Annotated in this window: 55 protein-coding genes (2 of these 55 cut by a window edge); 25 read left to right on the forward strand and 30 right to left on the reverse strand. The window is 39.9% G+C overall.

Features of this window, described 5'->3' with window-relative positions; genetic code table 11:
- The 3 genes from IB67_RS00535 to IB67_RS00545 form a co-directional block, all read left to right on the forward strand.
- Positions 1–1170 carry the 3' portion of an ATP-binding cassette domain-containing protein gene (locus tag IB67_RS00535; RefSeq protein WP_339745092.1) on the forward strand. Its footprint begins 357 nt before the window's first position, so the window shows 1170 of its 1527 coding nt (coding positions 358–1527); its start codon lies off the left edge, out of view; it ends in the stop codon at positions 1168–1170.
- 25 nt (positions 1171–1195) lie between these two features.
- Positions 1196–2368 (forward strand): sugar ABC transporter permease, encoded by a 1173-nt coding sequence (locus IB67_RS00540; protein WP_072757626.1) that lies wholly within the window; start codon positions 1196–1198, stop codon positions 2366–2368.
- 77 nt (positions 2369–2445) lie between these two features.
- The gene (locus tag IB67_RS00545; RefSeq protein ID WP_143145235.1) at positions 2446–3570 is read left to right on the forward strand and encodes an ROK family protein; all 1125 of its coding nucleotides are present in this window, start codon (positions 2446–2448) and stop codon (positions 3568–3570) included.
- Positions 3571–3622: 52 nt separating this feature from the next.
- Here the strand turns inward: IB67_RS00545 and IB67_RS00550 are convergent, their stop codons facing one another.
- From IB67_RS00550 to IB67_RS00605, 12 genes are all read right to left on the reverse strand, one after another.
- Entirely contained in the window at positions 3623–4186 is a 564-nt protein-coding gene (locus IB67_RS00550; RefSeq protein WP_339745087.1) for a LemA family protein, read from the reverse strand.
- Between the two features lie 34 nt (positions 4187–4220).
- Positions 4221–5156 (reverse strand): phosphoribosylformylglycinamidine cyclo-ligase, encoded by a 936-nt coding sequence (locus tag IB67_RS00555; RefSeq protein ID WP_339745084.1) that lies wholly within the window; start codon positions 5154–5156, stop codon positions 4221–4223.
- A 45-nt stretch (positions 5157–5201) separates the two neighbouring features.
- The gene (purD, locus tag IB67_RS00560; RefSeq protein WP_072757632.1) at positions 5202–6386 is read right to left on the reverse strand and encodes a phosphoribosylamine--glycine ligase; all 1185 of its coding nucleotides are present in this window, start codon (positions 6384–6386) and stop codon (positions 5202–5204) included.
- A 31-nt stretch (positions 6387–6417) separates the two neighbouring features.
- Positions 6418–7344, reverse strand: coding sequence for a phosphoribosylaminoimidazolecarboxamide formyltransferase (locus IB67_RS00565; RefSeq protein ID WP_498875322.1), 927 nt, complete (start codon positions 7342–7344; stop codon positions 6418–6420).
- 3 nt (positions 7345–7347) lie between these two features.
- Positions 7348–7953 (reverse strand): phosphoribosylglycinamide formyltransferase, encoded by a 606-nt coding sequence (gene purN, locus IB67_RS00570; RefSeq protein WP_072757634.1) that lies wholly within the window; start codon positions 7951–7953, stop codon positions 7348–7350.
- A complete protein-coding gene (purF, locus tag IB67_RS00575) occupies positions 7917–9230 on the reverse strand; it encodes an amidophosphoribosyltransferase (protein ID WP_072757636.1) in 1314 nt (437 codons plus the stop codon). Before purF ends, purN begins: the two co-directional genes overlap by 37 nt.
- Positions 9231–9336: 106 nt before the next feature.
- Positions 9337–9567, reverse strand: a complete 231-nt coding sequence (locus tag IB67_RS00580; RefSeq protein ID WP_072757637.1) for a DNA-directed RNA polymerase subunit omega — start codon at positions 9565–9567, stop codon at positions 9337–9339.
- On the reverse strand, positions 9568–10236 hold the full coding sequence (gene gmk, locus IB67_RS00585) for a guanylate kinase (protein WP_072757639.1): 669 nt from the start codon (positions 10234–10236) through the stop codon (positions 9568–9570). It lies immediately after the preceding gene.
- Between the two features lie 6 nt (positions 10237–10242).
- The gene (locus IB67_RS00590) at positions 10243–10524 is read right to left on the reverse strand and encodes a DUF370 domain-containing protein (protein WP_072757641.1); all 282 of its coding nucleotides are present in this window, start codon (positions 10522–10524) and stop codon (positions 10243–10245) included.
- A 75-nt stretch (positions 10525–10599) separates the two neighbouring features.
- A complete protein-coding gene (locus IB67_RS00595; protein WP_072757643.1) occupies positions 10600–11475 on the reverse strand; it encodes a YicC family protein in 876 nt (291 codons plus the stop codon).
- A gap of 118 nt (positions 11476–11593) precedes the next feature.
- Complete coding sequence (locus tag IB67_RS00600; protein ID WP_072757656.1) at positions 11594–13465, reverse strand: transketolase; 1872 nt, start codon at positions 13463–13465, stop codon at positions 11594–11596.
- Positions 13466–13496: 31 nt separating this feature from the next.
- A complete protein-coding gene (locus IB67_RS00605; protein WP_072757658.1) occupies positions 13497–14654 on the reverse strand; it encodes an iron-containing alcohol dehydrogenase in 1158 nt (385 codons plus the stop codon).
- 173 nt (positions 14655–14827) lie between these two features.
- Between IB67_RS00605 and IB67_RS00610 the strand changes: the two genes are divergently transcribed.
- Positions 14828–16117 carry a PhoPQ-activated protein PqaA family protein gene (locus IB67_RS00610; RefSeq protein WP_498875323.1) on the forward strand — a complete coding sequence of 430 codons (1290 nt, stop codon included), beginning with the start codon at positions 14828–14830 and terminating at the stop codon, positions 16115–16117.
- A gap of 59 nt (positions 16118–16176) precedes the next feature.
- Here IB67_RS00610 and IB67_RS00615 read toward each other — a convergent pair whose 3' ends face one another.
- Positions 16177–18699 carry an alpha-amylase family glycosyl hydrolase gene (locus IB67_RS00615; RefSeq protein WP_072757662.1) on the reverse strand — a complete coding sequence of 841 codons (2523 nt, stop codon included), beginning with the start codon at positions 18697–18699 and terminating at the stop codon, positions 16177–16179.
- A gap of 98 nt (positions 18700–18797) precedes the next feature.
- Here IB67_RS00615 and IB67_RS00620 point away from each other — a divergent pair, with 98 nt between their 5' ends.
- The 14 genes from IB67_RS00620 to IB67_RS00685 are packed head-to-tail and all read left to right on the forward strand — an operon-like array spanning position 18798 to position 31812.
- Positions 18798–19430: a response regulator gene (locus tag IB67_RS00620; protein WP_072757664.1), complete on the forward strand. Its 633-nt coding sequence runs from the start codon at positions 18798–18800 to the stop codon at positions 19428–19430.
- Positions 19408–19884 carry a potassium channel family protein gene (locus IB67_RS00625; RefSeq protein WP_245789430.1) on the forward strand — a complete coding sequence of 159 codons (477 nt, stop codon included), beginning with the start codon at positions 19408–19410 and terminating at the stop codon, positions 19882–19884. Before IB67_RS00620 ends, IB67_RS00625 begins: the two co-directional genes overlap by 23 nt.
- Positions 19881–20540 (forward strand): potassium channel family protein, encoded by a 660-nt coding sequence (locus IB67_RS00630; RefSeq protein ID WP_072757668.1) that lies wholly within the window; start codon positions 19881–19883, stop codon positions 20538–20540. Before IB67_RS00625 ends, IB67_RS00630 begins: the two co-directional genes overlap by 4 nt.
- Positions 20541–20573: 33 nt before the next feature.
- Positions 20574–22073 carry a TrkH family potassium uptake protein gene (locus IB67_RS00635; protein ID WP_498875324.1) on the forward strand — a complete coding sequence of 500 codons (1500 nt, stop codon included), beginning with the start codon at positions 20574–20576 and terminating at the stop codon, positions 22071–22073.
- Between the two features lie 4 nt (positions 22074–22077).
- Positions 22078–22650: a DUF4897 domain-containing protein gene (locus IB67_RS00640; protein ID WP_498875325.1), complete on the forward strand. Its 573-nt coding sequence runs from the start codon at positions 22078–22080 to the stop codon at positions 22648–22650.
- A gap of 3 nt (positions 22651–22653) precedes the next feature.
- Positions 22654–23259 (forward strand): DUF6115 domain-containing protein, encoded by a 606-nt coding sequence (locus IB67_RS00645; RefSeq protein WP_072757674.1) that lies wholly within the window; start codon positions 22654–22656, stop codon positions 23257–23259.
- Between the two features lie 38 nt (positions 23260–23297).
- Positions 23298–23816, forward strand: a complete 519-nt coding sequence (gene amrA / locus IB67_RS00650) for an AmmeMemoRadiSam system protein A (RefSeq protein ID WP_072757676.1) — start codon at positions 23298–23300, stop codon at positions 23814–23816.
- Positions 23813–25147, forward strand: a complete 1335-nt coding sequence (locus IB67_RS00655) for a hypothetical protein (RefSeq protein WP_072757677.1) — start codon at positions 23813–23815, stop codon at positions 25145–25147. Before amrA ends, IB67_RS00655 begins: the two co-directional genes overlap by 4 nt.
- Positions 25148–25158: 11 nt before the next feature.
- Positions 25159–26013 (forward strand): tRNA (adenine-N1)-methyltransferase, encoded by an 855-nt coding sequence (locus IB67_RS00660; RefSeq protein WP_072757679.1) that lies wholly within the window; start codon positions 25159–25161, stop codon positions 26011–26013.
- Between the two features lie 21 nt (positions 26014–26034).
- Positions 26035–27255: a S41 family peptidase gene (locus IB67_RS00665; protein ID WP_084634294.1), complete on the forward strand. Its 1221-nt coding sequence runs from the start codon at positions 26035–26037 to the stop codon at positions 27253–27255.
- A gap of 6 nt (positions 27256–27261) precedes the next feature.
- Positions 27262–27792 (forward strand): hypothetical protein, encoded by a 531-nt coding sequence (locus tag IB67_RS00670; RefSeq protein WP_072757681.1) that lies wholly within the window; start codon positions 27262–27264, stop codon positions 27790–27792.
- 15 nt (positions 27793–27807) lie between these two features.
- A complete protein-coding gene (locus IB67_RS00675) occupies positions 27808–28212 on the forward strand; it encodes a hypothetical protein (protein ID WP_072757683.1) in 405 nt (134 codons plus the stop codon).
- Position 28213: 1 nt separating this feature from the next.
- Positions 28214–30598, forward strand: a complete 2385-nt coding sequence (locus IB67_RS00680; RefSeq protein ID WP_498875326.1) for an efflux RND transporter permease subunit — start codon at positions 28214–28216, stop codon at positions 30596–30598.
- Positions 30595–31812 (forward strand): glycosyltransferase family 4 protein, encoded by a 1218-nt coding sequence (locus IB67_RS00685; RefSeq protein WP_498875327.1) that lies wholly within the window; start codon positions 30595–30597, stop codon positions 31810–31812. Before IB67_RS00680 ends, IB67_RS00685 begins: the two co-directional genes overlap by 4 nt.
- A 2-nt stretch (positions 31813–31814) precedes the next feature.
- On the opposite strand, the gene rsgA is transcribed toward IB67_RS00685, so the two are convergent.
- Genes rsgA through IB67_RS00710 form a run of 5 tightly spaced genes read right to left on the reverse strand, consistent with a single transcriptional unit; the run spans position 31815 to position 36250 of the window.
- Positions 31815–32696, reverse strand: coding sequence for a ribosome small subunit-dependent GTPase A (rsgA, locus tag IB67_RS00690; protein ID WP_498875328.1), 882 nt, complete (start codon positions 32694–32696; stop codon positions 31815–31817).
- Between the two features lie 2 nt (positions 32697–32698).
- Positions 32699–33463, reverse strand: coding sequence for a PASTA domain-containing protein (locus tag IB67_RS00695; RefSeq protein WP_498875329.1), 765 nt, complete (start codon positions 33461–33463; stop codon positions 32699–32701).
- Between the two features lie 31 nt (positions 33464–33494).
- Positions 33495–34544, reverse strand: coding sequence for a dual-specificity RNA methyltransferase RlmN (gene rlmN, locus IB67_RS00700; protein ID WP_498875330.1), 1050 nt, complete (start codon positions 34542–34544; stop codon positions 33495–33497).
- A 39-nt stretch (positions 34545–34583) separates the two neighbouring features.
- The gene (locus IB67_RS00705; RefSeq protein ID WP_498875331.1) at positions 34584–35354 is read right to left on the reverse strand and encodes a radical SAM protein; all 771 of its coding nucleotides are present in this window, start codon (positions 35352–35354) and stop codon (positions 34584–34586) included.
- Complete coding sequence (locus IB67_RS00710; protein WP_498875332.1) at positions 35342–36250, reverse strand: radical SAM protein; 909 nt, start codon at positions 36248–36250, stop codon at positions 35342–35344. The genes IB67_RS00705 and IB67_RS00710 overlap by 13 nt, the downstream gene beginning before the upstream one ends.
- Before the next feature lie 281 nt (positions 36251–36531).
- On the opposite strand from IB67_RS00710, the gene IB67_RS00715 reads away from it, so the two are divergent.
- Genes IB67_RS00715 through IB67_RS00725 form a run of 3 tightly spaced genes read left to right on the forward strand, consistent with a single transcriptional unit; the run spans position 36532 to position 39288 of the window.
- Complete coding sequence (locus tag IB67_RS00715; RefSeq protein ID WP_498875518.1) at positions 36532–37536, forward strand: M42 family metallopeptidase; 1005 nt, start codon at positions 36532–36534, stop codon at positions 37534–37536.
- A gap of 6 nt (positions 37537–37542) precedes the next feature.
- Positions 37543–38505, forward strand: coding sequence for a hypothetical protein (locus IB67_RS00720; RefSeq protein WP_424695148.1), 963 nt, complete (start codon positions 37543–37545; stop codon positions 38503–38505).
- Positions 38506–38562: 57 nt separating this feature from the next.
- Positions 38563–39288, forward strand: a complete 726-nt coding sequence (locus tag IB67_RS00725) for a ComEA family DNA-binding protein (RefSeq protein ID WP_498875333.1) — start codon at positions 38563–38565, stop codon at positions 39286–39288.
- 14 nt (positions 39289–39302) lie between these two features.
- On the opposite strand, the gene IB67_RS00730 is transcribed toward IB67_RS00725, so the two are convergent.
- The 5 genes from IB67_RS00730 to IB67_RS00750 form a co-directional block, all read right to left on the reverse strand.
- Positions 39303–40754 (reverse strand): HD domain-containing phosphohydrolase, encoded by a 1452-nt coding sequence (locus IB67_RS00730; protein WP_424695146.1) that lies wholly within the window; start codon positions 40752–40754, stop codon positions 39303–39305.
- Between the two features lie 38 nt (positions 40755–40792).
- Complete coding sequence (locus IB67_RS00735) at positions 40793–42142, reverse strand: sensor histidine kinase (RefSeq protein WP_072757703.1); 1350 nt, start codon at positions 42140–42142, stop codon at positions 40793–40795.
- Positions 42143–42213: 71 nt separating this feature from the next.
- Positions 42214–42873, reverse strand: coding sequence for a substrate-binding periplasmic protein (locus IB67_RS00740; RefSeq protein WP_498875334.1), 660 nt, complete (start codon positions 42871–42873; stop codon positions 42214–42216).
- Positions 42874–43063: 190 nt separating this feature from the next.
- Entirely contained in the window at positions 43064–44221 is a 1158-nt protein-coding gene (tnpB, locus tag IB67_RS00745; RefSeq protein WP_498875335.1) for an IS200/IS605 family element RNA-guided endonuclease TnpB, read from the reverse strand.
- Positions 44222–44288: 67 nt separating this feature from the next.
- Positions 44289–44525, reverse strand: coding sequence for a hypothetical protein (locus IB67_RS00750; RefSeq protein WP_498875336.1), 237 nt, complete (start codon positions 44523–44525; stop codon positions 44289–44291).
- Positions 44526–44648: 123 nt separating this feature from the next.
- Between IB67_RS00750 and IB67_RS00755 the strand changes: the two genes are divergently transcribed.
- Positions 44649–45587 carry a DDE-type integrase/transposase/recombinase gene (locus IB67_RS00755; protein ID WP_372590120.1) on the forward strand — a complete coding sequence of 313 codons (939 nt, stop codon included), beginning with the start codon at positions 44649–44651 and terminating at the stop codon, positions 45585–45587.
- Positions 45588–45646: 59 nt separating this feature from the next.
- Here IB67_RS00755 and IB67_RS00760 read toward each other — a convergent pair whose 3' ends face one another.
- The 4 genes from IB67_RS00760 to IB67_RS00775 are packed head-to-tail and all read right to left on the reverse strand — an operon-like array spanning position 45647 to position 49772.
- Positions 45647–47104: a substrate-binding periplasmic protein gene (locus IB67_RS00760; RefSeq protein WP_498875337.1), complete on the reverse strand. Its 1458-nt coding sequence runs from the start codon at positions 47102–47104 to the stop codon at positions 45647–45649.
- Positions 47105–47110: 6 nt separating this feature from the next.
- Positions 47111–47656 carry a VanZ family protein gene (locus IB67_RS00765; protein ID WP_072757707.1) on the reverse strand — a complete coding sequence of 182 codons (546 nt, stop codon included), beginning with the start codon at positions 47654–47656 and terminating at the stop codon, positions 47111–47113.
- A gap of 22 nt (positions 47657–47678) precedes the next feature.
- On the reverse strand, positions 47679–48605 hold the full coding sequence (locus IB67_RS00770; protein WP_072757709.1) for an MBL fold metallo-hydrolase: 927 nt from the start codon (positions 48603–48605) through the stop codon (positions 47679–47681).
- A 51-nt stretch (positions 48606–48656) separates the two neighbouring features.
- Positions 48657–49772, reverse strand: coding sequence for a DNA polymerase Y family protein (locus tag IB67_RS00775; RefSeq protein ID WP_072757711.1), 1116 nt, complete (start codon positions 49770–49772; stop codon positions 48657–48659).
- Positions 49773–50001: 229 nt separating this feature from the next.
- On the opposite strand from IB67_RS00775, the gene murD reads away from it, so the two are divergent.
- From murD to eno, 3 genes are all read left to right on the forward strand, one after another.
- Positions 50002–51264 carry a UDP-N-acetylmuramoyl-L-alanine--D-glutamate ligase gene (gene murD / locus IB67_RS00780; RefSeq protein ID WP_072757713.1) on the forward strand — a complete coding sequence of 421 codons (1263 nt, stop codon included), beginning with the start codon at positions 50002–50004 and terminating at the stop codon, positions 51262–51264.
- 49 nt (positions 51265–51313) lie between these two features.
- Positions 51314–52678: an alpha-amylase family glycosyl hydrolase gene (locus IB67_RS00785; protein ID WP_072757715.1), complete on the forward strand. Its 1365-nt coding sequence runs from the start codon at positions 51314–51316 to the stop codon at positions 52676–52678.
- A 200-nt stretch (positions 52679–52878) separates the two neighbouring features.
- Positions 52879–54174, forward strand: a complete 1296-nt coding sequence (gene eno / locus IB67_RS00790; RefSeq protein WP_498875338.1) for a phosphopyruvate hydratase — start codon at positions 52879–52881, stop codon at positions 54172–54174.
- A gap of 163 nt (positions 54175–54337) precedes the next feature.
- Here the strand turns inward: eno and IB67_RS00795 are convergent, their stop codons facing one another.
- The 3 genes from IB67_RS00795 to tyrS form a co-directional block, all read right to left on the reverse strand.
- Complete coding sequence (locus tag IB67_RS00795) at positions 54338–55687, reverse strand: hypothetical protein (protein ID WP_498875339.1); 1350 nt, start codon at positions 55685–55687, stop codon at positions 54338–54340.
- A 169-nt stretch (positions 55688–55856) separates the two neighbouring features.
- Entirely contained in the window at positions 55857–57149 is a 1293-nt protein-coding gene (locus IB67_RS00800; RefSeq protein ID WP_339745907.1) for an S-layer homology domain-containing protein, read from the reverse strand.
- Positions 57150–57340: 191 nt separating this feature from the next.
- On the reverse strand, positions 57341–57671 hold the final stretch of the coding sequence (gene tyrS, locus IB67_RS00805; protein WP_072757901.1) for a tyrosine--tRNA ligase. The gene runs 863 nt beyond the window's last position; only the last 331 of its 1194 coding nucleotides appear in the window; the start codon falls outside the window, past its right edge; the stop codon is at positions 57341–57343.

Below are 57671 nucleotides of genomic sequence, written 5' to 3' on the forward strand. Positions count from 1 at the left end.
GAAACGATAAAGAAGGCAAAAGATATGCTCCTACACTTAAAACCTGACCTTGACCCTTCGAGAAAGGTTAAAGACCTCGGCGTAGGTCACCAACAGATAGTTGAGATTGCGAAAGCTTTGAGTAAAAACGTCAAATTGCTTATCCTTGACGAGCCAACGTCGTCGCTCAACGAAGATGACAGCGAAAATTTGCTTCGGATAATTAGGGAGCTAAAAAAGAAAGGTATAACCTCTATATTGATTTCACACAAGTTGAAGGAAGTAGTGGAAGTTGCAGATACCATCACCGTGTTAAGAGATGGCAAGATGGTCGGAAGGCTTGAGAAAAGGGAGGAATTCACAGAGGCTAACATCGTCAAGTACATGGTTGGAAGAGAAATAGAAGATATATACCCAAAACGCAAAAAGAGAGAATTTGGTGAAAAGATTTTCGAGGTTAAGAATTGGAAAGCGTATGATACGAGTCTCAACAGATATGTTGTTAAAGATGCTAATTTCTATGTTCGAAGAGGCGAAATCGTAGGAATTGCCGGATTGATGGGTGCGGGCAGGACAGAGCTCGCTTTAAGCCTTTTCGGAAATGCCAAAGATTATATAGTAGAAGGCGAGATGTACTTTGATGGTCAGAGGTGCAATTTTAGATCACCTTCCGAGGCTATAAAAGCAGGATTTGCATATCTCTCGGAAGATAGAAAAGTGACAGGGCTGATTCTCGATTTTGATGTGAAAACTAACATTACTCTGGCTGGATTAAAGCAGCTGAAGAAAGGATTATTCGTTAATGACAACGAAGAAATCATAGTTTCTGAGAGATTTAAAGAATCTTTGCGTATCAAAACTCCGTCAATCGAGCAAAAGGTCATGAACCTTAGCGGTGGAAACCAGCAGAAAGTTTCGATAGGCAAATGGCTATTTGTAAAACCAAAGTTGCTTATCTTAGACGAGCCGACAAGAGGTATCGACGTAGGTGCAAAGTACGAGATATACACACTGATGAACAGGCTTGTTGAGGAAGAGGGAATGAGTATCATAATGATCTCTTCCGAACTTCCCGAAGTTCTCGGTATGAGCGACAGAGTTTACGTCATGGCTGGTGGAAAGATTGTTGGTGAGTTAAGTAGGGAAGAAGCAACGCAAGAGAAGATAATGCATATGGCAGTGGATTATTAATAAATATTACAAGGGAGGGTACGAGATGAATTTTCTACAAGAACTTGGAGTGCTTCTTAAAAAGAACATACGTGAGTACGGTATGTACATCGCACTTGGTGCAATTATGATTATATTCACCATTCTTACAGACGGGCTTTTCTTCTCTTCAAGGAATATTAGCAATCTTTTTAATCAGATGGGGTATATTGCTGTGCTCGCCGTCGGTATGACACTCGTTATAGTTATAAGGCACATCGATTTGTCTGTAGGATTCATGGCTGGTTTCCTTGGCGCGATTGCGGCAAGGATGCTGAGAGAAGGCATGCCAGTAATACCAACGATACTAATTGTAATAGCGCTCGGTACAGTGTTTGGTCTTGTCAACGGATTTTGGGTTGCGAAAGTTGGACTGCCTGCGTTCGTAGCAACCTTGGCAGGAATGCTTATCTTCAGAGGTGCTCTACTGCTCTTTACACAGAGTACAGGTACTATTATAGTTATGAACGATTCATTCAATCAGATCGGTAATGGATTCATTCCTGATATATTCCACAATGAAAATGTACACATCTTGACCCTCATAATTGGACTTGCGATAATCGGATTATACATTTACAGTGAAATCAAAACGCGTAACAACAAGCTCCGCTACAATTTCGAAGTCCTTTCGATGCGCATGTTCATTCTAAAACTCCTTTTTATAAGCGCTATCATATTCTACATCTTTTGGACATTAGCTTCTTACAACGGACTTTCATGGACATTTGTAATAACACTCATTATAACCTTTGTATACCATGTCTTGACAACAAAAACAGTACTTGGTAGACATATATACGCAGTCGGTGGTAATCCGGAAGCTGCAAGGCTAAGTGGTATAGATGTCAAGAAGATCACTCTTTTCGTATTCGGATCAATGGGATTTTTAACAGCAATATCTGGTATTCTCTACACTTCAAGGCTGCAATCGGCTACACCAGATGCGGGTACCCTCTTTGAACTTGACGCGATAGCTGCTGCTTATGTTGGTGGTGTTTCGGCAGCTGGCGGAGTCGGTAAAGTAGCAAACTCACTTATAGGTGCTCTTGTTATGGCATCGCTTATAAACGGTATGAACCTTCTTGGCGTCGGTATATCTCTGCAATACGTTATAAGAGGTGCGGTCTTAATTGCAGCAGTTGTTTTCGATATCAAGACAAGAAGCAAGGTAAGGTAATCTCAAGTGAATCAACCGTTAATGCCGTTTTAGTTTCTAAGGTTCAATCATTTCTTAACACTTGGGAGGAGCGTTCGTTGAAAAAAATCCTACACTCGACAATGAAAGAAAACAATTACCTGTTAATTCTAAGGACGATATTCCACGAAGGTACGATAGAGAGGGTTAGCCTCGTAAAAAAGACATTGCTTTCTCCAAGTACAGTGACTCGATGTATAACTGACTTAAACAACGCCGGTTATATATTAGAAATAGGGCCTGCAGAACAGGAAGGCAACGGTAAACTTGGCAGGAAAGCGATATCCCTGAAGATTAACCCAAGATCTTTTCAGGTGTTAGTCGTTGATATTGGAGCAGTGAGGACGAATTACGCCATTGGAAATGCGGATGGCACGCTCGAGAAGCTTGAATCGTCGTCTACACCTGATACTTTCGAAGAGATTTTGGAAGAGGTCAACGATATTTTACAAAATTACAAAGACGTTGAAGTTGTGGCATTTTCAGTGCCCGGAATGGTGGATGTGGAAAACGACACGATTCTTTTCGTTCCGAGTAAGGGCTGGAAAAACATAAAGATCAACGTTGAAGGCAAAGTTGTATACGCCGACAATGAAGCAAACTTGGCGATGATCGCCGAAGCCTTTCAGCGTGAAGAGGTAAGGAAGTCAAAATGCTCGGTCTTTGTGACTGTAAGGGAAGGATTTGGAACGGGTCTGTGGATTAATGGCGAACTATTCCGTGGTCCTTCTTTCAGCGCCGGAGAATTTGGACACACAATCTTGAACATGCAAAGCAGTAATTTGTGTCGCTGTGGGAATTACGGGTGCCTTGAAACTTATACGTCTATTTCGAGAGTTTTCGGAAAAGGACTTAAGGATGCTCAAAGCCATCTAAATAAACTTTTCAGAAAAAAAGCAGCGGAATTTCTTGAGTATATAGAAACATTATCTGTTGCATTGACCAACATCGTTAATGCAATAAACCCAGAATATCTAATCCTCGGCGGAGAACTTTCAGGTCTTGACGTGGAATTTTATGAATTGCTCGAGAAAAAGATAAAGGGCAGAGCTTTGGAAAATTCTGGAAAGATATTAAAAGTATTACCGCCAACGTTCACCCATGATACTTACCTGTATGGCGCGCTTTACGCAGTTATAGAGGAATATTTCATACCAAATGTGATCTCAAAAGTAGCCAGATAATAATAAAAGCCCAGTTTCTAAGAACTGGGCTTTTATTTTCCATTTGAAAACCTTAGAAATTTACTTTCGGTGCTTCTTGGGCTTCCGGCTTTGCTTCGAAGAATTGCTTTTCTGTGAATCCAAACCTACTTGCGATCAACACATACGGGAATCTTTTAATCAATGTGTTGTATTCTTTCACAGCTTCGTTGTAATCTTTTCGCGCAACCGCTATCCTATTCTCCGTACCGGCAAGTTCATCCATCAGCTGTCTAAAGTTGGCATCGGCTTTCAAATTTGGGTAGTTTTCGACTATGACAAGCAACCTACTGAGTGCTGATGTTAATTCTGCGTCAGCCGTGGCTTGTTCATCTGGTGTCTTTGCTCCGGCAAGTTTCGCTCTCGCGTTGGCAAGCGCTTCGAATATCTCCTTTTCGTGAGCTGCGTAACCTTTAACCGTCTCAACTAAGTTTGGAATCAAGTCGAGCCTTCTTTGGAGTTGGTTCTGGATCTGGCTGTAAGTTTCTTTAACGTTTTGGTCTAAAGCTACCATCTTGTTGTACGTACCAATTAGCCAGAAGATAATTCCAAGTGCGACAACACCGATAATAATTAACGCAATGACCCATCCTTTCAAATCGTTCACCTCCGTTTTATTCCACTGGATATCTTTATTGTATCACAATGTTAGTGTTTTGGCTTACTTTACCGATAACTTCTCCGTTCGTAATTTTTAGAACAGATTCAACGTCCTTTTCTGCAATGACCAATATCATTCCGTACCCCATGTTGAATGTCTTAATCGCCTCAGGTATTTCAACGTATTTTAGAATCCATTCTATGTAGGGTTTCAACGTTATACTTATTTCGTAACCTTTATCACCTAACACCCGTCTCAGCGCTCTGAGTATCCCTCCACCAGTAACATGCGCTATGCCTTTGATCAATTCAAAAACTTCGGTAACTTCTTTGTATATCTTAGTGCCGGCAAGTAAGTCGAAGGAAAGCTCTTCGATGCTGATGTTCTCGCTCTCAATTATCTTCCTTATCAAAGACCAGCCGTTCGAGTGGAATCCACTCGCTGGAAGACCTATAATAGAGTCACCATATTCTATCGTCTCTATTGGTATTCGTTTTTCAAGTGTGCCAATGCAGAAACCGGCCACATCCCAATCGTTTTCAGTATAGATTGATGGTATCTCCGCAGTTTCTCCGGCAACTAATGCCATATCATATTCGTCAAGCTTTCTAACAAGAGCTTCTATGAATTCATAGTGCTGCCTGTCTATGTGGTGAACGCCAAGGTAATCGACAAATGCTCGTGGCTTGCCTCCAACACAGACGATATCGTTGTAGTTCATCGCTATTAAATCTTGCGCGGCATCTGACCATCTTCTGTACTTTATATGCAACAGCAATTTCGAACCTATGCCGTCAGCTGTTAAGACAATCTTAGGCGTTGTGAAATTCAAAATCGTTGCATAACCCGTCGGCTCTTTCAGTACCCAATCCGGAACTTTGATGACGTTTTTTATATGATCCGTAAAATCATCGTTTCTAAAGACATCAACACCTGAACCTGAATAAGTGTATTTTTCACTACCCATAAATTTCCTCCTTTTTCAACCTAACCAATTAAATATGATTAGATTTTAGATTTGAGCAATATCCTCTCTGTAGAACATTCCCTCGAACTTTACATTCTTTATATTCTCATACGCTTTTCGTCTGGCGATCTCAAGTTCTTTCGCAATGCCCATCGAATGGAGAACCCTTCCACCTGAAACTAAAAGTTTCCCTTCTTTTTCTTTAACACCTGCATAGAAGAAGAAACCACCGTCAATGTCTATAGTCTGTCCTTTTTCCGGATTTTCTGGATAACCTCGCGAGGCTATCACAATATCAACAGCAAAGTTTTCAGGCTTATATTCTCCAAACGGTTCGTTATTAAACGCCTTCAAAACGTTTTCAACAAATCTTTCAGGTTCCATAGCTACGATAACCTCTGTCTCCGGATCTCCAAGCCGAACATTGTACTCAAGAACGTAGGGCTTATTGTCTACAATCATGAGTCCTATGTAAAGAAAACCTCTGTAATCTACACCTTCTTTTTCAATTCCGAATAGCGTCAATTCAAAGATATCTTCGATTTTCCTTTTGAGCTCTTTATCTATCATGATAGGTCCGTAAGAACCCATTCCGCCCGTGTTCGGTCCTTTGTTTCCTGTGTATACCCTTTTGTAATCTCTTGTGAACGGAAGGAGTGCAAAGTTTCTTCCATTAACTATCGCTATCGCTGAAAGTTCCCAACCATTTAAGAACTCATCAACAACAACAGGTCCGCTTACATTTTCGATTAACTTGCCTTCTATAAGTTTCGAACCGCTTTCAAAAGCTTCTTCGTAATCGTTAGCTATTATAACCCCCTTGCCTTGCGCAAGTCCGTCCGCCTTTATTACGTATGGTGGCTTAAAGTACTTTAAAGCATCTTCAAGTTCTATACTGTTGCGGGCAATAATGAACTTCGCAGTTGGGATGTTGTACTTTTCCATGAAGAGTTTTGCAAAACACTTCGAGCCTTCGAGCTTTGCACCATCAGAGCTTGGTCCAAAGACATTTTTCTTTCCGTCAGCAATACCTTTAACGAGAAAATCTTCTGAGCCAGGAATGACGAGGTCAAATCTATCTATCACATCTCCTTCAATGCTTGGTATATTTTCACCTACGAGTTTCGTACCTGCGTTACCTGGGTAGAATGAAACACTGTGCCCCGCTTTATTAAAAGCCCAACCAATTGCGTGTTCTCTTCCTCCGCTGCCAAGTATCAAAACTTTCATATCATTCACCTTCCATTTTTCACAGAGGTTCTCAGTGTCTGAAAAGTCTTATTGGCGATTTATAAAACGCAATTCCATGTTCTTTCGCAAAGTTCAAGACCTCTTCGTCTCTAATAGACCCAAGTGGTGCTGCAACGCATTTCACGCCAGCACTCATAAGTATTTCCAAACCATCGGTGAATGGAAAGAACGCATCGGAGGCAGCTATCGCACCATGCGCTTTTTCTCCTGCTAATGTCGTTGCAATCCAAGCGGACCTCTTTCTCGATGGTTGTCCCCCACCTATGCCCACAGTTACCCCATCTTTCACCAATACAATTGCATTTGATTTGACTGCCTCAACAACTACAAGTGCGAACTTCACTTCGTTAATGTTGAATTCTTCACTGAAAAGTCGTTCCGGCTCTCCTTCGAATTTCCTTTCAGAGAGTACCAGGCTGCCGAACGCTACCTTGCCAGCAAAGGGTGTGTACTCAAGAGGTTTTATAAGTCGGACTTTCTTTTTTGATAGGTATTCGACGGCTTCATTATCAAACTCCGGTGCAACTATAACCTCCAGATACGTGTTTATAGACTTTGCCATGTCCAAGGTGAGAGAAAAGCTTGTAGCGAGTATTCCACCATAACTCGATTCGCTATCTGCTTCTATAGCTTTTCTTATGACATTTATCTTCTCTTCATCGGTATCGTTTCTCAAATACGCGACACCGCACGGAGTTTGGTGTTTGATCACCGCACAGCCTCCGCCTACTACGTTCAAATTCTTTGCAAGAACCCAAGCACTCTCAGCATCCAAGATGTTGTTATATGAGAGCTGCTTACCTTCGTGCAAGAGCTCAAACTGCGGTTTCCCGTAGACAAACGCTGCCTCGTGCGAATTCTCGCCGTAGCGTAAAGTCAAGTCCTGCCTTGGAAGCTCAACTTTCTCTCCTATCTCATTAAAAAAACCCATATCCATAACTTACACCCCCCACAGTACTTTTCTGCCCTCTATTTTGTAAGGCTCGTATAGGATCTTCCTTATTATTCTCCAGTAATGTTCATGTTCCAGTTTGTGTATTCTTTCTTCCAATTCATTCAAAGTCCATTTTTCATCAACTTCTATGGCCTTTTGGAAAATTATAGGTCCTGTGTCAACTCCACTATCCACAAAATGAATTGTAATTCCTGTGATTTTGACACCATACTCGAAAGCTTGGTTTATACCGTCCTTTCCCGGAAAAGCTGGAAGCAACGATGGATGTATATTCACAATCCTTGGAAAGTACTTTTTCACCATGTTCTCTGGTATTATGCGCATGAAACCAGCAAGGACTATTAAGTCAGGAGCGATTTCATCGGTTACTCTTTCAAAATCCTCATACCAAGGTTTTTTCAAAATATGCGATTCAATTCCCAGCTTCAACGCTCTTTCAAGAGCGAAGCACTCCCTATCTACAATCAAACATTCTATCTGTGCACCGAGCTCACCGCTTATAGACTTTTCAGCGATTGTTTGAAAATTGCTCCCATTTCCAGAAGCTAAGACCACTATACGGGGTAGTCGAGATTGAAACAACCCATGCATATTCCATTCACCCCACATCCTTCAAAGACTTCCTTGTAGCCGTCAACGGAAAGGTAGAACAACTTATCAGCTCCTACGTACTCTCTGAGTTTTTCAGCATCGTTTCTCGTTGCTATCAATTCACTCCTGCGTGACGTATCTATACCGTAATTGCACGAACCAATGACGGCAGGTGAATGTATTCCAACGTAAACTTTCTTCGCACCAGCTTCTCTAACCATATCTACGATTATTTTCATAGTCGTTCCTCGAACGATGGAATCATCTATGAGGATTATCTCTTTACCTTCCAAGACAGATGGAAGTGGGGAGAGTTTCCTCCTGACTATCTCTTGGCGATTCTTCGGCATTATAAAGCTTCTTCCTATGTAGTGGTTTCTTATTAGCCCATATTCAATAGGTATACCTGATACTTGACTGTAACCGAGAGAACCTGAGAAACCGCTATCGAGAACGGGGACGATAAAATCGGCCTGCACTCTATTTTCTTCATACAATTTTCGTCCAAGCATCTTTCTGACTTCGTGCGTGTTTACACCGTAGAAGTTACTATCCGGCCTTGCAAAGTAGACAAATTCAAAAGAACAGAACCTATCCTGTCTTCTTGAAAACTTGACAATTTCCGGCTTGTTACTATCGGTGAAAAATATAATCGTGCCAGGTTCTACCTCTTGGATTTCCTCACATTTGCAACCGATAGATCTCAGCGCCGAATCTTCAGACGCCACAATGTAACCATTTTCATATTTTGAATAAAAAAGAGGTCTGATTCCAAACTGGTCACGGGCAGCGGCAAGGAAGGAGTCATGGAGGATAACCAGCGAATATGCGGCTTTGATTCTCGACATGGCCCACTGGAGCGATTCTCTTGGATTTGTGTAAGGTGCAATAGAGAAGTAGTGGATTATGATTTCCGTATCGAGAGTAGTGGAGAATATGCCTCCACTCTCCATTATGAATTTCCTTTTTTCGTTCGCATCTACGATGTTCCCGTTGTGCGCAACTGAGATTCTGCCTTTGAGAGTGTAAGCTGTTATAGGCTGGATTTCGTCGAGTGAACCGTAAGTCGAATACCTTACATGACCTATGCCTCGATTACCTTCCAAGAACCTTTCATCGGTAAGTACGCTTTCTACGAGTCCTTCACCCTTGACAGTTTTAAATCCATTCACAACAACGCCTGCTGCTTGCTGACCTCGGTGCTGGAGCGAAAGGAGCAAGTCATGAATCACATTGTAGGCGTTATCAACGTTCCAAACACCAGCTATTCCACACATAATTCTCCCCCCACGATTTACATCACTTTTGTATTTTAATATCATTATCTATTTGAATTAAAAAGAGGCAGAGGAACCTTTCGGTTCCTCTGCACACACTAATCCCTTATTTGATGTCCGGCAGAAGTATTTTCAGGATATCTTCGTTCTTTATCCTGATGTACCCTTCCTGTAATTCTTTAAAAGCTATGCTTACTGAATAGCTATCAGGTGTCGAGACAAATGGTTTAGCGTAATCGTTTATTGCCTCAGCCCTTTTCGCAACAACGATTGGTATTGCGTACTTGTATGGTATCTTTTCCAAGAGCTTGTCGTATTGTACAACGAGTTTACTCACTTATCGCACCTCCTCAAATAACTTGTTCACTTTAATTGTATCTCTTAACCTTTCATATTTCAACCTCTCGGCAAAAATTATCGATGAAAGGTTTCTGATAGACTCTTCGAGATCTTCGTTTATTATTAAATACTCAAATTCGGGAATGTGCAAAAGCTCCTTTCGTGCAGTATCTAATCTCCGTTGTATCTTGTCCTCAGTCTCCGTTCCCCTTTTTTTGAGCCTTTCTCGCAGTACGCTGTAACTCGGAGGTGCAACAAACACAAATTTAGCACCAGAAAAATTCTTTTTAACCGTTAACGCACCTTGCACATCTATATCAAGTATCACGTCAATGCCTTTGTTTATATTCTCATATACCATCTCAGCTGGCGTTCCGTAATAGTTATCATGCACCTTTGCCCATTCGATAAATTTCTGTTCTTCTATCATCTTCTCAAATTCTTCGTGCGTAATGAAGTAGTAATCTACACCATGTATTTCGCCCGGCCTCTGTTTCCTCGTAGTGCAAGAGACAGAAAAAACAACTCTGTCAACTCTTTCAAGCACAGACCTTATAATGCTCGTCTTTCCAACACCACTGGGACCGCTTATTACAAATAGTATTCCCTTGGCATTTTCAGAGATTTTCTCCGTATTCCAAGGAGCTGGAGTCTCGGAACTGTGCATGTGTTGTTATCCCTTTCTTATCTTTTCAAGTTGCTTCTCAATCTCAGCCATCGATTCGATGAACCTTTGAGCGATTGTTTCAGGTTGGATAGCACTCAGGATGATATGGTTTGAGTCCGTTATGAGTATTGATCTTGTCTTTCTTCCATATGTCGCATCTATTAGTTTGCCTTCACCTTTTGCATCTTCCTTAAGCCTTTTGAGCGGTGCGCTCTCAGGATTCACAATCGCAATAACCCTGTCACCTGCGATAACGTTTCCAAAACCGATATTGATCAATCCGAACATACTCTACACCTCCTGAATTTGTTGAAAAATACTAAAGTGTGTTTAGGCTTGAAAATTCTTGCTACAGATAGATGACTATTCAACATTCATTATCTGCTCTTTAAACTGCGAAACCAAGTACTTCCCTTCTAAAGCAAGATTAGTTACGTTAGTAAATCTGCTCTTCGAAAGTATAGTGTTGAATTCTCTCAGAATCTCCTGAGATATAAAGTTGAGCATATCTCCTATCGGCTCATCCTTAATAAGAAGCTCTTTCGTGCGCTGTAAATGGCTATCCAACCTGACAAGCTCTTCCCTTATATCCGCTCTGTCTGCTATCAAAGCAACAGCGCTCTCGAAAAGTTCCCTATTCAACTCAACCTCATCAGGCAACAATTCTTTAGCGTTCGTTCTTATCCTCTGAGCGATGGCTTTCGGTATCTCATCAGCATGTTCACGGATTTTGTCAACCACTTCAACCATCTTATCAACCATGCTGTTCAAATCTCTCGTAAGTTTTTCTCCCTCGATTCTTCGCTCTTTAACTACCTCTCTGAGCGCTTCTTCCAAAACTTCTTTTGCTCGTTCCCAAGCCATGTCGATTTCTTCGTTTGTAAATTCGAATTGAAATGCGTCTCTGAAGTTGAGCAAATGACTTAGTTCAACAGGTACCGGAATGTTTAGATTCTCTCGGATGTCGGAGAGTGTGTCATAATAAGTCTTTATGAGCGAGTAATCTACCGACACTTGGATAGGCTTTATGAATTTCACCCATATCCTTGCACTTACTTTTCCTCGGCTTATGTACTCTTTTATCTTTGAAATCGCGTCGATTTCTTTCGAGCTCATGAAATAGTTCATCGAAACATCTATCGTAAGTCCTTTTGAATTGAGCGTCTTAACTTCACATGTAATTTTGTAGTAATCTAAAACCTTCTGTATTTTCGCGTACCCCGTCATGCTTCTTGGCATTAATAAATCACTCCCAAATTCATCTGTTTATATTATACACTAATTCCCGAAAAATTCAAAGTATTTCACGAAAAATTAAAAATATGTGCGGAAGTTTGCCTTCCGCACATTGTTTTTCTTATTTGCAACATAACTTTTCCATTATCTTCTCTGCTATCTTTTCGCCGCTAAGTCCGTATATTTCGAAAAGGAATTTCGAATCGCCAGAAACGGGGAATTCACTAAGTCCAAGTTTTATGAACTTACTTGGCATCATTCTCATTTCAAAGTATTCCTGAGCTATCAAGCTCCCAAGCCCGTTAAGTACGTTGTGATCTTCAACCGTTACGACGAAATTGGAGTACTTTCTAAGCACTTCTTCGTCTAAATCATATGGACAGCTGACATTGATAACCGCAAAGTTTATACCTTTTGACTTAAGGATTTCGTGAGCTTTTAACACGTTTGGAATAACAGAGCCTGTTGCGTATATAACTCCGTCTGTTCCGTCTCTGAGTATGTCCATTTTCCCGTACTCAAAAACATAGTTTTCATCGAAGAACAGCGAACCATCTTCTTTTCTGATAGGTTCAAGTTTACTCCTTCCAACTGCAACAACGAAATTGCCGTATTCTTTTGCTATGTATCTCACTACTCTATCGGTCTGGTTCGGGTCAGCCGGGACTATCACTTTGAACCCGTACCACGCAAGCGGTGCGCCTATGTAATTGAGCGCGTGGTGTGTCTTTCCATCTTCACCAACGTCTATACCACAGTGTGTCACAACAACTTTCAAGTTCGTATTGTTTATAGCATTTAATCTGTGCTGGTTGAATGTCTCGTCAACACCAAATACGCCAAAATCCGCAAAGAACGTAACTATTCCATCTGCGGACATAGCTCCCGCAAGTGCTGCTGCGTTGTGCTCCTGCACGCCAATCTCAACAATTCTATCCGGTCTCTCTTTATCTAAGAAATCAAGCTTTACTGAACCCTTCAAATCACAATCAACAGCAACTACGTTATCATTAGCAATGGCAAGATCAGCAATAGCCCTTCCAAGTGCGCTTCTGTTATCCGTTGATTTATCATACACCCTTGGAGCACCTAAATTGACATCAACTTTGTAATACAGCTTAACTTTTTCGTGTGGTTTAACCTCTAACGTTTTTCTCATCGCTATGTACTTTTCAACGTCGTTTTCAATTCCCAATTCATTGAGTGCTTTATCAAGCTCATCCTTTGACAAAGCCTTACCGTGGTAATCAGGTTTATCTTCCATAAAGCTTACGCCTTTACCGATAATTGTATGTGCAATGATTGCTGTCGGGTAGCCATCGTTTCGAGCTATTCTCAATGCAGAAAGTATCTGCTCATAGTTATGACCGTTAATTTCTATTGTCTTCCAGCCTGCTGCTTCGAATTCTGCTTTAATGTCAACGTACATTATGTCCCTTGCATGACCGCTAATTTGGATATCGTTGTAATCGACGATGACAGTCAGATTGTCGAGATGGTACTTTTTCGCAGTTCTTCTTGCTTCTTGTACTTGTCCCTTTGCGCTCTCGCCGTCGCTCATAACCACGTACACATGGTAATCCTTTTTCTTGTACTTTGCAGCCAAGGCAAATCCAACACCTGCCGATAAACCTTGACCGAGGTTGCCCGTTGTCCATTCGACGCCTGGTATCCCACGTGTTATATGTCCTTCGAAGATTGAGGCAGGATGCCTGAAACCTGAGATAACTTCTTCTCTATTTACAAAACCATATGCAGCTAAAGTCGAGTACACTCCCGGGGAAATATGACCATGGCTCACCACTATCCTATCTCTGTCTTCGTTCCATGGATCTTCAGGAAATACGTTTGCAAACGAATACAAGCTGAGCAAAATGTCTATTGATGACATCGAGCCACCTGGATGTCCAGAGTTTGCCACGTATGTCATCTTCAAAATATCTCCGCGACACTGTGTGCCTAATGCTTTAAGTTCTTCCAGTGTTTTCTTCACTTGGCTAACCTCCTTTAAGTTCTAATATATATTATTCATACGCAATCTCATATATTTTTCTTATATCTTCCTTTGTCAATTCCTTAACCGTGCCAAACGGTGCATGTTTGTTAGCAATTTCTGTTAATTTTTCAATGTCTTCTTTAGCAAATCCAACTTCTTTTAAAGTAGTGGGTGCACCGATCTTCTTGTACCAGCATTTGAGTTTATCGATAACTTCTTCTGGCTTAACCTCTCTATCCAAACCAAATATATTCTTATCAAATTTAACCAACTTATGGGAAATCTTGTCTTTTACATAAGTCATCCACGCTGGAAAGACTATGGCAAGTCCCGCTCCATGAGCTACGTCTGGATTAAGTGCGCTTATAGCGTGTTCAAGTTCGTGAGAAGACCAATCTCCACCAGTCGTTCCCATACCTGTAAGTCCGTTGAGCGCTAGTGTGGTAGCAAGACAGAAATTTGCCCGAGCTTCGTAATTTTCTGGTTCTTTCAAAATTATTTCCGTTGCCTCGATAAGTGTCTTAATTATACCTTCGTCTATTCTATCAAGCAAATCACTTCCAGCAACATCGAAGTAATATTCCATAACGTGACTTATAGCATCGATTGCACCGTAAACAACTTGATTTGCTGGCAAGGAATACTGCGTTGTTGGGTCAACAATCGAAACAACAGGGTAAACATGCTTTGAGCCGAAGTAGAATTTCTCCTGGGTAACTTCGTTCGTCACCACGCCGTTGCCGTTCATCTCAGTACCCGTCGCAGACATCGTTAGCACAACATACAGTGGCAGAGCCTTCTTAACGTTGTACCTTCCGATAAATGCATCCCATATGTCACCGTCGTAGTAGTAACCTGCCGCTACCGCTTTTGCACTGTCAACGACGCTTCCGCCACCGACTGCCAATATCGCTTCAACTTGATTGTACTTGGCTATCCTTATCGCCTCATGTACTTTTGAAAGCACTGGGTTCGGTCTTACACCGGAGACTTCAACCTTTTCTATACCGTTTTCGACGAGTGATCTTACAACCTTTTCATAAACTCCGTTCTTTTTTATAGAACCTCCACCGTAGAGCATTAACACTCTCTTGATTCCGTCTTTTTTTAAAAACTCTCCGATTTTCTCAACCGTTCCATTTCCGAAAACCAGTTTCGTAGGGTTGTGGAAAACGAAATTTTCCATACAAATTCCCTCCTTTCGACAATTTTGAACATTCACAACAATGAAATTTTCATTCAGAACCTTGCACCTAAATTATACCACTTTTATCTATTTGTTGAAGTTTTCAATGATTAGCCCAGATTAGCTTAGGTAGGTCGCTTAGGGTGTATAATTAATTTAGGAGGTGAGCAGACATGACTATACGTATAAAATCTTTTCAACACATCATACTTGTGCTCTCAGTACTCATATCTCTCCACTCGGTCAGTTTAGGTAGTTTGCTTGAAAAATATCTCGATAATTCAGGAACGCCGTCGTATGAAATACTTTCACTATCAAACTCACCTGTTGGTGGAAAATGGATACTGCTAAACATCCAAAGCCAAACATGGCGTGGTATAACATGGAACCACAAAGTTGCAGTGTATATACCGAGACGTTTACCACACAAGGAACATGGGATAATATTCGTCACAGGCTCAGCTCCTCGTGACCCGCTCTCAAGAGCAAACGAGTACACACTGGTTGCTGAAAGTATAGGCGCACCTTTTGCGATACTGTGGGATATACCTACCCAACCTCTCTTTGGTTTGAGAGAAGATGCACTAATTGCGTATACCCTTGCAAAATACTTGGAAACACGGGAAGAAGACTGGCCACTGCTCTTTCCGATGGTTAAGAGCGTCGTGGCTACAATGGATTGTCTGCAGCAAATATTCAAAGACCAAGGTTTGAACGTCGAAAAATTCCTTATAACAGGCGCATCTAAGAGAGGATGGACAACATACTTGACCGGTGCGATAGACAAAAGGGTATTTGCTATAGCCCCTATTGTATACGACAATCTCAATCTCCAAGAGCAGATGAAAAGACAGCTGGAATACTACGGAACGTTCAGCGATCAGATCAAAGACTACACAAAACTTGGCTTGACCGAGTTAATGGTTAAGAATGACGAGAAGATTTTTGAAGTAGTTAAATCGATAGACCCGTATTATTATGATATAAAAGTGCCAAAGCTGATAATTCTTGGTTCTAACGACCCATATTGGGTCGTCGATTCCTCTGAGGTTTACTTCGAAAATCTGGCGGCACCCAAGTACGTATTGGTACTGCCAAATGAAGGTCACAATATTTCAAATACGGTCGAAATATTCAATACAATAAGAGCATTCTTCGCAATATCAGTTTCGGGAAAGTATCCAGTTCTGCATTGGAAAAATGAAGAAAGTTCGATCGTTTTGGAGACCGAAGAAGAGATAGAATATGCGAAAGGATGGTACGCAACGTCGAATAACTTGGATTTCAGAAAATCTTACTGGCAAAGTGTTGATCTTGAAATTCAAAATGATGGAGAAAAGTCTGTTGTGAAGTTCAACGCTCCGGATGCCGAAGGAAACGTTGCAATGTTCATCGAAGTCAGACTTATTAAGGAAGGTTATACTTTAAGCCTAACAACTACACCAAGAGTTCTCAGAAAATAATAAAGATAATTAAAAACCCACCTCTTTAACCGAGGTGGGTTTTGTTAATTAACCAACTATTATTCTAATTCGAGCCATACATCGTCCATTATAAGCGGATCCGTCGGATTGCCCCCACCCATTATGTATGCCTTAGGTTCTTGTTGCAATGGTCTGAATTTACTCTCTATTCCATCGTAATCCCAACTCGTTACGTATACAGTCCAGCCACTGAAAGATGAAGGATTTCCAACCCAGTCGCCTTTGACGATTATCTTCACCCAACCATCTTCAACAAAAACTTCAGGTGAACCAAGCTGTGTACCGAACTTGTCTTTCGTAGAACCTTGAGCTGTGTATATCGCACTCGACCAACCAGTTGCGAATACCTCCCAATCCCAATCCCAGTTGTCGAATGCATAGTTCTGCAGTGGAAGAACTCCTGTGCCTTTTCTGCTTGGATCATCTATGAATATCTGGTATGTAACATGGTCAAATCCGTTCGGTGGTCCCCAGCTCTTTGTTAAATCGCGTGGCTTCACGGATATTACTAAGGTACTTCCTATGCTTTCTACCTTTGCTTCAAGTATATCCATTTGACGCTTGAACGTAGCGTCTGTTGGATAGATGTATGTACCGCTTGGTCCTATATCATCATCCGCCGGGTCTTTTGCCTCTGCAAGCAACTTCTTTTCAAGCTCGACAATGAACTTAATCTCCTCAGTGTATACCGTGTCCCTTACGTTCTTTCCGACCGCCCTGACAAGGAGTACGTGTTCGCCGGGATCTAACTTGAATGGGTCAATAACAAACGAGAATTTTCCATTCTTCGGTTCTATTTTCTGCTCACTTTCAGCTTTTCTGTCAAAGTAGACATAGACTGTTCTCGCGTCTGTTTCTCCAAGAATTTCTTTCAGAGCCGTTACTTTTTCGTTTGGTTTAATGCTCACACTTACTTTCGTAGTTGGTTTATAAACTTCAGACTTGTCCTTCGAAATTGCGAAAACCGTAAATGTACGTGCAGGTATCCTTACTGTTATGTAACCGTTCTCCTTGACAACTATAGGCGAGCTTATTCCACCGGTTGCGTTGTATATGGGTTCGAGTGTAGTTCCTGGCTCGTATGAAGTCTTGAAGTTCGATATCCTCGCATCGTTTGCGGTGTTCATGATTATAAAGAGTTCTTCTTCGGAGGATTTCAGCGTGTATACAAGCAGTCCCGCACCTCTTACCTCAGAGAGCAGTATGTTGACCTCGCCATAGCGTGTTGCCGGATGGGCTTTTCTAAATTCTATAGCTTCTCTTATAAATCTGTACATATCGCTGTTGGTATTGAAATGGTCTTCCCCAAAAGAGCCCCAACCGCCTTTGAACATGCTTGCCCTTGTTTCTTCGAAATATTGTTCTGTTCCGTAATATATAACTGGCATACCCGGTAGAGTGAGTAAGAAGCCAAGTGCCTGCATTGTGATATTCGGTGTAACTCCTTTACCAAATCTCTCCATGTCGTGGTTATCGATGAACGTAACAAGTAAACCTTTCTTAAGTATTTCATTTCTCACTTTCATACGGTACGCCAAAAATTCTGTTGGCTGACCGCCTTTTATAACCCTCCTTATCTCTTCCATGAGCGTGAAATCGAGCATGGAATTGAAGCCGTGATCAAAATACGATGCTATCTCCATATCCGATGTATATTCCAGAGGCTTCCCGGAAAGCCACGTCTCGCCAAATGCTATGAAATCTTTTCTAAGCGAGAAAATTCCTTTTTCACCTTTGAAGAACTTGTCGAAGAACTCCTTTGGAACGTACATCGCTGTATCTACCCTGAACCCGTCGACACCAACTTCTTTGATCCAGTAAGAGTAAGCGTCTATCAAAGCCTCAACAACTTCCGGATTTTCAGTATTCAGATCATCCAGTCCGCTCATCTGATAATTGAGCTTTTGGTTCGGATCAGAGTAATTTGTGATATCCGGTGTCCAGTGGTATATAGCCTTTTCTTTTTGCGCCGGGTCATTGTAGTTGTTCAAGTTAAACGGATACTGAGTAGGAGCTGATGTTGGTATGCTACCAGTATTGAGCTCAAACTTTCCATTTCTGAATCTAAAGTAATTTCCAACATGGTTGACCACAATGTCTTGTATCAACTTCATACCGTTGTTATGCAGCGCATCAGCAAGTGCTTTGTAATCTGCAAGTGTTCCAAAATGTTCGTCCACCTTTTTAAAATCCCTCGCCCAGTAGCCGTGGTAACCACCGTAATTGACCCACGGATCCCACCACTGGTTGGCAACAGGTGGAGTTATCCATATACCGTCTATGCCCATACCTCTTATGTATGTTATTTTATCGGTTATACCTTTCAAATCTCCACCGCTGTATTTTGCCCCATCCCTTGGATCGTACTCAACATTGGCTTGGTTGTTGTTTGACGGATCACCATCATTGAACCTATCGATCATGATCATATAGAGCACTTTGTCCGCCCAACCGCCTTTATACTGAGTAAGTACGTCAGAAAGTGCAACCACAGAGCTCAGAAGCAACAGCAAAGTGCTCAGAAGGACAAGTAACTTTCTGTAACCAAACCCTTTAGCCACCTTTACCACCTCCAAACAATAAGATACTTAATTCTACCATTAAAATATGCATGTTAAGAAAATTGTGGTATAATTTCCAAAGAAGGAGGCGAAGATATATGATAGATGTATTGGTGGTTGATGATGAAAAGCATGTCAGAAACCTTTTAGTTCGAATGATTTCCACTATGTACGAATGCCAACCAATGGAAGCTGAGAGCGTTGAAGAGGCTTTAAAAATATGCGATAAACATAAATTCGATGTAATTACAACAGATATTAAGTTCAACGGAGAAGATGAACTCGACGGAAAAGAGTTCATCAAGAGGTTAAGGTTACGCGGAATCTTTACACCTGTGCTGATAATATCCGCATTTGCAACGCCGGAAGATATAGCAGAAGTGTGCAAGTACACGCCAGTTGACTATCTTGCTAAGCCATTCACTCAAGACGAACTCAGAAAGAAGTTGAAATCTCTGCTTGAGTACCAGAAGGAGAGTTTCGAGAAGTACTTGAGAGAAGCAGAAGGGTTGATACATTCGAATTTTCCTGGTGATCTCGATAAGGGCGAGCAGTTGGTCAGGGTCATGTTCTCTCTCATGCCTTCCTCTCCGATTCCTCACTATCTAATGGCAGAGATAATAGAAAAACGCGGCAACCACGAACTTGCTGAAAGGCACAGAAATGCGGCAAGAGCCTTAGATGTTAATCAAAGAGGTTACAGAAAGGGTGAAGAAATTGACACGGACTAATCTCAAATTCTATGTTATAGTCGTTGGGTGCGGCAAAATTGGACTTGAGCTCGCGACAAGGCTTTCAAAAATAGGTTTCAACGTTACCATAATAGACAAAAATCCAGATGCACTTTCTTTATTGCCTGAAGACTATGGCGGATTCGTTATAATCGGTGATGCAACTGAACGTGAAACGTTGAGTAGGGCAAAAGCTGAAAGGGCAGATATAATAATAAGTACAACGGAGGATGACACAACAAACTACTTCATATCAACCGTTGGAGCAAAGATATTTGGAATACCAAAAGTTTTGTCGCTCGTTAACAATAAAGAAAATGTTGAATTGTTTGAAAAAAGTGGCATAGAGGTTATTTCACCAATTCACCTTGCAGTTTACACGTCAGAGAGGCGAATACTCGAAGGTTTTGAAGTCCAAGAAGTTTTTGAGGACATGGATGGTGAGGCGAAGTGAAAGTAATAATAATTGGTGGAGAACGAGTACCTTACTTCCTTGCCAAGCGACTCATAGGGAGCGGTTATGACGTTTATTTTGTAAACAAAAGCAAAGAACTATGCGATGAATATTCAAGAACATTGAACGCAACAATTATAAACGGCGACGGAACTTCAAAATATGTTTTGGATCAGTTACAAATAGAACCTAACGACATCATAGTGCTCCTAACAGAACGGGACAGAAAAAACTTCTTCATAGCGAGACTTGTCCAAGAATACTACAAGGTCAAGAACGTAGTAACGTTGCTTAATAACACAGAAAATGAGGATATTTTCCAAAGATACGGGATAAGGACTCTCAAGGTTACAGACTTGATAATGAACAACATAGAACCTCTCCTCTTCGGAAATAAGGTGATGAAGGATTTAGAAGAAGAGCTCACGAATAAAGGCGCGGAAGTGCTAATGATTCCTATTGAATACGATTCAAAAATAGCTCATAAAGAGTTGAAAGAACTGAACGTACCTCAAGATATGCTTGTGGTTGGGGTTATAAGGAAAAACAGATTCATAATTTCTCGCGGCGATACTGTTATAGAACCAGGGGATGAATTAATTATTGTCTGTGCTTCAGAAAGGCGTTCGGAAGCTGAAGCGTTCTTCAGAATGTAAATACGCAATAACCAAGGCGGTGAAATGACATAGATGCTTGAACGATATTTGAGAATATACAAAGCCTTCACACTCGTTATATCACAATATGCTTTTATTGTAATCGCGCCCCTTATACTGTGCCTTTTTTATCCAGAAGAGCTGAGCAATTCATACGGTTTTCTTCTGCCAGCACTTCTTTCGGCAATTATATTCCTTACCGGTTTGATTATAAGAGTCTCCGATCCAGGAACAATAACTTATCGTGATGGTGCAGTCTTAACAATTTTCACATGGATTGTAATATCCATTCTTTCAGCTTTACCATACATGCTTATAGGCAATCTGACGTTCTCACAATCGATCTTTGAGTCTGTAAGCGGGTTAACTGGTACGGGTTTAACTATGTATACAGACGTAACAAAACTGTCTAAACTCTTATTATTCTGGAGGTCTTTTACTCAGTGGGTTGGAAGCGCAGGTTTTGCCGTTTTGATGCTCGGACTTGTCTTGGGACCGCGTGCGGCTGGTTTCTACAAGTCGGAAGGTCGTTCTGACAACCTTGTTCCAAACATAAAACGTTCAGCCCAAATAATTGTAGCGATCTATGTCTCTTATACAGTCGCTGGAACGATTGCCTTAAAGATTGCTGGCATGAATTGGTTCGAAGCGCTTAATCATACAATGACGGCACTTGCAACGGGCGGTTTTTCCACAAGAAATGGAAGCATAGGTGAATTTAACAATCTTACAATCGAGATTATCGTAATAGTTCTGATGTTCTTAGGCGCTACCGGCTTTGGAATACATTACGCATTTTGGAAGGGAAATATAAGAGCTGTCTTAAAAAATGGCGAACCTTGGCTAATGACAATTTCCACATTCTTCTTTTCCATTATATTAACCATATACAGTCTCGAAAAATTCTTCAAGAATTTCGGAGAAGGCTTCAGATATATCTTTTTCCAAACAGTGTCTGCTGTATCAGGAACTGGTTTTCAAACACTGCCGCTGGGCGAACAGAAATGGATTTCTTTTTCTCCTTTTATGTTTGTCTTAGTCATGCTGATGTTAGCAGGTGGAAACATGGACTCAACATCGAGTGGTATCAAGCAATTCCGAATTTGGATTATCATAAATACCATTTATGACAGCATCAAAAATTTCATATTACCAAAGGGTACGGTTAAAAAGAAAATTCTGTTCAAGGGTGAACAACAATTGGTTATAGGAGATGAAAACGTAAAGGAAGCACTACTAATTTTTATGATGTACATACTGTCTCTCTCAATCGGGTCACTTATACTTATGCTACATGGGTATGATATGGAACGTGCTATCTTTGAATTTGCTTCGGCTATGGATGGTGTAGGATTGAGCTGTGGAGTGACATCACCTGATATGCCACTGACAGCAATGTGGACTTTGATAATTGGAATGTTCGCTGGGAGATTTGAGTTTCTGATCGTGCTTTATGCAATTGCGAAGATCATATCAGATTTCAGGAATAAATCTAAGGAAAGGTTCTTAATTAAGAACATCGTTGGGAGATGATTGCATGAATGGTAAGCTGGCATTGTATATTCTAATCTTCGTGGTTGTATTTTTCTTAATTGTCGATGTCGTTACGTTGTTTATGCGGGGACAGAATTTTACAATTGAATATTACGATTCCGACATATATTTAGGCTATTCACCTGTTGCTACAATAACAACAACGAGTGGACTACTTTTCAAAACGGAAAAGAAGAAAAGTGAATATATTGAAGCATATAAACAGACATCTGCTGAAACTTTTAAAAAGTACTTCTCTGAAATCTCGAAAGAAATAGGAAAGACGATAGACGTAGTTGATTTCAAATCTCAAGTTAACCATAAGGATGATTTACTGGAAATTGTTGAAGTCGTAACTCTGAGGGGGCTTGTAAAAGAAAATAACTCAGCCTACGTGCTCGATATGGGAAATATAACGATGAACCAGCTACAAAATTCCAACTTGAAAGTCCATCTGCCCGAAGGTGCAGTCTTAGAAAGCGTTGAGCCAACACCGACTAAAGTTTTGAATTCTCTGATACTGTGGAAAGGTCAAGACATAAAATTCTTTCCGAAAATAGTATTTAAGAGGGGATGAAATATGACAGCGTTCAACTGGTTTGTTATACTTGCGACTATAAGCACACTTGCTTTTGCCTGGGCAGTATACCTTCTTCAAAATTTCAAAAGTCAGAATGAGAAGACGAAGATAGAGGAGGAGGAGGAGAAACTCGTCGAACTTATAGGTAAAGTGCGCATCTTTGTAGATTCCAAACTTGAACAACTGGATAAGAAAATGGAAGAGACAAGAAGCTTAATAAAAGAACTAAACGAAATGTACATATCTCTTTCGGCACTACTTGTGAAAGCACCGTCCGAGGAGACTAACCAGCCAACTGAAAATCCGTCATTAGTGAATCAAATTTACAAACCAGCGTATCAAAATATAGAAGTAGGAAGCTTGGATGCAAGTAATGTGAATAGCATTAAAGAGCTTGACAAAAAGGCCAAGAATGTCAAAAGCGAGGACGAACAACTCTACGAATCCTACAAAATGACTGAAGAGCTTGTGGAAGAAAAGAAGGAAAATATAATATTTGACATGTACCTGAGCGGTATAGAACCTGTTGAGATAGCGAAGAGAATGAAAATGGGAGTAGGTGAAGTACAGCTTATCATAGACCTCATGAAAAGACAGAAAACTTAATTTCTTAAACAGATTAGTAACACAAGGGGGGGATTTGAATGATAGGCGAGCACCCATTTGTAAGGTGGGCAATAGAAGTGATAGAGAATTATGTACTTCACAGAAAGAAAATAGAACCACATTCCGACTTACCAGAAGAGCTCTTTAAACGTAAAGCAGGGGCCTTCGTTACACTCCACAACCTCGATGGTTCGCTGCGCGGCTGCATAGGTACATTTGCTCCGGTAAGAGAGAACTTGGCGTACGAAATTCGGGACAATGCTATAGCTGCTGCAACTCAAGATCCGAGATTTCCACCAGTTCAACCTCATGAGCTTGACAATATCGTAGTCAATGTCGACATTCTAAGCCCTTACGAGCCAGTAAGGAGCATCGAAGAGCTTGATCCAAAGAAATATGGAATAATCGTACAAAAAGGCTGGAGGAGAGGGTTATTACTTCCAGACATAGAAGGTGTTGACACCGTTGAAGAGCAGATAAGAATTGCCAAATTGAAAGCCGGAATATACGATGACGATTTTGAAATTCTCAGATTCACTGTGGAAAGATACAGATGAGTCGTGAACTCAAAAAGAAGAGATTAGGAAATGTTAGGGTGAAAAGTATGCGATCACTCGCTAAGAAGGAAAGACAACTGAATTCAAAAACAATCAAAGATATGATAATATTACTGTTCGGTGCTTTTGGCTTAGGCACGTTACTGCCTACTTATATTTATTCGATGTCATACCTCTTAAACACCTATGACTTACCAAAGGCTCTTCTGTTGGCAATTTTCTATTCAGAAATAGTAATTTTTATACTTCTGAGGCCATATTTAACGCTATTGTTAGAACTTACAAGAACAGCGATTGGCAGAAGAACCCCATACCTAATAGTATTTGGAACGCTGACAGCTTTTCTCTTAACTGTTGTGTACAGCATGATCGGAAATTTGACATCAGCCTCGATTCTCTTAGTTGTAATCTTCTTCTTCAATTTCTCTGTTTACGTATACACCCTTGCATTAGTAGGCCTGTTTTCTGACAAGCAAAATTACAATTATGACAACATAATACGATTTCAATCTAAAATGTGGTTCGTCATTGGAGCTTTGCTTTCTTACGCATATTCCATAAGTACTTATAAGCAAAAAGAGACGGTTTCATACCCGGCTATGATTTTTCTTTTCTCCGTTTTCGCAGTAGCTTTCCTCATAGTGGAGGACAAGAAATATAAGATAAAGCTGTCACCTACAGAAAAGACTCAAATTTATGAAAGCACTAAGAAAAACTTCGTAAAATTGGATATATCCGATTTGAAAAACATCTTCTTCAAAGAAGGCAAAAATCTCTCAATGCTTTTGAATAGTTACAGTTTTCAGTATCTTTTACCACTCTACGTATTCTTTAGAACTCAAGATATTTTTGCCTCCGCGTTCGCAATTTTTTATTACTTTTTAGGAAGTCTATTTGGTTTGGTTATCACGAAATTTTTCCAAAGAATTATTTCTGTTCTGGAAAATTTAACGCCGATGATTTTGGTTCTTACAGCTGCACTTTTGGTTTCAATTTATCTTACAACAAACATATCGCTAATATACTTAATAGTTTTCTTTGTAGCCATGCTTTTGGAAGTCACACTCAAATCGGTTGGAAAAGAAGTCGTGAAAAGCAATTCACTATTAACAAGTACAGACAGGTTCCAATTCTTAGAAGACACTCGCGTCTGTGTTAATGCTGCTAACAATCTCTTGTTGTACTTAATCATCGTCCTAACCGGAGGACTACTTGATATTTTTGGCTCAAGAATAAGTGGTGTGGTACTGACTGTACTTATTCTCAGTAACATTATTGCACTTAAATATTCACGTGTTAAAATAGAAAATAAAGAAAAGAATAAAAGCTGAGGTGGCGAACGTTGATAAAGGATGGGGACAGAGTCTTACTCTACGGCGAAGACGGTACAAAATTCCTTGTAAAAGTTGAAGCTGGAAAAAAGAAAGGAACACATCTGGGTGTAGTTGAGTTCGACTCGATTATCGGCATGAACTACGGAGATATTGTCAAAATAGGAAAGACAAATAAGTCCTACTATATTCTACCGCCAACGTATATCGACGATATATTTTCAATGAAGCGAAAGACCCAAATCATTTACCCAAAAGATTCGAGTTACATATTGCTGAAACTTGATATAAAACCTGGAAAGAGAGTCATTGATACAGGAGTTGGCAGTGGTGCAATGTGTGCTGCGATGGCTCGGCTTGTTGGAGAAAATGGAAAGGTTTATGCATACGAGAGGCGCGAGGATTTTTACAACCTTGCAACTCAAAACCTTACCGAGTGGGGATTAATTGATAGAGTCGAGCTAAAACTCAGAGATATCTCTATGGGTTTTGATGAAACAAATATTGATGCGTTGCTTCTCGACGTACCGGATCCAGAGAATTACATACAACAATGTTGGCAGGCACTTGCAGGTGGTGGAATGATGGGAGTCATATGCCCAACAGTTAATCAAGTCTCTATGGTCCTTGAAAAGATGTACGAGCTCCCATTCATTGATGTTGAGGTTTGGGAATCACTCATGAGACAGTACAAGCCTTATCCGAACAGACTCAGACCTGTTGATAGAATGGTCGCACACACAACATTTTTGGTCTTCGCAAGGAAGGTAAATTCATTTATCAAAACAGAAGAGATTGAACAAGTTTCCGAGAATATTGATAACGAGAAAGAAAATAGTAATAACAAATATTCTGAGAAGTTATGAACCTGGAAAGAGGTGAGCTCTGTGAAAAGTGTGGTTAAGGGTATTTTTTCATATGTATTTGTAATTGCAGTTGTTATCGGCTCAAGTCTTATATTATCGGGCGCTTCGGATACGCAGTTACTTAACTATATCTCCCCACTATATGAAACGCTCTACAGAATAAATTACAACTATTACGACATCAAAAATGTGAACTTTGACAAACTCATCGATTCAGCAATTGATGGTATGGTTAAAGGCCTTGGAGATGACTTCAGCTACTACTATCCAGCTTCTCAGATGAACGAACAGCAGATAGAAATGGAGGGCCAATACGGAGGTCTTGGCATAGAGGTAACTTACGATAGCGAAAACAGAGCTGTTAAAGTAGTAAGCCCAATGTACGGAACACCAGCTTGGCGTGCGGGATTACAATCCGGAGACCTCATAATCGGTATTGACGATCAACCTGTCAGCGAGATGGAGTACATGGAAGCTGTGAACAAGATGAGAGGAAAGCCTGGGACAAGTGTCAAACTAACTATAAAGAGAGGCAATGAAGTAATCGAAGTAACTATAGTCCGTGAAGTTATACAAATAATCCCGGTAAAATCTGGCATCACAACATACAATGGCAAGAAAATTGGATATGTGCTCATAACAAAGTTCAACGAACCAGTTCCAACAGAGTTGGATAAGGCTCTAAGGAAGATTTATGATCAGAAAGCTGATGCACTCATAATAGACCTAAGAAACAATCCGGGCGGACTTCTCGATGTCGCTATCAAGGTATCTAACATGTTCTTAGATTCTGGAAAAGTAATAGTTTCAGTCAAGGATAGAGATGGAAAGATAACAGATAGATACATCAGTCAAGGCAACAACTATCCGAAGATCCCAGTTGTTGTACTTGTTAACAACGGTTCTGCATCCGCTTCTGAAATAGTTGCAGCAGCGATTAAAGAGAACAATAGGGGTGTTTTGATAGGTGAGAAAACTTTCGGAAAGGGTTCTGTTCAACGTGGCTTCCCACTGAGCAATGGTGGTACTGTGTTCCTAACAATAGCGCACTACATAACACCTTCAGGAAAAGACATACACAAGATTGGAATTGAACCAAACATAAAAGTGACAGAAATTGCCACAAGTACTTCAAGAAAAGTCGAAGCTAAGTCTTATACTCTGACAGAAATTGAAGTCGACCAGCAAGATCCAGTCATAAAAACCGCTCTTGACTACTTAACACAGCCTGGTGGAAAATAGAGACGGATGAAGTTAGAATTCTATGCTCTTGCAATATTCATAATTTCGCTGTTTGCTTTAGTAACGTTAACCTTGCACAAAAGGCCATTAACAGAGGAGGAGGTTCTACCTTCTCCCTCTGTTTTTGTAAAAAATCCTTACAAGCGTCTGTTAGAAAAGAAAGTAAATGAAATGAACCAACAGCTCTTCTTCTTAGAATACAATATTTCAATAAAAATTCCCGAAAGTTCAAAACAACTGGAAAAGATACTTGACGGAATAAAAGATCCCCGCGCACTGAAACAGATCACAAAAAGAGTTTGGCACTATTGGTGGGGTTATGGAATAGAAAACATAAAATATAAAGTCAAGCATATAGAACTTGTCTGGTATCCAGCGATAAGTATTTCCACAAGTTCAAATCTAACATTCGGAGATGCGCTATACATGGCGTTAAATGGAGAAAATTCATCGTTTAACCTTAATAAATCAGATATAGAACTTGTCAACATGATCTCAGAAAAGTACAAAGTTGAAATTATAATAGATGGAAAATAAGGAGCATAAACGGTTATGGCAAAGACTAATTCTTTTGACGAGATGGTGAAGTCTATTTTAGCCTTGATTTTGCTTTTTGTACTCTACACGTGGTCAACAAGGGTTTTGCATCTAAATGTTTTCCTTCTCGATGCTGAACTCTTCAACTTTTTTATACTCTACCTTCCGTCGCTTATATTCTTTTCGAGCCTTTTTTTAGAACCGAAAGACGTCTTCAAAGAAGTCGAACGATTAATAGTATACTCTCTTACACCAGTATTCGCATTTGTTATTGGATGGTACGGATATTCGTTCCACTACGGTTTTGTTGTTTCTTACTTACTTTCAAACCTTGTAAAGCCAAACTTAAAAAAACGCTATGTTATAATTATATTCAACGGTATAGCGTTACTAATTCTATTATGGTGGAGGTCAAGATAAATTGGAAAGATTTGCAAGGTGGTATGTAGAAAGGATACTAAAAAACTCTAAGAGGGTAATTATCACACTCTTTATAATCTCGATTGTTCTCGGCATTTACGCAGCATTTTCGCTCAAAGTAAATGCCGACATAACAGGTCTCGCTCCAAAAGATGACCCAAGATTCCAAGATTTGGTAAAGTACACCTCAGAGAAGGTGACATCAAATACTCTCATTATTGCCATTTCAGGAACTAAGAACCATGATCCTGATTCGATCGCTCAAAAATTTAAAGAAACATTTGAAAAGAGTGGTTATGTATATCAAGCTGAACCTTTTGATAATCCAGAAACTCTCGTAAAATATGGAATGTTAGCATTAAGCGAAAGCTCTGTCGGAGACACTATAAAGTACTATCAGTCACTTACAAAAGTTGAACCAAGAACGCTTGTAGACTTCCGTTTTTGGAGAAATATAGGTGTGGCAGTGTATGACTTAAACAGCTATTTGGAAAGCCTTGTTGAAAAAGTTGGCATCAAAAAATACTACCTCCTCTCTCCTGACAAAGATTTAATGGTAATGAATTTCTCCATGAAAAAACCGATGTCAGACGTAAAGTTTGTCACGGAAGCTGTTGAAAAGCTCAAAATCGAAGCAAAAAAGATAGAGGAAAAAGAGAAACTAACTGTTTACTTCACAGGTGGCGTTATGTCTGCTTACGAATCTAATATACAAGCCAGCAAGGATTTCACGCTGACAACGTTCATTTCAATAGCAGCTATAGTAGTGATAATCCTCTTAGGATTTGGAAACGTATTAGAACTTTTGATACTTTTCGCTGGATTAATAATGTCTATGGCAATAACTCTCGGACTGATAGCTGTATTTTTGAGAGAGTTGAATATTGTAACAACATTTGTCAACGCGATGCTTCTCGGAATGGGTATAGACTATGCAATGTACATAGTCACAAGGATCCAGGAAAGATTTAACATAGATGGAATTTCTCAAAAGAGTATAATCGAAGCATTCGTAGAAAATTTCAGACCTGCATTTATCTCAATGCTGACAACAGCCCTCGCATTCTTAGGAATGCTTTTAAGTCCTTCCAATGCAATTAAGCAGATGGGAATCTCTGTTTCGCTCGGTGTTTTGGTGTATTTCTTCGTATTCAACACATTTGTTCCGATCATGCACGATAAATTTATAAACAAATTCAGAAAAAGAGAAAGGGACACCTATATACGCATAGTGGATATCGTAAGAAAAAGCCGCGTATTAATGACCTTCACAATAATCCTCACACTAATACTAACAGGCATAGGTGTTTATTCGATATTGCACTTTTCTTACACTACGTCCAGTCTTATCCCGGAAAAATCTGAAACAAATATTGCAAGCAAGATTATTTCAGAAAAATTTGGGAGCGTTGCATCGAGCGATGTAGTTGTAGCTGCCGAAAGCTCCGAAGAATTATCAAATTATATCAACAAACTCAAAGAAAAAGGGCTTATAACGTCAGATTTTTCTATACTTACGTTTATTCAAAACCCAGAGAAAGTAGCTGAGGAACACTCAAATATATATCTTGAAGTGCTCAAACTCACAAATACATCTTTCTTAGAAGTTCTCTTCAAGAAACATGGTCTTTACGAAAGTTTCGTATCAACAGTTGACGTGATAAAGAACATCTCGAATTTGGAAGACCTTTTCAAAATCATGGAGAAGGATATACCAAGTCTTTTCTATACTGACATAACAGGTAAAAGATTACTTTTGGCTTATGTTACACCATCTGTGAACATATGGGAAGGAAATAACATTAGAACGTTCTTTGACTCGATGAAAGATTACAAGGTTTACGGTTATTCTGTTTTGTTCTACGATATCATTAACGAGTTAATGATGTCTACAATATTAGTTTTTGGGCTGGTTCTTATAATTGAAATAATAGTGCTTTATGTGGATTTTAAAAACCTTGGGAAAGCACTTAATATAATAACGTTAACTATGTTAAATGCTGTCGCCGCTCTTGGTGTTTCTTATATAGTTGGTATCAAAACCACTTTTATAACGTTCCTAACGTTACCAATATTCTTGGGTATAGGTGTTGACAGTTTAGTTGAGCTCGACCATAGTGTCAAATACGGTAAGGAAAGTGTTATAAAGACCGAAAAGGCAGTCATTATGTCGATATTGACAACCGTCTCATCTTTCGCAAGTTTCCTCGTGGCTCGCGGCCAGCTGTTACGAGAGTTTGGGTTCGTGACATCGGCGGGGCTTTTGGGAAGCTTGTTTATCTCATTCTTTTGGTATCTAAACATGACAGAAGCCCTTCAAAAAGCTCACGGAAAAAGGAAAGCAAAGGTAGAAAACGATAAAACAGACAAGGGTGAAACATTGTGAACGTACTGATGATTTCGGATACCTACATCCCTCAAATCAACGGCGTTGCTACTTCGATATATCTATCAAAGAAATACCTCGAAATGCGAGGCCATCAGGTTTATATAGTGGCTCCTGTTGCACCAGACGGTGACAAGAGCGTTCTCGTTGTCCCGGGAATGCCTTTTTTGCTTGAAAAACAACATCGCGTTGTTTTTGCAAACCACATAAAGATTCTTGAATTCGCGCTTGAGCATAAGATAGACGTGATCCACAGCCATGATCCATTGGCACTCGGAATTAGAGCTTTGAAGGTTCAAAAAGATTTGAAATTGCCACATGTTCACACTTACCACACGTTGCTTGCAGAATACAGGCATTACGTTCCACCGCCGCTCACGCCGGATAGAAGATCTGTTGAAGAATTCTCGAGGTGGTTCTGCAACAAAGTAAACACCGTTATCGCACCGACTAAAGAGATAAAAAACGAGTTGATTACCTACGGTGTGGAAAGGCCTATCGAGGTACTTCCTACAGGGATAGATACCATTGATTTTTCAAAGCCTGCGCAAAGAAATATTAGAGCTGAATATAGCATCCCAAACGACGCTATATTGCTAATGTACGCAGGCAGATTAGCAAAAGAAAAGAACTTAGAATTCCTTTCAAAAGTAGTTTCAAAACATATGCATAAAGACAGTCAGATTTGGTTTTTGATAGTTGGCGATGGCCCTGAAAGAAAAGAACTCGAAAAATACTTCGAAGAGGAAGGACTTTCAAAGAGGGTGGTATTCACAGGATACGTGCCGCATAAGGAAATCAAGGATTACTATAAAGCTGCGGACTTATTTGTTTTTGCGTCGTTAACCGAGACTCAAGGTCTCGTTGTCCTCGAAGCATTGGCAAGCGGTACACCCGTTGTTGCTATCGCATACAAAGGTATAGCCAACGTTCTTGTAAACGGAGAGGGAGCAATAACAACGGGTATAAGTGAAGAGGAGTTTTATGAGGCCATAGCAAAAGCACTTGAAGAAAAAGAGTTCCTATCAATAAATGGCATTGAGTACGTTGAAAAGCATTGGTCAATGAACGCAATGGCTGAAAGACTTGAAGAGATATATTCGAAGGCGATAGCAGAAGGTTACATTGACTTCCACATGCCTTCGATTATTAATACGTCTCTACAGCTCAAAATTAGTAGGCTATTTAAAAAATTTTTGGAGCTATTTGACTAAGGCTAAACGGCTTGTTCTTCTTCAAGCTCGGTCAGAAATTTCAAATAGCTCTCGTATCTGCTTTCAGGGATTTTTCCTTTTTCAACGAGTCTTTTTACATGGCATTCTGGTTCATCCACGTGCAAACAATCAGGGAAGAAACACTTCTCGTTATCGAATTCCACAAACAGATCTCTAAGTTCAATCGGCTGTATGTGCGAAATTTCAAGGCTTGCAAAACCTGGCGTGTCAACCACCCAGCCGCCAGTAGAAATTCTCAAAAGCTCCGCAGCAGTTGTAGTATGCTTGCCGCGCTCAAGCTTTTCAGAGATTTCACCAGTCCTCAGTTTCAAATTTTCATCAATTGCGTTCAAAAGGCTGCTCTTCCCAACCCCTGACATTCCTGCAAAAACAGACACTTTGCCATGTAGCTTATCTTTCAACTCATCGATGCCAATCTTCTGGAGCGCACTTGTCTTAACTATGGGATACAACCTACCGTAAATGCTTTCAAATTCCGATATTTTCTCTTGACTTAGCAAGTCAACTTTATTGAGGACAATTACTATTGGGAGATTTTCGTACTCAACAAGGACAATGAACCTATCGAGTATGTCGTATGGCACTTGCGGCTTTTCCAAAGTGGTCACTATAACAACTTGATCAACATTCGCAACACTGGGCTTTTTAAGTTCATTATTTCTGTTCAATATATTTTCGATAACACCCTCGTTTTGCACAATATGTGAGTACTCAACGATATCACCAACGATAGGTCTTATACCTTGCTTCTTGAATTTTCCACGCAATTTGCAGAGTAAACGTTCCCCATTTTCAAAGTCCTCAACGACAAGGAGGTTCGAGTAAAATTTGACAACTCTTGCTAACTTTCTTTCAGGTTTCACGGCTAAAACTGACCTCCCTGTGTTGTTTCAATAGATTCAGTAGAGCCTTCTTGACTCTTTTCAAAACTGCCAGAATCTTCTTGTTGGATTTGCTCTGATTGATTCTCTAAACTCTGGGACGTTCCCTGAGAAGATTCAATCGGTATCTCCGGTGGTATGATGTCAACCGGTATCGATACATCCGTTGAAGGTCCTGATTCTTCCGACGAAGTCGTAGTCTGCTGGATTGCAGATGCAGCTCCACTGCTAATAAACAATGTCACCAAGTCTCCGTTTTTCACCTTGTTACCAGAAGTTGGTGCAGTAGATATGACCACACCATTCATTCCGGGTTCATTCGTGTTTCTAACGATAGTGCTAACACCTACCAATTCAAGGATATTTTGTACGCTCTTGTACCAGACTCCCTTGAAGTCTGGTAATATGATGCTCTTTTCAACTATACTCTGTGCAAAGAGCTTCACCTTCCTACCCTGTTTAACCACAGTATTGCCTGGCGGGTCCATTTTGATGACTCTTCCACTTTCACCAATTATTTCCACTCTAAAACCTTTCTTCGATAGCTCATCTTTAGCTACCTGAACATCTACCCCTACATAATTTGGAAGTAACGCAGTCCCTTTTCGCGCATCTACGTACATCAGTAGATAAAAAGCAAGAAATCCCAGAAAACTTCCGATGAATATTGTTAGTATCAATAGTATTAAAGACCTTGCAGGTGCGAAATGCCCACGTTTCGTATTTCCTTTCGCTCTCTTATCTATCAAGCACATCCCTCCAACTATTTATTTGCAAATACTACGAATTTTTCTTAATCGCATACCTTCTCCTCAGCTGACCACACGCAGCATCTATGTCCGTACCCTTTTCTCTCCGTATCTCATTCTCTATATTGTGCTTATCTAAAACTTCTTTGAACCTCTCAATAGCCCAGTGATGTGGCCGCTCCATCTTGATCTCTCCAATGGTCGGTACTGGGTTAATAGGAATAAGGTTAACGTAAGCTCCCATACCTCTCAGAAGTTCTGCAAGTTTCTCTGCATCATCCACAAAATCGTTGAATTCTCTAATGAGAATGTACTCGAAAGTCACCCTGTTCTTTGTAATCTTCTGATACTCCTTCGCAGCGTGTATTATTTCTTCCACAGAGTACTTTTTGTTCATTGGTACTATCATATCCCTCTTAAAGTTAGTCGGTGCGTGCAATGATATAGCGAGCTTGACTTCAGGCAAGTCGGTACCCAGTTGCACAATCTTTTCAGGGATTCCAACAGTCGAGATTGAAATCCTCCTCATACTCATGTTCTTGCCCTTTTTGTGATTCAACATCTTGACGCTCTTAACAACTTCGCTGTAGTTCAACAGCGGTTCGCCCATGCCCATGTAAACCACATTTCCTATGTTCACGCGCCTTTCCTTTTCCATAGCTATCACTTGTGCAACGATCTCACCGGCTGAAAGATTCCTCACGAATCCGCTTTGCCCCGTCGCACAGAAAGCACACTTCGCAGGACAGCCAACTTGCGATGAGATACACGCAGTTACCCTATCAGGATGGAATAACAAAACGGATTCTATCGTGTTTCCATCTTCGAGTTTCCACAGAAATTTCGTAGTTTTGTCTATCTGAGAAATCTGCATATCGAGAAGTTCCGGGATGTTAATCGAAAATCTATCACTGAGAGCTTCCCTGTGCTCTTTTGAAAGGTTTGTCATATCGCTGAACGAAAAGACCTTCTTCTTGTAAATCCAGTCCCAAACTTGCTCCACTCTGAATTTCTCCAATCCGAGTTTATTAAACTCTTCAACCAATTCTTCGTAACTGAAATCCAATAAATTCTTCCTCATAGTATTTACCACCTCTATTCGATTCAAACATTATCTTTACTATCTTACGTAAAACGAACAGCAGCCTATTTTGTCGTACTTCTTATCAACAGGCTTTACAACAAAATCAACTTTTCCGCTCAATCTCTTTTGAAGTTCTCTTCTATACTCTCCTTTCGGATGCATACACCCCAAAACAACGTTTTCAAAGAGCTCTCTTGCCTTCTCGAAAACTCTTACAACATCGTCTATGTCAGGCGCCGGACAATTTTGAAACGCCGTATTCGGCGTAGGTATAAAGATGTTCAGCACAATGCTGTTGAAATGCTTAGAGAGCATCTCAAGAGCTGTATATTCATGAGTTATTCTACCACACAGCACACCAATAGTTATGTGCGGAACTTTTTTCACGTTCAAAGGCAAAACGCTCTGCAATATCTGTTCTGGGGTACGTTCTATATTGTAGATTCGCTTTAGAATATTTTTATCACCATAAAAATCAAAGCTGAGCACATCAGCAACATTTTCGAGTTCAAAAGGCGGATTTTCAGGAAAACCGATATGAAAGTTGTAAGCCAGTTTGTATTTTTCTTTCATTGTTCTCAAAAATTCCAAATACTCTCCAAACGGTATCTCGCCATTTGGAAGCATCCCGCCACTAACTAAAAACGACTTATACTTCTCGGCGTATTTCTCAATTTCACTGACGTGAATCATGTGCTTCACATAATGTCCACCGCAATGAGCACAGCTAAGTGGACAGCCTTTTGTTACAGATATTGGTAATGTTGCTGAAGGGTCAATGCCTACGTAACAGCTCAAATTCTGCATCTCCAATCTACTGGAAAGGTTGTAACACGTTCTTTTTCATCAAGCTGCATCCAACCATCTAAATCAAGTTCTATGAGCTTATCGAGTGCACTCTCGTATTCATCTTTAGTGATTTTCCTATTGATCAGTTCGTCCTGCTTCGCCCCAAAATGCGGTATGTACTGAGACATCAGCGCAACAGAAATCTTCTTATCAAGTGATGCGATAAACTCTAGCGCTCTATCGTGACCGCTGACGTTGTTTGGAAGGACCAAAATCCTGACTATTAGACCTCTCATCTTCTCCTCTTCAAACGGACCAACTTGCCTGTACATTTCGCTAATAGCTTGCTGAGTAACATCCCAATAATCAGGAACCTTTGAATATCGCATTCCATAGCTATTGTCAGTGTACCTAATATCAGCAAGATAAATATCAACGTACCCTTCAAGTGCCTTTAGTACCTCAACACGCTCATAGCTCGATGTGTTATACACAACCGGGAGACTGAAACCTTTTTCCTTTGCTATATCGAGTGCCCTTACTATCCAAGGAATGTGTGGTGTTGGCGTTACAAGATCCAACGTTTGAGCACCAGACTCTTGGACTTTCAAAAACGCGCAAGCAAGTTCCTCTGCGGATATCTCAAATCCAACACCTTTCTGAGAAAATCCCATATTCTGGCAGTAAATACACTTCATCTGGCAGCCTGAGAAAAAGACAGCACCAGCACCGTTCTCGCCAGAAAGCGGTGGCTCTTCTCCCTTGTGCAATACTATATTTGAAACCTTCGGCAAATATCCGACACCGCAAACACCTTTGCCAATTCTTCTATCCACTCCGCACATTCTTGGACAAAGCGTACAATTTTCTAAAATCTCGGGGCTTAACAAAGACTTTGATTCAACGCCTTCCACCACTGCTTCACTCCTAACATTTCCGAATTGAAGAATTATCCATTTAATAATTATATCACGTATCATCAGTGCATGAATTGATTTTTTGTATACGTTGTGTTGTGTATACTTTAAGAAAACTGCATTTTTCTGAACAATTTAGTAGTGTATATTCTAAGATTTGTGTTATAATAATTTTAAAGGATGTTAGTAAAGCTAACATAAATGGATAATTGACCATGAAATATCATAAATCATAAAATCGTTGTCGAACGGGGGTGTTTGTGGTGAAATCAACATCATTGGAGAATTTGGTAAAAAGACTAACAACGACTGAAAGCCCAAGCGGTAGGGAATCCAAAATAACGAGCGTCATATTGGAAGAGCTTGAAGGAGACATCGATGGGTATAAGATTGACAAACTCGGAAATTTAATCGTCTGGAAAAACGGAAAAAGTGGAAAAAAAGTCCTTTTGGATGCTCACATGGACGAAATCGGTGTTGTGGTTACAAACATAGACGAAAGAGGATTTTTGAAGATAGACAGAGTGGGTGGTGTCTCACCTTACACAATATACCAATCGAGGATCAGGTTTGGCGAAGTGGTTGGTATAGTTGGTATCGAGGGTGAAACGTCCGAAGAATTACAGGCAAACGTTCAGAAGATGTCCTTTGAAAAGCTCTTCGTTGACATTGGCGCAAAATCAAGAGAAGAAGCCGAAAAACTCTGTCCGATAGGAACCTTCGGCACATTCGATAGCTACTTCCACGAACAGGAAGATTATATGATCAGCAAATCGATGGACGACAGAATTGGATGTGCTGTTATAATAGAGGTTTTCAGACGCATAAAGGAACCTACAAACACGATCTACGGTGTCTTTGCAGTCCAAGAAGAAGTCGGACTCATAGGTGCACATGTTGCTGGTTACGACATTGAACCAGATGTTGCAATAGCACTCGATGTTACAGGCGTTGGAGACACACCAAAAGGACTGAAAAGAGTGCCGATGGAACTTGGGAAAGGTGCCTGTATAAAAGTTAAAGATATGGCTTCGATAAGCAACAGATACATCGTTGAAAAGCTCAAAGAACTCGCGCAAAAGTACAACATACCACACCAAATGGAAGTTCTCATATTCGGCGGAACTGATGCGGCAGGTTACCAAGCAACAAAGAGCGGAATTCCAAGCGCAACGATATCGATACCGACAAGGTACATCCACACACCGAGCGAAATGGTTTACAAACCTGACGTAGAGGCAACCATTGAGCTAACAATCAAATACTGCGAAGAGGGGTTATAAGAACGCATGAAACAAAGAACTCCAATCAGCTCGAGAAAGTGGAAGGATATAACCGACTTTGATCTGAAAGTCTTATCCGTTGTGATAATTACGCTTTCATTAATAACTATAACACTTGTACTGTACACATTTTATCTCAAAGTCCAAAAGTCAAAGGTCGAGGTTGTGATAAGAGAAGTTGGGACGAATACAACCCCACCAACTGAGCGTGTTCTAAAAACAGCTACTCAAACAGTAATAATACTTGAACCGGCTAAGGAAGCTACTTCCTTAGCCGTTCCTATCGATACAGCCACTACAGGTGCTTCGACGCAAGTGAACCAACAAACAGCCGGGCAGGAAATTAAGAAAGATGAAAACTCACAGATGATAAAGCTCGAAACAGAAAACACCGAGTCGACAAACGTTAATGTGCAGCAGCCGCAAAAACAGTCTCAAGAACAAAACACTCAAGCACAAGCGAAAGACGAAAAACAAGAACCACAACAACCAGTGACAAATACTTATCTGAAAGACATCACAAAATTCGACTATAATCTCCTTGTTTCGAGGATGGCAGAAAACTTTCCTGAAAGTGCTTTAAGGACTGTATATCTCTACGCAGTTGACGGTGAAACAGCTTTAAAGATCGCGAAGTTGACACAGAATTATGTAATAGATAGATCGGGTTCGAAATACTACGTTTTGACCTTAAATAACGTCATGCCGGAACTTAACCCTTCAAGGTCGATTTACACAATCACTACTGATCCAATCTCAAGCTCAAAAGACGCTTTCAAATCAGTCGTAAATCTTAGAACTGTCGGAATCAGCGCATTTAGTATCAGCGCAAAATCCGGTTACATTATCTGCCTTGGAATATTCACTTCTGAAAATCAGGCAAAAAGTTTCTACTATTCACAAGATTGGACTGAACTGTCGAGATATGGGCACGTAAAAGGTGCAAAGGTATCTAAAATAGGGCAGTAATAACATTAGGTGATTGAAGCTTACAAGTGCGGGGGAATCTCAGGGGGACTTTTTTGTATGATATTTTCAAACTTCGATAGAAGAAATAGCGGAGAAAACACTTCTAGTTCGCTGTTTGAAAATATAAAAGCACTGCACAAGAAGGCATCTGCAAGTCAAAGAGCATTCTTTATACTCTTTGCTTTGATTATAGTTCTCTCTGGTGTTTTGTACCAACCAAGTTATAACAAACTTGTTCAAGAAAGTGTCTACGGGCGAGATGAAAATTTAAAAGTAACCGCAGAATCGGCACAGAGAAAATACACTTCCTCGGTTATAGACATCAATACCGCTTCACTTGAAGAACTCCAGACACTTCCAGGAATAGGTCCGTCAAAGGCGCGGGCCATCATAGAATACAGAGAAAAACAGCAGTTCTCAAAAATAGAAGACATCATGAACGTTCCAGGAATAGGCGAAAAGACTTTTGAAAGGCTTAAAGATAGGATAAAGGTAAGCACACCAGATACTCAGCCTGTCCAAAACAACAATCAAGCATTGGTAGCTAATAATGTTGTGAATCAACAGACAAACGAATTCCAGACAACACGGAAGATAGATATAAACACTGCAGGAATTGAAGAATTACAGAAGCTCCCCGGTATTGGTCCAACAAAAGCACAAGAGATAATCAATTACAGAACAAAAAATGGACCTTTCAGGTCCATCGATGAAATTATGAACGTTAAGGGAATTGGCAAGAAGACGTTTGAAAAGATGAAAGATATGATAACTATAAAATGATGAGCAATTGAACCCTATTCTATATACAATTCTCTTATTTCATCGTACTTTTCAAAGAATATTTTGCATATCTCAGGATCAAATTTCTTGCCTTCTTGATCCTTTATATATTCTAAGACATCATTTTCATTCCACTTGGGCCTGTAAACCCTATCAGACATCAAAGCATCGTACACATCCACAATAGCTACTATACGTGCTTCTATCGGTATGTCATCACCTTTTAATCCTTTCAAATATCCCGAGCCGTCCCAGTTTTCGTGGTGATAAAGTGCTATATTTGACGCAATTTCAAAAACAGGATGTTCAACTTGAGAAAGTATCTTATAACCAACCAAAACATGCTTCTTCATGATCTCAAATTCTTCGTCTGACAATCTCCCAGGTTTGTTTAAAATCGAGTCCGGAATTCCTATCTTCCCGACATCGTGTAACATTGAAGCAATTTCAATAACGTCAAGATATTCTTCTCCAAACCCAAGAGAACTTGCAAATAATCTGCTCAACTTTCCTACCCTTCTGACATGCTCTCCAGTTTCCAATGATCTCGTCTCTGTTACTTCCGATAGTATGTAAATTATCTTATAAAGCGTTTCAACTAAATCTTTCGATATAAGATAATTTGTAATGCCAGATGCAAAACGGTCAACGATCACAGTCAAAAAATTTTTCTGGGTTTCTGTCAACTGTTTGGAAAATTCAGCTTTGATTACTTTACCTGAACCTACGGATTCAGAAACGAAAAACTCACAGATCCTATCATCCTTCCAAACAACTTCTGTGTGTTTCAGATTATCAAAAAACTTTATATCTGGTAAATCCACCAACGCATTTCTATCACTTTCCACATATTTAACAACAGCCTCATTATTTAAAATCCTGCTAAAATCATCAAAGAGACTTTCGATGTACATTTTATAATCATCAACCGATTTTTGACCGTCGCTGAAAAGCATTGATGAGTAGAAATTGCCCCTTTCTAAAAGTCTTTTCTGAATCTCAAGTTCTACAATGTCTCGATACTCGCGTAAGCGCGATATTATCATAGTGTAAAGTCCGTTGCTTGAGAGTTCAGCCTTTTCACGATAGTCATTTATGTCATATTTTACTATTATTTCCCTCGGTGGAGCGTATCCCGGTTGGCCCGTGCGGATAACAAGTCTGATAAGTTTATTTCCAATCTTCTCTCTGATGTATTTTACCAATTCAAGCCCGGCATCATCGCCTTCCATTACAACATCTATTATGGCCAATGCTATGTCTTCAACATTCTCCAAAATTTCCTTTGCCTCTTGCGATGAATAGGCACTGTACAATTTTACTTTCTTTCCTTCAAAAACTATGTCCCTTGCAACGACAGATGTTATCGCATGTACATCAGGCTCATCATCGACAACAAGGATTTTCCAGAAATCTTTCAGCTCATGATCTATTTTTTCACTACCCTTTTTGAGGAATTTCGCCAATCGACATCACCTACCTGCAGTTCTTTAGAGGATGTGAACTAATTGCCTTCCTTGATCGGTAATGTAATAATAAACTTCGTTCCTCTCCATAATTCACTTTGAACTTCGATAGTTCCGCCGAGTACTTCTGAGACCAACTGATAGACAATACTCAAACCAAGTCCAGAACCCGATTTTTGGTCTGTAGTAAAGAAAGGTTCAAAAATACGCTTCTGTATTTCAGGTTCAATCCCCTTGCCATTATCTGCAAAAACAAACATCAGTTCTTTGTTGTTCCCGCTTGTTATCGTTTTCATCTCAATTCTAATTTCACCAGGATTGTCATATTCAAAAGCATGAACAATTGCATTATCGATCAAATTCATGAGAATCTGAGTTATCGCTCCAGGAATAGTGTAAATCGTTAGGTTCTCCTCAATATCTGTCACTACATTGATCTTTGTTTTCCTAAGTTTTGGGTGTAAAGAATTGAGGACATCTGTGACTAATAATTTCAAATCGACATTCGCATAGCTTTGAACCATCTCATTCATGGCCACCCTTTTCAAGCTTTGCACAAGCTCAATAATCCTACGGGAGTTCCTCACCATCATATCATTCAGCTCGAACATCGTATTCAAACAATCCTTAAATTCCTCTTCAGTTAATTCGTCTTTCTCAAACTTATCTTTAATATCACTCAAGATCTTGTGTTGTTCTGTTAGAGAAGAGTATATTATTCCTGAAGGTGTATTCACATCATGTGCTATGTTCACCATCAACTTACCAAGTGCAGCCATCTTTTCCGAATTTATTATCTTGTTCTGCGCTTCTTCAAGTTCGTTGAACGCAAGTTCAAGTTCGTTATTCATCTCATTTAATTCCTCAACAAGCTCTTTTAATTGTTCGTTCTTTTTCAAGTTTTTCATTAAAAGAATTAGAATAAAATACATACCGAGGAAGATCAAAGATATATAAAACAGAAAGACTCGCGGGACACTATCGGTATATCTAAAACTCACACTCCCAACAAAAGTGTCGGCATAAAACAAGTTAATGTTCTTGTTATGCAACCTGACTCCGAGAACTTGCTCTAAAATGTTCGGAACATACGACTCATCAGAAGATCCCAACTCACGCCTTTTATCATCATACACAAAGACGCCAGTTATATCTGCTGACTGAGTTATTACTCTTGTCAACTTATCTATTACCCTATTATCGTACGTCCACACAGGATAAGAAAGGGTCTCAGCATAATAATCCAGTCTTAAGAAAAGCTCTCTTTTCCACGATGAATAATGATTAGTAGAAACTAACAAAAAAATCGCAAACAAAATCATAGGTGAAATAATACTGACAATTAGATGTATTTCGACTTTTCCCTTTTCAATACTTGTCGAATTCAAAATTCTCACCTCTTTTCAAAGCTCAGAGCCTATCCCAATTTTACCATAAACCTCCTAAGCAACGAAAGTATTCATTTCCATAATTCTTCATACTTAACGCCATACTTTCTTAAGATATCCATATAATCAGATGTGTTTTTGAATCTTTTGAGTTGTTCAGAAAAGCTCTCAGCAAGGTACGAGCCATGAAAGTTCTTTGAAAACCCGACGTAATATACCATTTTCTCACCAAAAACAGGAGAATACTCTACTTCAATTTTCATCTCACGTGCAATATATTTTCCTACAAGCAAATTGCATACGAATAAATCGATTCTTCCATTTTTCAGAAGCTCAAATCCAACCTCATCAGTGCTTACAGGAACTTTTCTAAACTCTGCATTCCAAAACCAGTCGCCATATGCATAACCATCAGTGTATCCACAAACTAAATTCTTTGGAATTTTCTCAATTAAAGATAGATCTATGTTACTTGACTTAAGTTTGAATAATACATCTAACCCAGTACTCAGAGGTTCATTAGGAAATGTGAGGAAATCCTTCCTCTCATCGGAGATTCTCAAGCTCATTATCCCATCGTAAGATTTATCCTTCATTAGTTCTATGCACCTTGTCCAAGGGAATGTGTGAAAAATAACATGAAATCCCAAATCTTGAAAAACACGCTTTACCACATCTACATCTATCCCAATCCATTCCTTCTTGTTTCTGTCATACCATTCGTAAGGCATCCAATCGATTGTCAGTATCTCAACTAAGTTGCCTGGTAGAACATAACCGTGAACTACCCATGACTAAAGTCACGGGCTTCCTGCTTCATCGACTGGACTTGCTGCCGTGTTACTTGACAGTAGAGGCCCAGCCTCCGCAGGCATGGACTACCGTCCTCGGGTCGTCCCAACCCTATCAAAGATTCGGTTATCACGTTATTCCAAGTTGCAATAGCCCTTGTCTTAATATATTCTTCGCTGCGTTTTCATCCCTATCATGTTCTATTCCACACTTTGGACATTTCCATGTCCTTACACTTAGTTCTTTTACTGTCTCGTTCTTGTGTCCACACTTGCTGCAAGTCTGCGATGACGGAAAACTTGGTGATACCTGCAAGAATATTCGTCCATACCGTTCTGCTTTGTCTCTTACCATTTCTATAAACTTTGACCATGATACATCATGAATACTCTTGGCTAAATGACTATTCCGTACAAGATTCTTAACTCTCAAATCTTCGCAGATAATTGCTTGGTTTTCGCTAACTACCTGCGAAGATAACTTTTCCAGAAAGTCCTTCCTGATATTTGTTACTCTCTCATGCATTCTTGCAAGTTTTATTCTTGTCTTCTCATAGTTCTTGCTTCCTTTCACCTTCCTTGCAAGCTCTCTTTGCAACTTCTTTATTCTCTTTTCATATCTTGCAAGAATTCTCGGATTCTCAATATGCTTGCCTTGACTGTCTACATAGAAATCTTTAACTCCTAAGTCTAAAGCTATTGCGAAGTTTTGTGGTGTTCCACTGATTTTACGATTGTACACTTTCTCTTGTTCTACTGTAATCGATACATAGTACTTCCCGCTTGGAGTTAGCATTACGGTTGCCGTTTTGATTCTGCCATCGAAAACTCTATGGATTCGTGCTTTTACCCAACCAAGTTTCGGAAGCTTTATCTTCCCCCAGCAACGATTTTTGTCTGGATTTATTATTATCTCACCAAAATCGACTTGTATATTGTTATTCGTAGAGTTCGTAGTATACGAAAATCGATGTGATTTCTTTGTCTTGAATCTCGGACATCTTGCTTGTTTTTTGAAAAATCTTTTGTAAGCACTATCAAGGTTTATCAAAGCATTTTCGAGAGCAAACTTATCTACTTCCCTAAGCCATGGATATTGCTCTTTTAAAACACTGTTCAAATGCTTTCGACACTCAGGTTCAGTAGTCGAAAGCTTTTCTTCCTTGTATCTTTGCTCTCTCCAAGCAAGGAAGTAATTCCAAACAAATCTTACACAACCAAATGTCTTAGCTAACAGTGTTTTTTGTTTTTCATTTGGATAAATCCTGTATCGATAGGTAACTATCATATTAGTGTTGCTCCTTTTGAGTTTTTGTATTATCGTTACTATAAAATTATACAACACACTAACAATATCATCTTTTACTCATGTCTAAAGACACGAGAGTGTTAATGCTCTTCAACTCTTTATTCAGCTCGACAATAATATCATGACAAAATCCGGATATACTATTCCCTTGAAGGATGTATTTTGGTACAGCGTTTTGTGGATAAGTATACAAAATCAAATTAGATTTGGCAAGAAGAACAACCGTCTGCAGAACGACGATTAGAATAGCGATGCTTTTCATAACTTCTTGATAGCCTCTCACTATTCTCCCCCCTTGAAAACAACGATTTTGTTAACCAAAGGTATTGATAAATTTCAAAAATCATATTATCTTCTTAAATAGGGGACACCCCCCAATATACTCTCAATAAGGAGGTATCCCGATATGGTTAATATCCAACCCAAATGCCCTCATTGCGGCTCTTCTAACTTCATCAAAAACGGTCATGATAAGTTCAAAAACCAAATCTTCTTTTGCAAAGACTGCAAGCGTTACTTTAAACTTACTTTCACCAAAAAACACAAACTTTTCTCTTTCCCTTATCCTCGTTGTGTTCATTGTAACCATGTCATGGAAATTTACAAAATCCGCCGTTATTTCGTTCGTTTCAGATGCAGAAAGTGCAACTTCAAAACTTCTGTTCCGCTTTCTCTTCCCCAGCCTGTGCCTTTCAACTTTCATCCTTTCAAATTCTTCCGTTTCCCTATCTATATCGTTCTCAAAGCTTTCATCTTGTACTTCAAATACAACCTTTCTCTTCGTGCTATTAAAGCTTGCTTGAATATCAATGTCTCTCATGTTGCTATTTACAAATGGATTATCAAGTTATCTTCTGTTATTTCGCTTTTTGAGTTTGAGAATGTATTTAAAGTTCACGGTGATGAAACAGTTATTGTATTTCGAGACAAAAAGTACTATGTGTGGCTATTAGTTGAGCATGGTACGAATTTAATAGTAGCTTGGCATGTATCAAGATATCGTGATATGTCACAAGTTAAGATATTGTTAGATAAATACTTTAGTCAAAGAAAACAAAACACACAAATAGAGTTAATAACCGATGGACTAAAAGCGTACGAGATAGCAGTAAAACTAAATTTTGATAATGTTGAGCACAGAGAAGTAAGACTAGGTAAAAACAACGAATGTGAATCGAAATTTTCGTTATTTAAGATGTTTGTTAGAGCGAAAAGGAGCTTCAAGAAATTTAGCAACATACGGTACTATGTAAATGGTTTTTGTGTAGTAAGGAACCTATGCAAGTTATATGAGAACGAAAATGAGATGATTACAGCTTTAGCTTCCATCATCATTACTAGTTAACAGCATCAAAACAACTTTTCCTATGAAGAAACTTTAGTTATCGCAATAATACATCCAAACTAATTACTCCACATCTCTTCATACGCAATACCGTATTTTTTAAGAATGTTTCTGTATTCAGGTGTTCCTTTGAATTCTTGGAGTTTCTCAGAGAAAATACCAGCAAGGTATACACCATGGAAGTTTTTTGAAAAAGCAACATAATATATCATCTTTTCACTAAACACAGGTGAATACTCAACATCTAACTTCATTTCCTGCGCAATGTGCTTTCCGACTATCAGATTACACACAAACAAATCAATCCTGCCAAGTTTCAGCAATTCAAACCCCATCTCATCCGTGCTTACATTGATTTTCCTAAATTTTGCATTCCAAAACCAGTCACCATATGCATAACCATCACCATATCCGCAAAGCGCTTCTTTCGGAATTTTCTCAAGCGATGAAATGTCGATTTTCTTCGATTTTAATTTGAAAAGCACATCGAATCCCGCACTAATGGGTTCTCTTGGAAAAGTAAGGAAATCTTTCCGCTCCTCTATATCTCTAACACTCATGACTCCATCGTACATCTTCGTTTTCATAAGCTCGAGACACCTTGTCCATGGAAATGATAGGAATACAGGCTTGAAACCAAGCTCTGAGAATACTTTCTTCACCACATCAACATCCATCCCAACCCAGTCCTTTTTATCCTTGTCGTACCATTCGTAAGGTTTCCAATCTACAAGCAGAATTTCCACAACGTTCCCTGGAAGTACGTAACCCTCTAACCCATACTTTTTTATCAATCTATCGATAACACCATTTATCAGGATCTTCCTGAGAGCTTCCTCTACAACTCTAATTACTTTATCATCTACCGACTTTGAGAAAACTATGTATTGATAAGACTTCTCCGACGGTGCATTCATCGATTTGTACTTCCCTTTGCTTTGCGATATGTAGTATCCCAACGGAAGACTTGAAAGGAATAATGTGTCCACCTTTCCTTTATCGAGAGCTTCTATCGCTTCCGCTATACTTTTGTATTCAAATATCTCTTGCTCTTGTGGCATATTCGGTATCTTTCTTGCAGTTACTGTTCCGCCAATTACTCCTACTTTCATGCTTTCCTTAACATTCAAAACGTTTTCCATGTCTGATTTTATAATATAAATTTCCCTCACACCATAAAGAGGTAGTCTAATGTATTTAACATTCTTCTCCCACTCCTCACTGTGCGGCACACCCACAAAGATCTGGGTTTCTTTGTTTGAAAGTGAACTGATTATTTGCTGAATTGGCTTTGCCGTAGACGATTTGTACCTAATCTCTACGTTATCCTTCTTCAGTTCTTTGTTCAGCTCAACTATTATGTCATGACAAAAACCCGAAATGCTGTTTCCCTGAATAATGTACTTTGGTACAATATCCTGAGCATAAGTATACAAAATAACTGAAGATTGCGAAAAAGTGGCTATAGAAAAAAGAACAACAAGAATAACAATTAAAAATTCTTTGAAAATTATCATCATATCTCACCTCTCTTCATATCTCCTCATAGCTTTTAACTTTTTAATTAAAAGCAAGGATAAAATAACAAAAGTGCTGAATAACGAGCCAAAAAACGCACCCGTTGAATCGATGATAACATCGTTTAGCGAGGAACCACGTGCATAGAAAATTTGGTTGTATTCGTCGAATATTGCATAAGTTGAGGGAACCGTGAACCCGAGCAAGGAAGAAATCAGAAAAGACTTTTTCCAAGTGTGGAAAGCAAGTGATATCAAGAACGCAAAAACGAAATAAAGCCCGAAGTGAGCGCTCTTTCTAATAACCATCTCCGCAGGGATATTCTCAGTTCCAAACCACCATTGCTTCAATTTCCTCTCTACTTTCGTAAAAAGCGCTGTACTTGAGAAGTCGAAAATACTGTCAAGCTTCTTAATTACCCTGTACGCAAACTGCGACTGTCTCATCGATTCAACAGGACCTCTTGTTGAGAAATAGTATATCAAGCCAAGCCAAAATAGAACGATACAAAACAGAGATAAGGTTAATATTTTGAGTTTTTTATCCTTCATTAAGCACACTCCTATTACTTTGTTATTGCTTTCTCACATACTCCAAACGCCTATTTTCAAAAATTATTTGTGCATAGTCATTTTCAAACAAGTAATTGCAATAAGCCTTAAGCGTTTGCAACAACAAAACATAGCCTGTAGCATCTAAAGAAAGAAAAAATTTCTCAGCAACATGAGAAACAACGTCATCGATTGTCCTTGGCACATCGAGATAATCTATTATAGTATTTAATGTTTCTTTTACGACGTTTTTGTTCGATTCTACAAGTTTTAAGAATTCTTCTTTCGATTCATCACTCTCAAGATTGTATACTTCACCGTGACTTGGGACTATAAAAGAGACATCGTTTTCAACCCATAATTTTAGACTGTCTAAGGTCTTCAGATGTTGAGCGACATCAACTAAAAAATATACTTTGTACTTCTGTATGGTCTGAGAAGAAACAATTGAGTCTGCTACAAAAAATATCCGCTTGTCTGGTAGATTTGTTAGAATGCCGATCATATCGAATGAATGTCCCGGAAGTGGTATTATATTAACATTCAGCTCTTCGTTAGTGCCATAATCGATAATATCTGTGACTACGGAAGGCTTTGCAAGGAGGAACTTGTTGTCAATACCTTTAAACGGAAGTGCACCCCAAAGATAAGCGGGCTCAAGGACGGGATTTTCTATAAACGCGCTCTCGAGCTTTGTTGCAAAGATTCTGCTTTTGTACTTGCTCTGCAAGAAACTGTTTCCGCCGATGTGGTCTGCATGCGAGTGCGTGTTGATTATCGATACTTTCTTCACTGCAAGTTCTCCCAAAACCCTTGCTATTCTCTTCGCATGGTCCGGACTACTCCCCGTGTCGATCAATACAGCTTCATCGCCCTTTAGAATCACACCGACGTTCACTGGTGATTTTAGAACAAGGAAACTTTCAGCAAGTTTTGCAACTTCGAACATACTTTCAACCCCTAATCTTGTCCTTGCATTTATTTTATCACAACTCACCAGTTAAATGATTTTCTTGCTTTTCAAAATGAAGTAACCGCTGAGGAACGTATTGTTCAATCCATTTCCAACAGCTGCCAACTTCTCGTATTTTCTTTGATATTCCTCCCAAAATAGCGAACATTGAACAGAATCGATTATCTTGAGATTATTCAAAGATATACCAATTTTTGAAATAGGATAGTTTCTGTACAGCTTTTTTGCAATATCTTCCACAACCTTTGATAAAAGAAAAAAGTCATTCGTGTGAACTGCTAAGTTGTGCGAAAGAGAAAACGCGCCAAACCTGTCCTTTATATACAGCGCCACATTCTTCGCACCGTACCTTCCTCGAATCAATTTGGAATAAATCCCAAAGAGAAGATAGTTAAAAACTGCATAAAGTTCTTCAAATGATTTTATTTCCTTATCCAGCGAGAGCGAATGTCCGATGCTTTTGGGCGGAACATGTTTAAAAAACTCTGGTTCCGTATATTCTTTCAACACCAGTTCGCGAAGTTTTTCAGAAATTCCACCATTTTTCAAAAAATCTTCCAAAGTTTCTATTCCAATCTCTTTAAAAACTTTTTGGCTCTTTTTACCTACTCCCGGTATATCTTTTATCGGCAATTGCTTTGCAAATTCATTCAAATCATCTACAACCAAAAACCCGTCTGGCTTAGCGATTTCACATGCGCTTTTTGCTATCACAGGATTAGGTCCAACACCAATAGTACAACTCAACCCTAACCTCAGCTTTATTTCATCCTTTAAAATTTTCAACTTCTCAACACCGTCTTCAAAAACATCAACAGCAATGTACACTTCATCTATGCTCGCTTCCTTATACACCGGAAAGAAATTTTCAATGATCTCCAAAAGCTTGAGCGTTGTGAATTCGTACTGCGGATAATCAGCCTTTACGAACAAAATGTTCTTGCACAACTTTTTAGCTTCTGAATAAATCATCCCTGTCTTCACGCCGTGAATCTTCGCCAAATAATTCGCACTCAAAACGATAGGGTTCTTTCCTCCTCCAACAACAGCAAGGGGCCTTCTTTTGAGAATCGGATTTTTTACCCCCTCAACGGACGCAAAGTAAGAATCCATATCTACAAGTGCAACCTTTCGATATATCACACGGCACACCCCCTATTTAATTTTAGTATACAAAAGTATATTATATACTAATGTATAGTATACAACAAAAGCGGTTGAAAAATCAAGTTTCACACAAAAATCAAGATGCAAGATTTTGTGAATTTTCATTGAATATTTCCAATAAATTCCCGAGAGTGCCAAAATTGTGTGGTAGAATATTCGAGGAAGAATTTTAAGACAACAATAAGCTAAAAAGGAGTGGTATGCTTTGAAATACGCGCTTTTAGGATTTGGATTAAGCAACAAATACGCAGCGAAGTATTTGAAATCACTTGGTGAAGAGATATTTGTAAGTGAAGGTGGAAAGCTTTCCGAAGAAGACAAAAAATACTTAGAGGAAGCAGGCATACCATACGAAGAAGGCACAAACAGTGAACGCCTATTGGAAGCCGATGTTATACTAACCAGCCCAAGCGTTCCGTACAACCACCCAATCCTTATGAAAGCCAAAGAACTGAAAAAGCACGTTGACACGGAAATCACATATTTCACAAAAAACCTTGACTGGAATCCGAAGATAATCGCAGTTACTGGCTCTGTTGGAAAGAGCACGACCGTATCGATGATCAATCACCTCATATCAAAGAGCGCAACTTCACAACTTTCTGGAAATATAGGGATTCCCATCGCGCAAGTATTACTAGAAGGCAAAAAGCCAGAATACTTAGTCATAGAAATAAGCAGCTTCCAGCTCTACTGGGCTGAGTATTTTAAACCGCACGTGGCAGTCATTACAAACATATACCCCAACCACCTTGACTGGCACCCTTCGATGGAACACTACGCAGAATGTAAGTTGAAAATAGCAAAATTCCAAGACAACGAGGATCATTTCGTATACAACCCAAAAGATATGGAGACGTTCAAGAGATTAGCCTTAGTTCAAGCAAAGCGTGTCCCGTTCACCGTCGATTTCAAATTCGAAGAGATACCGTTCCACATACGCACGAAACAGAACGTTGAGAATATTGCTGCAGCAAAGACTGTTTTGAAAGTTTTGAATCTCCCATTCAACATGAATATGCTCGAAGATTTTGTACCGCTACCACACAGGATGGAATACTGCGGCACGATAAACGGTGCGCACTACTACAACGATTCAAAAGCGACGAACGCAGCCGCTGTCGTTAAGGCGCTCGAGAATTTCGACAGCAACCTCTACCTCATAATCGCTGGAAAGGGTAAGAACGAAGACTACACCCAACTTGCTGATACTATCAAACAAAAATGCAAACACGTTGCAATAGTGGGTCCAATCTCAGATCAAGTTGAACCGTACTTAAAAGATAGGGGTATAGATTATAGAAGGTATAAAAGCATCGAGGAAGCCGTTGTAGAGATTTCTAAGATAGCAGGAGAAGGTGATTTCGTGCTCCTTGGACCAGCGGGTGCGAGCTACGATGCTTACAAGAACTTCGAAGAACGCGGAGAACATTTCAAGTCTATTGTGAAGAAATTGATTGGAAGCTAATCTTAAGTAGATATGATTTGCAAAACATTCAAATTGGAGGGAACAGACGATGATAGGTTACGAGATATTTGTGAGGTCCTTTGCGGACTCAAATGATGACGGAATTGGGGATTTCAAAGGCATCGCCCAGAAAGTCGACTATTTCAAGATGCTCGGCGTAGACTTAATCTGGTTAACGCCGCACTTCAAGTCACCAAGTTACCACGGTTACGACATAATCGACTACTTTGACACGAATGTCTCGTTCGGAACACTTGCAGATTTTAGAGATATGGTCGACAAGCTACATGCGAATGGAATAAAAATTGTCATCGACCTGCCGTTCAACCACGTCTCAGACAGGCACCCATGGTTCAAAGCCGCTATGAACGGCGAAAAACCGTATGTTGATTACTTCCTCTGGGCGCAGCCGCACTTCAATTTGAAAGAAAAAAGACACTGGGACGAAGAATTGCTTTGGCACACGAGAAATGGCAAGACATACTACGGCGTGTTCGGTGGTTCTTCGCCCGACTTGAATTATGAAAACCCCGAAGTTGTGCAAAAATCACTCGAGATAGTTGAATTCTGGCTCAAGCAGGGCGTTGATGGATTCAGATTTGATGCGGCAAAGCACATATACGACTACGATATCAAAGAAGGCAAATTCAGATACGACCACGAAAAGAATGTCGCCTATTGGCAACTCGTTATGGACAGAGCAAGGCAAATCAAAGGAGAAGATGTATTCGCAGTTACGGAAGTCTGGGACGATCCTGAAATCGTTGACAGGTACGCTAAGACAATCGGCTGTTCGTTCAACTTCTACTTCACAGAAGCCATAAGAGAATCGATGCAGCACGGAGCGGTGTACAAAATCGTCGACTGCTTTCAGAGAACACTCACGAAAAAGCCATACCTGCCAAGCAACTTCACAGGCAACCACGACATGCACAGACTGGCTCAGCTACTACCACATGAAGAGCAGAGAAAAGTCTTCTTCGGACTGCTCATGACAACACCCGGCGTTCCGTTCATATACTACGGCGATGAGCTCGGAATGAAGGGGCAGTACGACTCCACATTCACAGAAGACGTTATAGAACCATTCCCATGGTACGCTTCGCTATCTGGCGAGGGCCAAGCGTTCTGGAAGGCTGTAAGGTTCAACAGGGCATTCACCGGTGCTTCTGTTGAGGAACACCTGAACCGCGAGGACAGTCTGCTCAAAGAAGTTATTAACTGGACAAAGTTCAGGAAAGAAAACGACTGGCTCACAAACGCATGGGTAGAGCACGTAACGCACAACACGTTCACAATCGCTTATACGGTTACAGACGGCGACAACGGATTCAGAGTTTATGTGAACATAGCTGGCCACCACGAGACCTTCGAAGGAGTAAGTCTCAAAGCGTACGAAGTTAAGGTTCTCTGAGCTTCAGGTTATTGAAAGCAGAGCGCTTTGTGTGAAAAAAATCACTAATATGTAGAAAAACTTGTAGGAATGTGATATAATTTAATCTGTGCCGAAGATGGTAAATTATCAAGCATTTTCTCAACGGTTTTCAAATATGCGTTTTTTAGATAGTCTTGAGTGTTGTTTGTATTTGAAACTAAAAAAGTGGAGGTGTAGTTATGTACGTAGAGATTATTGACGTGAAGGCAAGAGAAGTGCTCGATTCCCGCGGAAACCCAACGGTTGAGGTTGAGGTATTGCTTGAAGATGGAAGCTTTGGCAGTGCTATCGTTCCAAGTGGAGCATCTACAGGAAAGTTCGAAGCACTCGAATTGAGGGATGGCGACAAGAAAAGGTACATGGGAAAAGGTGTGAGCAAAGCCGTCCAACACGTAAACGAAATTATCGCGCCAAGGATAGCAGGACTCAACGCCTTTGACCAAGTTTACATCGACAAAGTTCTTCTTGAGCTTGATGGTACGGAAAACAAGTCAAATCTTGGTGCAAACGCTATTTTAGGAGTTTCCATGGCAGTTGCAAGGGCAGCGGCGGAAAGTGCTGGACTCCCACTTTACAAATACTTAGGTGGCGCAAACGCAAAAGTATTGCCCGTTCCATTCATGAATGTTATAAACGGTGGAGCACATGCAGATAACAGTCTTGATATACAAGAATTCATGCTTGTCCCAGCAGGTGCACCATCGTTCAGGGAAGCGCTCAGATACGGTGCCGAAGTCTTCCACACATTGAAGAAGATATTGAAAGATGCAGGACACGTTACAGCAGTCGGTGACGAAGGTGGATTCGCACCAAACCTTAAATCTAACGAAGAAGCGATTCAAATACTTATCGAAGCGATTAAAAAAGCTGGTTATGAGCCAGGAAAAGACATATTCATTGCCCTTGATTGTGCAGCGAGCGAATTCTACAACGAGGAAACAGGAAAGTACGATATCGATGGCACAGAAAAAACAGGAGATGAACTTATTGAGTACTATTCAATGCTAATAGACAAATACTGGCCTGTTATAATCTCCATCGAAGACCCATTTGAGCAAGAAGATTGGGATACATACATCAAATTCACACAAAAAGTTGGCGGAAAAGTCCAAATCGTCGGAGACGACCTTTACGTGACAAACGTCAAGAGATTAGCTAAAGGTATCGAACTATTTGCAACAAATTCGATACTCATAAAGCTCAACCAAATTGGTTCTGTCACAGAAACATTGGATGCTATCGAAATGGCAAAGACTGCAGGAATGACGAACGTTGTCTCGCACAGAAGCGGAGAGACCGAGGATACATTCATAGCCGATCTCGCAGTCGCAACGAATGCAGGTATGATCAAGACAGGTTCACTCTCAAGAAGCGAAAGGATAGCCAAGTACAACAGACTCCTCAGAATCGAAGAAGAACTCGGCGATGCGGCGATATACAAAGGATTAGGAGCGTTCTATTCGATAAAAAGATAAGAATCGAAAAGAGATTTAATTATTGAAAGACTCCCCCTGAAAATGAAAGGGGGAGTTTTTGTTTCTACGTTACGTGTATGTCCAGAATGAACAATCGCGATAAATGGCAAAACAACACCCCGCCTTCCGGCGGGGTGTTACGTCTTATCGATAATTGATTGTATTAGAAGCTTGCTGAGTATGTGAGTTTAAGATTCCATGTTGGATCTGAATTAATTGTCCAACCATCACTATCATTGCCTGTCAATGTTCCGTAGAATCCTGTTACATTTACATTTGGTGTTAAGACGTATTTAAATGATGCATTGAAGCCGTTGTTACTTGGAGTCATTCTGAAGTTTCCGCCTACTGTGAAGACACCTGGCACTACATTAACAGAACCATTGACGTGGATGTATGTGTACGTTGCAAGTTCTGTTACATCTGCCCATTCTGCTTTTGCTGTAGCAGAGAGCATCGCATCAGCGTAATCTGCTTGTGTGTAGAGTGTGAATTTCATTGTTGAATCAATTAAGTCTGTTTCTGTTGTCTTTACAAAGAGTGTTACAGGTGTAACTGCTACTTTTGCTGAAAGTTCGTTAAGTGGTACCTTAAATGTTGGTGTTGCTGGCTGCATATCGTACTTTGGTGTTACTTTTGCTGTTACTGTTACTGGTGCGAATGTTGTTGTGTATGTTACGCCAAGCTGTGCAAACTTACCATCTGTTTTGGTGTTGCTCTTGTAAACGAGATTTGCAATACCATCGGTGTATTTGAGTGTCGGCGCAAGTGTTAAACCTGCAACTGGTGAAAGGCTTCCAGATACTGTGACACCGTAAACTGTTTTTGGATTTGCTGAAGATGCATCAACCATACCTGCAAAGACGTCAACTGATGGCTTGAATATACCGAGATCAACTGTACCAAATACGTTGGCACCAACTGTGTAGTAACCACCAGCGACGTACATACCGCCAACAAGTGTGAATGGTGCAACTGGGTATTTCACTAAAAGCATGTCGCTGAACCAATTTGCGTAGTCTAGTGTACCTGTAATTTCTGTTGTGTTATCTTCAATATAAACTTCAAGACCTGCTACTGCTGGGAATGTGAGTTTGAGTGCGTCAGCAAATTCTGATTTAAATTCTGAATCCCAATCAGATATAGAACCATCTGAATTGTAAACTCTACCTGTGAAGTAGTCATTGACAAACTGTTTTCCTGTTGTGTAGTATGCGCCAAAATATGGTGTTGAGAATGTTATTGAACTGAGAGTAAGTGTAACTCCACTGAACGGTGTATAGGTAATTCCGAATGTTGCTCCTGCTTGCGTGTCTGATGTTGGTGAAAGTGAAAGACTTGCTGAAACATCTGATAGAGCTCCATTAAAGCTTACCCCATCCTTATCAGCCGTCAATGTGAAAGTAACTGTACCGGTATACTTTACGTTTGGTCCGAGTGTGAATGGTTTTTCTGCTGCGAAGATGCTAACTACCATGAGAAGCGCTACAAGTACCGTAAAAAGCTTTTTCATAACCTTTCTCCCTCCTCCTGTGAGTTTAGGCTTTCTGCCCCTTTTTGTTTCTCTTTAGAAAACTTCTAAGTTTATAAATAAGGAATATCAAATATACCTTAAAATGCTTCTTGCCATCCCCCCTTTTTTTTGCATAGTAAATTAAAAAGGGTATTCCTAAAGCGATTAATTAGAACCATCCGAAAGCTTTACCTAATGCAATTATTCCAATTACAAGCCCGCTTACACCTGTGACGACTCCCCATGTTGCGAGTTGTCTTGTTTGTTCAAGCTCTTCTTTTGTTGCCAATTTGTTGCTGACTTCTTGCCTAAGTTCTTCGACTTCGCTCTTGTCTGCCTTCACTTCTTCTACAACTTGCGTTAAGCTGACGAGTTGATTCTCTACTAAGTTAAGCCTATCATCGTGGTTAGCTACAAGTTCTTCGAGTGCTTCGATTCTGGTTGCCAAGTCGTCAACTCGGACGTCCACATAGGATGTAAGTCTGTCCTCAAGCGATTTTAAATCTTCTGAAAGTCCGTAAACCATGTCCCTGATCGCTGGTAAACCTGTGTCTATTGTACTCTGTATGTTTAGAACTTTTGTTTCAAGTTCGTCAATTCTTGCCGAGATTTCTTCTTTGCTCATTGTAAATTCCTCTTGTTGCCCGAGTATTGCATCTGACAGTGTTGCATAGTTGTTTGCTATTGTCTCTTCAAGTTCTGCAGCTTTAGCGTTGAGTACTTCGATAGCAGAGGTGTTTTCTTCCAGTTTTGCGTTAATGTCATCTATAGACTTTTGCAACACTTCATCCTGACTTGTGACTTTCTTATCCAAATCCGCTATCTGTTTTCTCAGCAAGTAGTCAACATCGCCAAGCTGCGCCGCTAATCCGTTTAATATCTCGTTCATAGCCGCAACATCGTTTTTGAGCTCTGCAAGGTTGATCTCCGACTTTTGTCCTTCTTCATCTTCGTATGTGAATTTGTCTTGAATTGAATTTACCAAATCGTAGAGCTTTACTATGTCTTGATCGTGTAAGTCGAGAACAAGTTTCATATCTTGAATCGTCACTTCAAGCTCTGCTTTGAATTCTTCAATCATCGCTTGAAGTTCGTCAAGTGAACTTACGTCTGCTTTCGTTTGGAGCGTGTCGTAAATCATGTTTGTGTATTCTTCTAAAAGCTCAATTCTATTTGCCAGAGTTGATATTTTTTCGTCTGTATCTGCTGCAAGTTTGTTTACTTTATCAGATATGATCTGCTCAACATAATCAAGAGTTCTTACAAGGAAAATAGCTATCTGGTATCTTGTTATAGATTCATCACCGCGGTATGTCCCGTCAGGAAAACCTGTAACAATACCGATTTCTTCAAGCTTTTGAACATAGCTTTCTGCCCAATGACCTTTAGGTATATCTCTGAAAGCTGCCATGGAAAGTGTGACGAGAAGTAACACTGTAAGTAACGTGAGAAGCTTTTTCATCTTTATACCCCCTTTGTTATAGAATTTACTTCCATTATATACGAATAAACAGCAATAAAAATGTACCGGTAGGAAGTTATTTACAAATTCAGCATCGATATTATACCACAAATTATTAAGCAATGCAAATTTTTCAATGATTTTTTCCAAAGAAACACTCTGGTCCGTACGAAAGCTATTGCATCAATAAATCACTTATTTGCTATAAGCTTTATAAATAAACGTTTCCCAACTCTTACTATGTGCTCCCCTTGAACGCTGACAACGGCTTTAAAGTTGTCTATTCTATTTCCATCAAAGTAAACTCCACCTTGTGTTATGAGCCTTTTAATTTCGCTCTTCGTTCCGATTCCCAGTTCGAAGAGCAATTCTACAATGTTGTGTTCTCCAGAATTAGCAATCTTCTCCGGCATTTCTTCTGGCAGTTCTTTCTTCTGAAAAACGGTGACAAAATATTCTTCTGCTTCTTTTGCGGCTTCTTCACCGTGGAACTGCTTGACTATCTCTCTTGCAAGCCACATT

The sequence above is a fragment of the Fervidobacterium riparium genome (genome assembly GCF_025370035.1).
Taxonomy (GTDB): Bacteria; Thermotogota; Thermotogae; order Thermotogales; family Fervidobacteriaceae; genus Fervidobacterium; species Fervidobacterium gondwanense.

What these genes read in the sequence shown, in the direction of transcription:
- IB67_RS00540 (WP_072757626.1), top strand. Translation starts at nt 1,196, where the DNA reads ATGAATTTTCTACAAGAACTTGGAGTGCTTCTTAAAAAGAACATACGT.
- IB67_RS00555 (WP_339745084.1), bottom strand. Translation starts at nt 5,156, where the DNA reads ATGGGTAGTGAAAAATACACTTATTCAGGTTCAGGTGTTGATGTCTTT.
- purD (WP_072757632.1), bottom strand. Translation starts at nt 6,386, where the DNA reads ATGAAAGTTTTGATACTTGGCAGCGGAGGAAGAGAACACGCAATTGGT.
- IB67_RS00565 (WP_498875322.1), bottom strand. Translation starts at nt 7,344, where the DNA reads ATGGATATGGGTTTTTTTAATGAGATAGGAGAGAAAGTTGAGCTTCCA.
- purN (WP_072757634.1), bottom strand. Translation starts at nt 7,953, where the DNA reads ATGCATGGGTTGTTTCAATCTCGACTACCCCGTATAGTGGTCTTAGCT.
- purF (WP_072757636.1), bottom strand. Translation starts at nt 9,230, where the DNA reads ATGTGTGGAATAGCTGGTGTTTGGAACGTTGATAACGCCTACAATGTG.
- gmk (WP_072757639.1), bottom strand. Translation starts at nt 10,236, where the DNA reads ATGCACAGTTCCGAGACTCCAGCTCCTTGGAATACGGAGAAAATCTCT.
- IB67_RS00590 (WP_072757641.1), bottom strand. Translation starts at nt 10,524, where the DNA reads ATGTTCGGATTGATCAATATCGGTTTTGGAAACGTTATCGCAGGTGAC.
- IB67_RS00595 (WP_072757643.1), bottom strand. Translation starts at nt 11,475, where the DNA reads ATGCCAAGAAGCATGACGGGGTACGCGAAAATACAGAAGGTTTTAGAT.
- IB67_RS00605 (WP_072757658.1), bottom strand. Translation starts at nt 14,654, where the DNA reads ATGGAAAATTTCGTTTTCCACAACCCTACGAAACTGGTTTTCGGAAAT.
- IB67_RS00610 (WP_498875323.1), top strand. Translation starts at nt 14,828, where the DNA reads ATGACTATACGTATAAAATCTTTTCAACACATCATACTTGTGCTCTCA.
- IB67_RS00620 (WP_072757664.1), top strand. Translation starts at nt 18,798, where the DNA reads ATGATAGATGTATTGGTGGTTGATGATGAAAAGCATGTCAGAAACCTT.
- IB67_RS00635 (WP_498875324.1), top strand. Translation starts at nt 20,574, where the DNA reads ATGCTTGAACGATATTTGAGAATATACAAAGCCTTCACACTCGTTATA.
- IB67_RS00640 (WP_498875325.1), top strand. Translation starts at nt 22,078, where the DNA reads ATGAATGGTAAGCTGGCATTGTATATTCTAATCTTCGTGGTTGTATTT.
- IB67_RS00645 (WP_072757674.1), top strand. Translation starts at nt 22,654, where the DNA reads ATGACAGCGTTCAACTGGTTTGTTATACTTGCGACTATAAGCACACTT.
- amrA (WP_072757676.1), top strand. Translation starts at nt 23,298, where the DNA reads ATGATAGGCGAGCACCCATTTGTAAGGTGGGCAATAGAAGTGATAGAG.
- IB67_RS00655 (WP_072757677.1), top strand. Translation starts at nt 23,813, where the DNA reads ATGAGTCGTGAACTCAAAAAGAAGAGATTAGGAAATGTTAGGGTGAAA.
- IB67_RS00670 (WP_072757681.1), top strand. Translation starts at nt 27,262, where the DNA reads ATGAAGTTAGAATTCTATGCTCTTGCAATATTCATAATTTCGCTGTTT.
- IB67_RS00675 (WP_072757683.1), top strand. Translation starts at nt 27,808, where the DNA reads ATGGCAAAGACTAATTCTTTTGACGAGATGGTGAAGTCTATTTTAGCC.
- rlmN (WP_498875330.1), bottom strand. Translation starts at nt 34,544, where the DNA reads ATGAGGAAGAATTTATTGGATTTCAGTTACGAAGAATTGGTTGAAGAG.
- IB67_RS00705 (WP_498875331.1), bottom strand. Translation starts at nt 35,354, where the DNA reads ATGCAGAATTTGAGCTGTTACGTAGGCATTGACCCTTCAGCAACATTA.
- IB67_RS00720 (WP_424695148.1), top strand. Translation starts at nt 37,543, where the DNA reads ATGAAACAAAGAACTCCAATCAGCTCGAGAAAGTGGAAGGATATAACC.
- IB67_RS00725 (WP_498875333.1), top strand. Translation starts at nt 38,563, where the DNA reads ATGATATTTTCAAACTTCGATAGAAGAAATAGCGGAGAAAACACTTCT.
- IB67_RS00740 (WP_498875334.1), bottom strand. Translation starts at nt 42,873, where the DNA reads ATGCCTTACGAATGGTATGACAGAAACAAGAAGGAATGGATTGGGATA.
- tnpB (WP_498875335.1), bottom strand. Translation starts at nt 44,221, where the DNA reads ATGATAGTTACCTATCGATACAGGATTTATCCAAATGAAAAACAAAAA.
- IB67_RS00755 (WP_372590120.1), top strand. Translation starts at nt 44,649, where the DNA reads ATGGTTAATATCCAACCCAAATGCCCTCATTGCGGCTCTTCTAACTTC.
- IB67_RS00760 (WP_498875337.1), bottom strand. Translation starts at nt 47,104, where the DNA reads ATGATAATTTTCAAAGAATTTTTAATTGTTATTCTTGTTGTTCTTTTT.
- IB67_RS00765 (WP_072757707.1), bottom strand. Translation starts at nt 47,656, where the DNA reads ATGAAGGATAAAAAACTCAAAATATTAACCTTATCTCTGTTTTGTATC.
- IB67_RS00770 (WP_072757709.1), bottom strand. Translation starts at nt 48,605, where the DNA reads ATGTTCGAAGTTGCAAAACTTGCTGAAAGTTTCCTTGTTCTAAAATCA.
- IB67_RS00785 (WP_072757715.1), top strand. Translation starts at nt 51,314, where the DNA reads ATGATAGGTTACGAGATATTTGTGAGGTCCTTTGCGGACTCAAATGAT.
- eno (WP_498875338.1), top strand. Translation starts at nt 52,879, where the DNA reads ATGTACGTAGAGATTATTGACGTGAAGGCAAGAGAAGTGCTCGATTCC.
- IB67_RS00795 (WP_498875339.1), bottom strand. Translation starts at nt 55,687, where the DNA reads ATGAAAAAGCTTTTTACGGTACTTGTAGCGCTTCTCATGGTAGTTAGC.
- IB67_RS00800 (WP_339745907.1), bottom strand. Translation starts at nt 57,149, where the DNA reads ATGAAAAAGCTTCTCACGTTACTTACAGTGTTACTTCTCGTCACACTT.